The organism is Rothia sp. ND6WE1A, from assembly GCF_001683935.1.
Classification (GTDB): Bacteria; Actinomycetota; Actinomycetes; order Actinomycetales; family Micrococcaceae; genus Rothia; species Rothia amarae.
The window spans coordinates 1-57,094 of sequence record NZ_LXTU01000032.1; the positions used below are offsets into that span (position 1 = coordinate 1).

Annotated in this window: 55 protein-coding genes, 3 tRNA genes, 2 rRNA genes, 1 pseudogene and 1 riboswitch (1 of these 62 cut by a window edge); of the genes and pseudogenes, 27 read left to right on the top strand and 34 right to left on the bottom strand. The window is 51.5% G+C overall.

Annotated features, from left to right (window positions below):
- Positions 1-153: 153 nt before the first annotated feature.
- Positions 154-1,182, bottom strand: a complete 1,029-nt coding sequence (locus A7E48_RS03835) for an ornithine cyclodeaminase (RefSeq protein ID WP_068169737.1) — start codon at positions 1,180-1,182, stop codon at positions 154-156.
- Positions 1,183-1,323: 141 nt separating this feature from the next.
- Here A7E48_RS03835 and A7E48_RS03840 point away from each other — a divergent pair, with 141 nt between their 5' ends.
- The gene (locus A7E48_RS03840; protein ID WP_068169739.1) at positions 1,324-1,755 is read left to right on the top strand and encodes an Lrp/AsnC family transcriptional regulator; all 432 of its coding nucleotides are present in this window, start codon (positions 1,324-1,326) and stop codon (positions 1,753-1,755) included.
- On the opposite strand, the gene A7E48_RS03845 is transcribed toward A7E48_RS03840, so the two are convergent.
- The 4 genes from A7E48_RS03845 to A7E48_RS03860 form a co-directional block, all read right to left on the bottom strand.
- The gene (locus tag A7E48_RS03845) at positions 1,756-3,306 is read right to left on the bottom strand and encodes an amino acid permease (protein WP_068169742.1); all 1,551 of its coding nucleotides are present in this window, start codon (positions 3,304-3,306) and stop codon (positions 1,756-1,758) included.
- A gap of 159 nt (positions 3,307-3,465) precedes the next feature.
- Complete coding sequence (locus A7E48_RS03850) at positions 3,466-3,876, bottom strand: hypothetical protein (RefSeq protein ID WP_068169744.1); 411 nt, start codon at positions 3,874-3,876, stop codon at positions 3,466-3,468.
- Positions 3,877-3,902: 26 nt separating this feature from the next.
- A complete protein-coding gene (locus A7E48_RS03855; protein ID WP_068169749.1) occupies positions 3,903-4,295 on the bottom strand; it encodes a CrcB family protein in 393 nt (130 codons plus the stop codon).
- Entirely contained in the window at positions 4,292-4,726 is a 435-nt protein-coding gene (locus A7E48_RS03860; RefSeq protein ID WP_158004393.1) for a CrcB family protein, read from the bottom strand. The genes A7E48_RS03855 and A7E48_RS03860 overlap by 4 nt, the downstream gene beginning before the upstream one ends.
- A gap of 153 nt (positions 4,727-4,879) precedes the next feature.
- Between A7E48_RS03860 and A7E48_RS03865 the strand changes: the two genes are divergently transcribed.
- Positions 4,880-5,860 carry a sugar-binding transcriptional regulator gene (locus A7E48_RS03865; protein ID WP_068169754.1) on the top strand — a complete coding sequence of 327 codons (981 nt, stop codon included), beginning with the start codon at positions 4,880-4,882 and terminating at the stop codon, positions 5,858-5,860.
- A gap of 21 nt (positions 5,861-5,881) precedes the next feature.
- On the opposite strand, the gene A7E48_RS03870 is transcribed toward A7E48_RS03865, so the two are convergent.
- From A7E48_RS03870 to A7E48_RS03885, 4 genes are all read right to left on the bottom strand, one after another.
- Positions 5,882-7,180 (bottom strand): carboxylesterase family protein, encoded by a 1,299-nt coding sequence (locus tag A7E48_RS03870; protein ID WP_158004394.1) that lies wholly within the window; start codon positions 7,178-7,180, stop codon positions 5,882-5,884.
- A 22-nt stretch (positions 7,181-7,202) separates the two neighbouring features.
- Positions 7,203-8,087 (bottom strand): alpha/beta hydrolase, encoded by an 885-nt coding sequence (locus tag A7E48_RS03875; protein ID WP_068169762.1) that lies wholly within the window; start codon positions 8,085-8,087, stop codon positions 7,203-7,205.
- 308 nt (positions 8,088-8,395) lie between these two features.
- Positions 8,396-9,904 (bottom strand): cell wall metabolism sensor histidine kinase WalK, encoded by a 1,509-nt coding sequence (locus A7E48_RS03880; RefSeq protein ID WP_068169764.1) that lies wholly within the window; start codon positions 9,902-9,904, stop codon positions 8,396-8,398.
- Position 9,905: 1 nt separating this feature from the next.
- Positions 9,906-10,649 carry a response regulator transcription factor gene (locus tag A7E48_RS03885; RefSeq protein WP_068169767.1) on the bottom strand — a complete coding sequence of 248 codons (744 nt, stop codon included), beginning with the start codon at positions 10,647-10,649 and terminating at the stop codon, positions 9,906-9,908.
- 388 nt (positions 10,650-11,037) lie between these two features.
- Positions 11,038-11,134: riboswitch (SAM riboswitch) on the top strand.
- Positions 11,135-11,228: 94 nt separating this feature from the next.
- On the opposite strand from A7E48_RS03885, the gene A7E48_RS03890 reads away from it, so the two are divergent.
- Together A7E48_RS03890 and metE are read left to right on the top strand one after the other, a co-directional pair.
- Positions 11,229-12,188, top strand: coding sequence for a methylenetetrahydrofolate reductase (locus A7E48_RS03890; RefSeq protein WP_068169778.1), 960 nt, complete (start codon positions 11,229-11,231; stop codon positions 12,186-12,188).
- Between the two features lie 35 nt (positions 12,189-12,223).
- Entirely contained in the window at positions 12,224-14,557 is a 2,334-nt protein-coding gene (gene metE, locus A7E48_RS03895) for a 5-methyltetrahydropteroyltriglutamate--homocysteine S-methyltransferase (protein WP_068169781.1), read from the top strand.
- A gap of 365 nt (positions 14,558-14,922) precedes the next feature.
- On the opposite strand, the gene brnQ is transcribed toward metE, so the two are convergent.
- Positions 14,923-16,293, bottom strand: a complete 1,371-nt coding sequence (gene brnQ, locus A7E48_RS03900; protein WP_068169783.1) for a branched-chain amino acid transport system II carrier protein — start codon at positions 16,291-16,293, stop codon at positions 14,923-14,925.
- A 181-nt stretch (positions 16,294-16,474) separates the two neighbouring features.
- Between brnQ and A7E48_RS03905 the strand changes: the two genes are divergently transcribed.
- The 7 genes from A7E48_RS03905 to A7E48_RS03935 all read left to right on the top strand — a co-directional run bounded on the left by A7E48_RS03905 (position 16,475) and on the right by A7E48_RS03935 (position 23,538).
- Positions 16,475-17,332 (top strand): PRD domain-containing protein, encoded by an 858-nt coding sequence (locus A7E48_RS03905; protein WP_068169787.1) that lies wholly within the window; start codon positions 16,475-16,477, stop codon positions 17,330-17,332.
- A gap of 297 nt (positions 17,333-17,629) precedes the next feature.
- Positions 17,630-18,628, top strand: coding sequence for a mannose/fructose/sorbose PTS transporter subunit IIA (locus A7E48_RS03910; protein ID WP_068169790.1), 999 nt, complete (start codon positions 17,630-17,632; stop codon positions 18,626-18,628).
- Entirely contained in the window at positions 18,625-19,428 is an 804-nt protein-coding gene (locus tag A7E48_RS03915; RefSeq protein WP_068169793.1) for a PTS mannose/fructose/sorbose transporter subunit IIC, read from the top strand. The genes A7E48_RS03910 and A7E48_RS03915 overlap by 4 nt, the downstream gene beginning before the upstream one ends.
- A gap of 9 nt (positions 19,429-19,437) precedes the next feature.
- Positions 19,438-20,331, top strand: a complete 894-nt coding sequence (locus tag A7E48_RS03920; protein ID WP_083147174.1) for a PTS system mannose/fructose/sorbose family transporter subunit IID — start codon at positions 19,438-19,440, stop codon at positions 20,329-20,331.
- A 113-nt stretch (positions 20,332-20,444) separates the two neighbouring features.
- On the top strand, positions 20,445-21,221 hold the full coding sequence (locus A7E48_RS03925; RefSeq protein ID WP_068169796.1) for an HAD-IIB family hydrolase: 777 nt from the start codon (positions 20,445-20,447) through the stop codon (positions 21,219-21,221).
- Entirely contained in the window at positions 21,211-21,645 is a 435-nt protein-coding gene (locus A7E48_RS03930) for a hypothetical protein (protein ID WP_083147175.1), read from the top strand. Before A7E48_RS03925 ends, A7E48_RS03930 begins: the two co-directional genes overlap by 11 nt.
- 159 nt (positions 21,646-21,804) lie before the next feature.
- The gene (locus A7E48_RS03935; protein ID WP_068169799.1) at positions 21,805-23,538 is read left to right on the top strand and encodes a hypothetical protein; all 1,734 of its coding nucleotides are present in this window, start codon (positions 21,805-21,807) and stop codon (positions 23,536-23,538) included.
- A 139-nt stretch (positions 23,539-23,677) separates the two neighbouring features.
- On the opposite strand, the gene A7E48_RS11105 is transcribed toward A7E48_RS03935, so the two are convergent.
- The 3 genes from A7E48_RS11105 to A7E48_RS03940 are packed head-to-tail and all read right to left on the bottom strand — an operon-like array spanning position 23,678 to position 24,564.
- Entirely contained in the window at positions 23,678-23,851 is a 174-nt protein-coding gene (locus A7E48_RS11105) for a hypothetical protein (protein WP_158004395.1), read from the bottom strand.
- Positions 23,852-23,861: 10 nt separating this feature from the next.
- Positions 23,862-24,098, bottom strand: a complete 237-nt coding sequence (locus A7E48_RS10955) for a hypothetical protein (RefSeq protein WP_141669368.1) — start codon at positions 24,096-24,098, stop codon at positions 23,862-23,864.
- A 13-nt stretch (positions 24,099-24,111) separates the two neighbouring features.
- A complete protein-coding gene (locus A7E48_RS03940; protein WP_068169801.1) occupies positions 24,112-24,564 on the bottom strand; it encodes an Ohr family peroxiredoxin in 453 nt (150 codons plus the stop codon).
- Between the two features lie 189 nt (positions 24,565-24,753).
- Here A7E48_RS03940 and A7E48_RS03945 point away from each other — a divergent pair, with 189 nt between their 5' ends.
- The 3 genes from A7E48_RS03945 (at position 24,754) to A7E48_RS03955 (ending at position 27,371) form a co-directional block, all read left to right on the top strand.
- Positions 24,754-25,890 carry an LLM class flavin-dependent oxidoreductase gene (locus tag A7E48_RS03945; RefSeq protein WP_068169915.1) on the top strand — a complete coding sequence of 379 codons (1,137 nt, stop codon included), beginning with the start codon at positions 24,754-24,756 and terminating at the stop codon, positions 25,888-25,890.
- Positions 25,891-25,915: 25 nt separating this feature from the next.
- Entirely contained in the window at positions 25,916-26,677 is a 762-nt protein-coding gene (locus A7E48_RS03950; protein ID WP_068169807.1) for a CE1759 family FMN reductase, read from the top strand.
- 205 nt (positions 26,678-26,882) lie between these two features.
- Positions 26,883-27,371, top strand: coding sequence for a MarR family winged helix-turn-helix transcriptional regulator (locus A7E48_RS03955; RefSeq protein ID WP_068169810.1), 489 nt, complete (start codon positions 26,883-26,885; stop codon positions 27,369-27,371).
- Between the two features lie 77 nt (positions 27,372-27,448).
- On the opposite strand, the gene A7E48_RS03960 is transcribed toward A7E48_RS03955, so the two are convergent.
- From A7E48_RS03960 to A7E48_RS03980, 5 genes are all read right to left on the bottom strand, one after another.
- On the bottom strand, positions 27,449-27,796 hold the full coding sequence (locus A7E48_RS03960) for a hypothetical protein (RefSeq protein WP_068169814.1): 348 nt from the start codon (positions 27,794-27,796) through the stop codon (positions 27,449-27,451).
- A 9-nt stretch (positions 27,797-27,805) separates the two neighbouring features.
- Positions 27,806-28,198 (bottom strand): hypothetical protein, encoded by a 393-nt coding sequence (locus tag A7E48_RS03965; protein ID WP_068169819.1) that lies wholly within the window; start codon positions 28,196-28,198, stop codon positions 27,806-27,808.
- Between the two features lie 196 nt (positions 28,199-28,394).
- On the bottom strand, positions 28,395-29,342 hold the full coding sequence (locus A7E48_RS03970) for a serine hydrolase (RefSeq protein WP_141669369.1): 948 nt from the start codon (positions 29,340-29,342) through the stop codon (positions 28,395-28,397).
- 135 nt (positions 29,343-29,477) lie between these two features.
- Positions 29,478-30,650, bottom strand: a complete 1,173-nt coding sequence (bioB, locus tag A7E48_RS03975; protein ID WP_068169825.1) for a biotin synthase BioB — start codon at positions 30,648-30,650, stop codon at positions 29,478-29,480.
- Positions 30,651-30,742: 92 nt separating this feature from the next.
- Positions 30,743-31,495, bottom strand: a complete 753-nt coding sequence (locus A7E48_RS03980; protein WP_068169829.1) for a hypothetical protein — start codon at positions 31,493-31,495, stop codon at positions 30,743-30,745.
- 63 nt (positions 31,496-31,558) lie between these two features.
- Here A7E48_RS03980 and A7E48_RS03985 point away from each other — a divergent pair, with 63 nt between their 5' ends.
- The 3 genes from A7E48_RS03985 to A7E48_RS03995 all read left to right on the top strand — a co-directional run bounded on the left by A7E48_RS03985 (position 31,559) and on the right by A7E48_RS03995 (position 34,116).
- On the top strand, positions 31,559-32,095 hold the full coding sequence (locus tag A7E48_RS03985; protein WP_158004396.1) for a TetR/AcrR family transcriptional regulator: 537 nt from the start codon (positions 31,559-31,561) through the stop codon (positions 32,093-32,095).
- Between the two features lie 109 nt (positions 32,096-32,204).
- A complete protein-coding gene (locus tag A7E48_RS03990; RefSeq protein ID WP_068169835.1) occupies positions 32,205-33,578 on the top strand; it encodes a galactokinase family protein in 1,374 nt (457 codons plus the stop codon).
- Between the two features lie 34 nt (positions 33,579-33,612).
- Positions 33,613-34,116: an FBP domain-containing protein gene (locus A7E48_RS03995; RefSeq protein WP_068169838.1), complete on the top strand. Its 504-nt coding sequence runs from the start codon at positions 33,613-33,615 to the stop codon at positions 34,114-34,116.
- A gap of 147 nt (positions 34,117-34,263) precedes the next feature.
- On the opposite strand, the gene A7E48_RS04000 is transcribed toward A7E48_RS03995, so the two are convergent.
- Positions 34,264-36,276 (bottom strand): amino acid transporter, encoded by a 2,013-nt coding sequence (locus A7E48_RS04000; RefSeq protein WP_233125969.1) that lies wholly within the window; start codon positions 36,274-36,276, stop codon positions 34,264-34,266.
- A gap of 309 nt (positions 36,277-36,585) precedes the next feature.
- Here A7E48_RS04000 and A7E48_RS10960 point away from each other — a divergent pair, with 309 nt between their 5' ends.
- The 9 genes and pseudogenes from A7E48_RS10960 (at position 36,586) to A7E48_RS04035 (ending at position 46,969) form a co-directional block, all read left to right on the top strand.
- Positions 36,586-36,759, top strand: a complete 174-nt coding sequence (locus tag A7E48_RS10960) for a ribosome recycling factor (protein ID WP_141669370.1) — start codon at positions 36,586-36,588, stop codon at positions 36,757-36,759.
- Between the two features lie 70 nt (positions 36,760-36,829).
- Positions 36,830-37,000, top strand: a complete 171-nt coding sequence (locus tag A7E48_RS11110) for a hypothetical protein (RefSeq protein ID WP_158004397.1) — start codon at positions 36,830-36,832, stop codon at positions 36,998-37,000.
- Between the two features lie 84 nt (positions 37,001-37,084).
- A complete protein-coding gene (locus A7E48_RS04005; RefSeq protein ID WP_068169842.1) occupies positions 37,085-37,270 on the top strand; it encodes a CsbD family protein in 186 nt (61 codons plus the stop codon).
- Positions 37,271-37,429: 159 nt separating this feature from the next.
- Positions 37,430-37,732, top strand: coding sequence for a glutaredoxin domain-containing protein (locus tag A7E48_RS04010; RefSeq protein WP_068169844.1), 303 nt, complete (start codon positions 37,430-37,432; stop codon positions 37,730-37,732).
- An 11-nt stretch (positions 37,733-37,743) separates the two neighbouring features.
- Positions 37,744-38,583 carry a shikimate 5-dehydrogenase gene (locus A7E48_RS04015; RefSeq protein ID WP_068169847.1) on the top strand — a complete coding sequence of 280 codons (840 nt, stop codon included), beginning with the start codon at positions 37,744-37,746 and terminating at the stop codon, positions 38,581-38,583.
- A 148-nt stretch (positions 38,584-38,731) separates the two neighbouring features.
- A complete protein-coding gene (locus A7E48_RS04020) occupies positions 38,732-41,329 on the top strand; it encodes a type I restriction-modification system subunit M (RefSeq protein WP_068169849.1) in 2,598 nt (865 codons plus the stop codon).
- The gene (locus tag A7E48_RS04025) at positions 41,329-42,558 is read left to right on the top strand and encodes a restriction endonuclease subunit S (RefSeq protein WP_068169852.1); all 1,230 of its coding nucleotides are present in this window, start codon (positions 41,329-41,331) and stop codon (positions 42,556-42,558) included. Before A7E48_RS04020 ends, A7E48_RS04025 begins: the two co-directional genes overlap by 1 nt.
- A gap of 9 nt (positions 42,559-42,567) precedes the next feature.
- Complete coding sequence (locus A7E48_RS04030; RefSeq protein ID WP_068169855.1) at positions 42,568-45,774, top strand: HsdR family type I site-specific deoxyribonuclease; 3,207 nt, start codon at positions 42,568-42,570, stop codon at positions 45,772-45,774.
- Between the two features lie 75 nt (positions 45,775-45,849).
- A pseudogene (locus tag A7E48_RS04035) lies at positions 45,850-46,969 on the top strand (FAD-binding protein).
- A gap of 369 nt (positions 46,970-47,338) precedes the next feature.
- Here the strand turns inward: A7E48_RS04035 and A7E48_RS04040 are convergent.
- Together A7E48_RS04040 and A7E48_RS04045 are read right to left on the bottom strand one after the other, a co-directional pair.
- Positions 47,339-47,977, bottom strand: coding sequence for a rhomboid family intramembrane serine protease (locus A7E48_RS04040; protein WP_233125975.1), 639 nt, complete (start codon positions 47,975-47,977; stop codon positions 47,339-47,341).
- A gap of 242 nt (positions 47,978-48,219) precedes the next feature.
- Positions 48,220-48,747, bottom strand: a complete 528-nt coding sequence (locus A7E48_RS04045) for a peptidylprolyl isomerase (RefSeq protein WP_068169861.1) — start codon at positions 48,745-48,747, stop codon at positions 48,220-48,222.
- 257 nt (positions 48,748-49,004) lie between these two features.
- Here A7E48_RS04045 and A7E48_RS04050 point away from each other — a divergent pair, with 257 nt between their 5' ends.
- Complete coding sequence (locus tag A7E48_RS04050) at positions 49,005-50,015, top strand: hypothetical protein (RefSeq protein ID WP_068169864.1); 1,011 nt, start codon at positions 49,005-49,007, stop codon at positions 50,013-50,015.
- 79 nt (positions 50,016-50,094) lie between these two features.
- Here A7E48_RS04050 and A7E48_RS04055 read toward each other — a convergent pair whose 3' ends face one another.
- From A7E48_RS04055 to gyrA, 13 genes are all read right to left on the bottom strand, one after another.
- Complete coding sequence (locus A7E48_RS04055; protein ID WP_068169867.1) at positions 50,095-51,183, bottom strand: hypothetical protein; 1,089 nt, start codon at positions 51,181-51,183, stop codon at positions 50,095-50,097.
- A gap of 4 nt (positions 51,184-51,187) precedes the next feature.
- Positions 51,188-52,282 (bottom strand): hypothetical protein, encoded by a 1,095-nt coding sequence (locus A7E48_RS04060; protein ID WP_068169869.1) that lies wholly within the window; start codon positions 52,280-52,282, stop codon positions 51,188-51,190.
- 523 nt (positions 52,283-52,805) lie between these two features.
- Positions 52,806-52,922 (bottom strand): 5S ribosomal RNA (rrf, locus tag A7E48_RS04065).
- A gap of 3 nt (positions 52,923-52,925) precedes the next feature.
- Positions 52,926-52,998 (bottom strand) — tRNA-Ala (locus A7E48_RS04070).
- A 159-nt stretch (positions 52,999-53,157) separates the two neighbouring features.
- Positions 53,158-53,589: a DUF3349 domain-containing protein gene (locus A7E48_RS04075; protein ID WP_068169873.1), complete on the bottom strand. Its 432-nt coding sequence runs from the start codon at positions 53,587-53,589 to the stop codon at positions 53,158-53,160.
- Between the two features lie 42 nt (positions 53,590-53,631).
- Entirely contained in the window at positions 53,632-53,931 is a 300-nt protein-coding gene (locus A7E48_RS04080) for a hypothetical protein (RefSeq protein WP_068169876.1), read from the bottom strand.
- Positions 53,931-55,127, bottom strand: a complete 1,197-nt coding sequence (locus A7E48_RS04085) for an inorganic phosphate transporter (RefSeq protein WP_068169879.1) — start codon at positions 55,125-55,127, stop codon at positions 53,931-53,933. The genes A7E48_RS04080 and A7E48_RS04085 overlap by 1 nt, the downstream gene beginning before the upstream one ends.
- A 357-nt stretch (positions 55,128-55,484) precedes the next feature.
- Positions 55,485-55,601: ribosomal RNA gene (gene rrf / locus A7E48_RS04090) — 5S ribosomal RNA — on the bottom strand.
- Positions 55,602-55,604: 3 nt separating this feature from the next.
- Positions 55,605-55,677 (bottom strand) — tRNA-Ala (locus tag A7E48_RS04095).
- Between the two features lie 22 nt (positions 55,678-55,699).
- On the bottom strand, positions 55,700-55,816 hold the full coding sequence (locus A7E48_RS11330) for a DLW-39 family protein (protein ID WP_222114705.1): 117 nt from the start codon (positions 55,814-55,816) through the stop codon (positions 55,700-55,702).
- Positions 55,817-55,839: 23 nt separating this feature from the next.
- Positions 55,840-55,913: transfer RNA gene (locus A7E48_RS04100), tRNA-Ile, on the bottom strand.
- A gap of 112 nt (positions 55,914-56,025) precedes the next feature.
- Positions 56,026-56,523, bottom strand: a complete 498-nt coding sequence (locus tag A7E48_RS04105) for a DUF3566 domain-containing protein (protein ID WP_068169882.1) — start codon at positions 56,521-56,523, stop codon at positions 56,026-56,028.
- On the bottom strand, positions 56,523-57,094 hold the 3' portion of the coding sequence (gene gyrA, locus A7E48_RS04110; protein ID WP_068169883.1) for a DNA gyrase subunit A. Its footprint extends 2,092 nt past the window's final position; only the last 572 of its 2,664 coding nucleotides appear in the window; its start codon lies off the right edge, out of view; it ends in the stop codon at positions 56,523-56,525. The genes A7E48_RS04105 and gyrA overlap by 1 nt, the downstream gene beginning before the upstream one ends.

Sequence of the window (57,094 nt, forward strand, 5' to 3'; positions counted from 1 at the left end):
GAAATATCAGAAAAGTAAACGAGCTACTATTTCGAGACGGTATCTCGCGTTTACTTTTCTGGTACCTCATACGAGGTACTCCGTTAAAGCAGATTTCCCCGGCCATCACATGATGACCGGGGAAATCTCTAGCTCAAGGCTCAGCTAAAAGTTTTAGCCTACGGGAGAGTTCACCTTGACGAGTGAGAACAAGTCGCGGGGATCCTCAGGCTCAGCCACAAGGTCAATGAACTGCTGAAGGTCAGAGTCCTTAGTTGCATCTGAGCAGTAGCGCAAAGCAGAGAAGTCAGAGATAGCGAAGCCAACAGAGTCAAACAGGGTGATTTCCTCGTCTGAGCTACGTCCAGTTGCCGCGCCGGTGAGAACCTGCCAGAACTCAGTCACGGGGAAGTCCTCGTCCTTCTGCTGAATCTCACCCTCGATACGAGTCTGCGGCGGGAATTCCACAAAGACGGTGGAGCGATCAAGGATAGCGCCGTCAAGTTCGGTCTTGCCGGGGCAGTCACCGCCGACAGCGTTCAGGTGCACGCCGGGCTTTACCTGGTGGTCGGAAAGAATGGTATTCTGTGCCTTGTCTGCGGTGCAGGTGGTAATGATATCGGCATCGAGAACAGCGTCATCTACCGATTCAGCCACGCGGATATTGAAGCCAAGGGGCTCCATGTTGCGGCGGAACTTCTCGATAGAGGCAGGCTCAATATCGTAGATAGTGATGTCTTCAATACCCAAGAGTGCGCGGAAACCAAGCGCCTGGAATTCAGACTGAGAACCTGCGCCAATCATCGCCATCCGCTTGGAGTTAGGGCGAGCTAGGTATTTAGCAACAAGAGCCGACGCCGCAGCTGTACGAAGAGCAGTCAGCAGAGTCATTTCCGCAAGGAAAACAGGATAGCCGTTATCTACGTCTGCGAGCAAACCAAACGCGGTGACGGTCTGGAATCCACGAGCAGGGTTAGACGGGTGACCGTTGACGTACTTGAAAGAGTAAATCTCATGGTCAGAGGTGGGCATTAATTCAATAACACCGAAAGGGGTGTGGCTTGCCACGCGGGGAATCTTATCGAAACTTTCCCATCGCTTAAAGTCATCTTCAATGTACTTGGCCATTCCGCCAATAATATTTTCAACGCCATCGCGCTGAATCCAGTGAGCCATGCTCGATACGTCAACAAACTGGGTCATGTGTTTTCCTCTCAAAACTCGTTGCACCGGGAAGGAGGCAGAATTTAAGTTTATGGCCAAAAATGTAAAGTCAACATAGGCAGGTTAAGTTAATTTGCATCGAAAATGAACAAAGTGCTAAGTGACAGTTATTATATTGTCATGATTGAGCTCACTGTCTTGGAACATAAACTGATTACGCTTCTTCGTGAAAATAGTCGCACCTCGGTTTCAGCCCTTGCTGAGGAGTTGCATGTTTCTCGTGCGACCGTCACCAAGACAATGGCGCGCCTGGAAAACAATGAAACTATTCTCGGCTACACGGTTCGCACGCATAAACGTCAAGCAACTGGTCTACTTCATGCCACTAGCTGTATTGAGGTGGAGAATCGGACCACCCGTTATGCCATCGCTCAACTTAAAGGAATCCCCGAAATTCGAGCTATTCACACCACTAACGGGGCATGGGATCTCATTGCCGAACTTGAATGTAAAGATTTGCTCGATTTTGACCGTGTGTTACGCAAAATAAGAGAGGTGCAGGGAGTCAGCAATTCGCAAACCTCCCTGCACCTCAATTCAGTAGAGTGCTAGTTATTCACTCTCGTGAAATTCATTGTGTACTCGGGGGGTTTGGGTATGAACTGAATCCGAGCCAGGTGTACGCGCAATGACGGGGAACTCGCCTGTGTAGCCTTCGCGAACTGCGGCAACCTCATAGACACGCTGACGTACGAGGAACCATCCGCCCCATAGAAGTGGAATCACTACCAAGAGTGAGATTAAGGTCCATGTTCCTACCGGGTAATCAAAAGCAATAAGAACCATTACAAGAACGATAAAGACGATAACCGCCCAGTCACTGAACTTACCGCCAGGAGCCCGGTAGCTGGGTCGGCTATAGCGGCCCTCTTTCACCAAGCTCAAGAATTTCTGGTGAGCCAGCACAATAGCTGCCCAGCTTGCCATGGTGCCGATAGCTGCAATGTTTAAAACAATTTCGAATGCCTGCGCCGGCACAAAGAAGTTGAGTGCCACACCAAAGAGTGCCACCACTGCGGTCAACAAAATACCAGCGACGGGGACACCGCCCTTGGACATCTTTGCTGCAAACCGAGGAGCTGAGCCTGCCACAGCCATCGAGTGAAGAATGCGCCCGGTGGAGTACATTCCAGCATTCATAGAGGAGGCTGCCGCAGTAATAACAACTAGCTGCATGATGGGTGCCGCATACTCAAAACCAACTGATTCGAAGAAGGTCACAAAAGGAGATTCATCAGCGGTGTATTGATTGTAAGGAAGAAGCAAGCACAGAAGGATAACGGATCCCACGTAGAACACGGCGATACGCAGAACTACCGTGTTGATAGCACGAGGGATAACGCGCTCTACATCTTGCGCTTCACCAGAGGTGGTGCCCACCAGCTCAATACCTGCGTAGGCGAAGACAACACCTTGAACCACAATTACCGCTGCTAGCAAGCCGTTAGGAAGCATGCCGCCAGCTTGGGAGATGAGTGAGAAACCGGTGGGTTCGCCTGAAGGGCTACCGAAAATCAAGAAGCAGATACCCACGACCATAAAAATCAAGAGCGCGGCAACCTTAATCAGCGCAAACCAGAATTCCATTTCGCCAAAAACCTTAACGGAAACCAGATTCAAGGAAACTACTGCTAACACCACGATAAGCGCTACAACCCACTGTGGAATCGAAGCAATGAACTCGCTATACTGCCCAAACCAAGCAATATAGATAGCAATTGCCGTGGCATCAGCTACCGCGGTCATTGCCCAGTTAAGCCAGTACAGCCAACCCGAAACATAGGCGGCTTTTTCGCCATAAAATTCGCGGGTATAGGAAACGAAAGAGCCCGAAGAGGGTCGGTGAAGAATAAGCTCCCCCAGGGCACGCAGAATGAGGTATCCAAAGAAACCACAGATTGCGTAAATGATAGCTAGAGATGGGCCTGCGCTTTCAAGGCGGCCACCAGTACCCAAAAAAAGACCGGTACCAATAGCAGAGCCAATGGCAATCATCTGAATCTGGCGTGGTCTGAGACCTTTTTGGAAACCTTCTTGCTCATGAGCAAAAGGATCCGGAGGGATACTGCCCTCTACAGAATTCAGCGAAGAATTAGGAGACATCAGGGAACCCCAATCGAACGGCGTGCGCAGGTGCGCAGGGACTTTGGACTTAATTCAAGTTGTTGATTCCCGGTGCAAATGGTCACAACTTTTAGTCAGGCTACTTAGAACTATAACCTGCGGCTCCCTAAAAATGTAGTTTATATCTCATTTTTAATCTTAGACGAGAGACTGTATAGCCCCCTCAATCTCGCTAATAAGCCGCTCCATCGTAGAAATAAAGTATTTTTCTGTGACCGTCTGTCCCTGTTGTAGTAAAGACAATGCTGAGTTTTCAAAAGGGGTAGCATTCAGATTCGCACCGGTGAAAACGCCAAAGGACGAACCTGAATGCGCAGATTCCTTTTCCTTCTCTCGCGTGAGCACAAACCCGTACTGGGTTGATTCGGACCAGCTGATATTCAGCACATAGGTGAGCGAGCCATCCTCAGATACTTGACGCCAGGTGAGGTCGGCGTCGTCCAAATATTCGCCGTCAATTTCAAGCCCTCCCTCATATTCCAGCTCCCAACCGTGCTTGCGGGCGAGTTGAAAGGCGGTTTCTTTGATGCCGGTCTGTTGCTTTTTCATGGGCTTAAGCCTACCGGGCAAAGAAGCTATGCGGTCAGGCCCATTCCCAGCGCAGCCGCGACAATACAGAGAATCGCCTGGGCGAGCCAAGCAAAGATAAACACCCCCGGACGACGAGCGGAGGCGGCAGTTACGGCGTCGACCATCGCAGTGGAGAACGTGGTGAAGCCACCCAAAAAGCCAGTGCCAGCAAGAAGAACAAACGTGTGGACGATGTCGTCGCCAAATAAACCGGCAAGCATCCCGGTTGCACCAGTGAGAGCACCCAGGAGAAAAGAGCCGGTGAAATTTATCAGGAATGTACCCAGAGGTATTCGTTGCCCGAGGGTAGTTTTCTTCGCCGCGCCGTCGAGAGTGAATCGGAGCCATGCACCAGCTCCCCCGCTGATAAATACGCCGAGGAAAAGGAGGAAATTCATAAGCCCTCCCCTACTTTTTTGGTAGCCAAAGACACTCCACGACGTCGTGCGGCGGCAGATCCCAGTCTCGTTCCTAGCAAGCAGACAAGAAGTCCCAGGAGTAGCGTCGTCCCGCTGTAAAACCAAAAAATCTGTGGGTTTTCAGAGAGCAAGCCCACCGACTGCACCGAGAGTGCCGAATAGGTGGTGAAGCCGCCCATGAAACCGGTTCCGAGGAACAAACGGGCAATTTTTCGGCCTCCTTGTTCTGCGCCTAGACCCGTTAAAAAAGCGAGCAAAAAGCCGAGGCAGAAAGCACCCAATACGTTGATTGCCCACGTCATCTGAATAACCGTGAAAGGTAAACCCAGGGTCAGTAGCCAACGTATGCTTGCGCCCAAGCCGCCGCCCAAAAACACGAGCAATCCTGGAGGAAATTTCTGACTTTTCACCCTCCTAATTTATCCTATGTTTCCTCTTCCCTAACCTGCAGGTTCGGACAAAATTGTGCTGGGTGACATCCTTACCCATAAACTCAATACATAGACTTTTCATCATGAGATTTCGATGGCTACATCATTCGGGGCAGAGAGAAACGAGAGAACATGGCACCTTCACCGCAGCGTCTGCACCGTTCAAACACCTCTGACGAGCGCGAACGCGTGAGCCTGCTCTTGAAGGTAGCGCGCATGTACTACGAAGAGGGCGCCACGCAGGCGCAAATCGCTAAGCACGTGGGTTACTCTCGCCCCACCGTGTCCCGGCTTCTGACCGAGGCACGTGAGGAAGGTGTGGTTCACATCCGCATCACCCACCCGCTAGAGCGAGCGATGTCCATAGAGAAAGCACTTGCTGAAAAGTTTGGGCTTATCGGAGCCCGAATTGCTGAGTCTAAGGTCCTTGGAAATCTTACCCAAAACGTAGCGCGATGCGCCGCCGACTACCTCATCGAGACCTCTCCTGAAGATTCCGTGATTACCGTTTCCAACGGGTTCGCAGTGAACGCCACCATCGAGGCGATGCCGCGTATGAACTGGCTGGCCTCCCGCGTGATTCAGGCGATCGGATCGGTCAGCAACGAAGAAGTACAGGTTGACGCATCGGAAACCTGCCGCCGTCTTGCCGGTCAACTCGGCGGGCGCCATATTGCGCTGCCCGCTCCTTTGGTGGTTTCCGCTCCGGAGGTTGCCTATTCGCTCATTCAGAGCCAGCAAGTCGCAGGGATTCTGCACTACGCAGCGACCGCTGACACTGCCCTGGTAGGTATCGGAACTATTGAGGACCGGAAAAAGGGTTACATTTTTGACGGCTACGTCGAAGAAGAAACCAGCGCCATTCTTCAACGTGATGGCGCAGTAGGGCACATTTGCGGTCACCACTTCAACGCCCAGGGTGAGCATATTGTGACGCCCCTTTGTGCCCGCACCATCGGCATTAACCTTAAGCAGATTAGGCGGCTGCCGCGCGTCGTCGGTGTTGCCTGGGGTGAGCATAAGCTCGATGCCATCCGTGGGGCTCTGCGGGGCAAGTTGGTATCGGTGCTGATTACGGACCGGGCGACGGCGGAAGCGCTGCTCGAAGACTAAAATCTTAGGGCTCTCCCCTAGCTACGCAAACTCAATTCGCGCACGCTCAGCCAACTCGGAACGAATCACTCCCGAGCGGGCAAACTCTGCCCAGATGGCGCGCAAAGCCCGTCCTTGCTCCGCCCGTTCGTTCGGGTAGGAGCCCGCGAGTAACTTATCGCCGTCCCAGCAGGAGTTTTCAAATAAAAGAGCAAGCTCGGTACAGTGCGCCGAGTAGTGGTAGTTCAGCGGATGCCCCACCCGCAACACATAGGAAGTGGCGTTTCCGCCAGCGGCTCGATGACGCCGCACAAATCGGCGGGCGGGCTCAATATACATCTCACACGAGCCCTTTTCCACCAAAAACTCAGCAACCTTCCGCGCCATTTTCCCCAGGTATTTCGGCGGTTGAGGCACAAAATATGCCGATTCGCGCATATTAGCACCTATAAGAACATCTACCCGTTGAGCAATCTTTTTCCATGCATCTTCCACCTGCTCAACATTCGGCAAAGGATAGTGCCCGTATAACGTACCAAACGGCATCATCGCCGAATATAAACCGTCATAAATCGGGCTTTGCACGAGCATCTTCCACCCGCGCTCTGCAAAAATTTCTACTGGTGCATCGGCAGGAATGTCAGAGGTCTTCTTCACCATCGCAGCGGCGAGCTTTTGCTTGCGATTCACCAGCTCAATCGGCGCGCTCTGACAAATAGTGCGATGGACTAAACCTTCATCCATCACACCTTCGGCGAGTAAAAGCTGGGTGACCAAATCGCCGCCAGCAGACTGCCCGAACAGGGTTATATTTTCTGAATCCCCACCAAATGCCGAGATATTCTGTTTTACCCAGCGCAATGCCTCCCGCGCGTCCAACAAACCAAGGTTGGCAGGGCGCTCTTTCGAGCCACCCAAAAACCCCAGCAGACCTAGCCGGTAAGTCACCGTAACCACCACAACCTGCTCGTCTGCCACCAAGCGAACAGGGTTATAGCGTGCGCCGTCGCCGCTACCCACCACGTACGAGCCGCCATGAAAATAGACCATGACCGGCAACTTTTCAGAGAGCGCGACGTCGGCAGGGAACACTATAGAGAGATTCTGGCACTCTTCGCTCATCAGTACCGACTGGCGAATATCCCCGTCCTTACCACGCAAAAACTGTGGCGCAGCTGGGGCAGGAGAATCTGCTACAAAAGGATCTCCAAAGTCAGCTAGACGAACTGAATGGGGATAACGAAAACGCTCGGCACGCGCGTAGGGAATACCTGAAGCGCGCACTACAGCGCCGTCTTCCACCGCTAAAAGAGTACCCACTGGAGTCTCAACGGGGCGCATTCCTGAATCCTTCAACATACAACTAGGCGGCGAACTGCTTGCCAATTTCACGGTAGGCAGCACGTGCTTCTGGCATGAGTCGAGCCCCCATGTATCCATGAAAAGCGCGCGGCGCTAAGGTCAGGCTCACGGGCGAGCCAGCACCGACGGCAAGATTGGCAAAGTTGCGAACGTCGGGATACATGATGTCTCGCTTGCCCTGGTAAATGTGTGTTTTCGGAAGGTTTTCTACCGACCCGAAAATAGGGCTGACGCGCGGATCCCGCACTCCCCACGAACCACTCCAGCGGCGTCCAGCTTCAATGAGCGACGGGCGGTTAAGTACCGGATCTTTAATGCCGTGAATTTCGGGGTTGGAAAGCGTGAGGTCGAGCCAGGGATAAAAAAGCAACACATTATCGGGGAGAACCAACCCGCGATCGCGGCGGCTCATCACATACGCCTGAGCCAACCCGCCACCTGCACAGTCACCGGCAATGATTATTTTTCCACCGGTTTCTCGGGCGCTTTTGAGGGCATGGGCGAAGGCGCCGTCGAGTAATGGGTAGGCGTCTTTAGCGCTGTGGTGGGGATCCAGTTGATACATCGGTACCAAAGCAGAGGCGCAGGTTTCTTTCATCAACCGGTCAATGATGCCCCAGTGCATCATGGTTAGAGGTCTTTTGTATTCCCCGCCATGAATATATACCAGTACGTTGGCGCATTTTTCGTTTTCGGGGTCGAGAAAAACTACGCGCGAATCATCCACCTGCCGGTAGTACGCCCCATAGCGGTCATACATAGTAGCCGGCAACTCGGCAGGCTTGGCATTGTGGGTAATGGTCCGAACTGCGTTCCGGGAAGCATCAGAGGTCATACGGTTAATAAGGGAAAGCGCACCAACCGCTGTACGCATGCTAAGCGACATATCGCGCCACCTTTGTTATCAAATCGTTACCTTACACAGTAAGGGGTATTTGCTTCACCAGGGGTGCAAAATTCACCAATAAGGGGGAGAAAGTAAAAAATCAGCCCTGAGAAGGAGAGTATAAGGAAAGACAAAACCCCGGAATTACACCAAAATTTCACCTCTACATACATGACGGGGCAAGTAGTACTTATCTCATGGATGTATTCATAAAATTTACTTAATATTGGCGTAACAAGCCCAAATAGGGGTGGTGAGCGGAAGAGTTTGCTGATTCTGGGCTGGGGTTAACGAACGCGTCCTAACCCCTACGCCAGTGGCAGCAGGACCTGAAAGACGGTTTCCCCCGGGCGAGATTGCACGTCAATACTGCCGCCATGTGCCTCAACGATGGCACGTACAATCGGCAACCCTAATCCTGTGGTTCCGGCGTCCCCGGACCGCGCGACGTCGGCGCGTGTAAATCGGTCAAAAATTTTATCGATAAATTCAGGATCGATCCCCTCGCCATCATCGCTAATTCTTATCTCAGCAAACCCGCCCTCGGCAAAACCTAGCGACGCCGTTACATGCGTTCCCTCGGCGGTATGTTTGCGTGCGTTAGAGAGCAGGTTCGAAATAACTTGCTGAAGTTGGTTGCGGTCGCCGCGAACTTCTACCGGATCGTCTGGAATATTGAGAGTCCAGCGATGATTGGGGGCAGCTACCTGCATATCGAAGGTGCTTTCAGCGAGCATTTCCGAGAGGTCTACCGCCTCAAAGACCGGCTGCTTGCCTTCATCGAGACGAGCGAGCAACAAGAGATCCTCTACCAAGCGGCTCATTCGTGCAGTCTGTGATTCGATGCGATTCACCGACTGCTCCCCCGAATCGCTCAGGTTTTCGGTCCACCGCAGAAGGTCCGAGTACCCCTTAATGGCAGCGAGCGGAGTGCGCAGTTCGTGGGAAGCATCGGCAATAAATGCGCGCATCTGGTTTTCAGTTTTCTCCCGTGCTTGCAGGGCAGATTGTACGTTCCCCAGCATTTGGTTTAGCGCGAATCCCACCGCGCCTACCTCTGAGCGGGGGTTCGAGTCCCGCGGCTGCACACGGTCGGCGCGAGAAAGCACCTGCGACTCCAAGTCTGCCTGCGCGACGCCGGCAGCAACTGCCGAGACACGCTCTAGGGGGCGCATCGTCCGGCGGATAATCCATGAGCCGAGCAGACCAGCTATAACCATTACCGCCAGCGACCCACCTGCCATCACGGCAACTAAGGTGGCCAACGTATTATTCATGTCTTTGAGTGGGATGCCTGTAACCACCACGGTCTGGGGCTGATTGGGAAGCGCGTGAGCTTCTACCAAGTAGTTCCCTACTTCAAGATCAACTTTTTGGGCGGTAGCTTCTGCCGGGACATCTTTCAACTGCGCAACGTCTGCTTCAGAAAGACTTTGTAAATCGCCCGAGCTATCCAAAACTCCTGAGAATCCCACATTCCCGTTATTTACGCAGACGGTGAGGGTCCCTGCGCTTTGGCCGGGTGCGTTGAGCGGCGAGCTACTAGCGGACGTCTCGCATACGTTTTGCGCGCCCTCCGCATTTGCCCCGTCCGCCCCACCCGCGCCGCCGTTGCGCACAGGGGCGTCCTCGGGCTTAAAAATCATGGCGCGGTGCGACGTCTGATCTAACCGCTCGCTCACCTGCGATTCTAAGGAATTCTTGATAGTGAGAAAACTGCTGAGCCCGATAATCAGGCAGGCAACGCCCAACATTCCCACTAATATAGCCGTCAAAATAGTGCGCAGGCGAGGCGCAGATGCGAAAGACGAGTTCACGCTAGTTAGCCGGCTTAATCACGTAACCAGCACCGCGAACCGTATGAATCATAGGTTCTCGACCTGCATCAATTTTCTTGCGCAAGTAGGAGATATAGAGCTCCACAATGTTCGCTTGACCGCCAAAATCGTAGTTCCACACGTTATCGAGAATCTGAGATTTTGAGACCACTCGCTTAGGGTTTTCCATGAGATAGCGCAACAGGTCGAACTGCGTTGCCGTGAGTGAGATGTCTTCTCCACCGCGGGTCACTTCACGGGTATCCTGATTCAGCACGAGATCGCCGACAACCAGCTCGGCGTCGTCTGCTGCCACAACGCCTGAACGCTGTACGAGGCGGTGAAGGCGAATCATGACCTCCTCCATAGAGAAAGGCTTGGTCACGTAATCATCGGCGCCAGCGCCAAGTCCTTCGATGCGGTCGTCGACCGAGTCTTTAGCGGTGAGAAAAAGACAGGGCACCTGCGGGTAAAGTTTCCGCACGCGGCTCAGTAATTCGATGCCGTCGAATCCGGGCATCATAATGTCCAGCACCAGAACATCGGGACGCCACTCGCGTGCTACTGCGAGCGCATCGGGGCCGTTTCCTGCCGATTTAACATCCCACCCAATCATGCGCAAACCTACGCTGACTAACTCTTCGAGCATGGCTTCGTCGTCGACGACGAGCGCGCGGATGGGCGTACCATCTACGTGTTCGAGAGTGGGGAGGTTTTTGGCGATTTCGTGTGCTCTGCTGCTCATGTGTATAAGCCTAGCGTTTGAGGGTGTTATGGATCTGACGTTTTGCTTGTTTCTGGGTCTTACAAAGTAACTGCATGCCGGGGGCATAGGTTAAACACAGGAAAGCGGAACAACTCGGCTGAGAACACGCGATTTGCCGATACCTGGCGTAGCGTCGGCAAGCAATCCCTCTCGTCTGCTTCGCTAGCGCTCAGGAAGGCGATTCACGCCAGACCCAGCCAGCTTTCCTCCCGCTACGCCAGGTTCTCGACTTATAGCTCGTCCTCACCCTGCTTTCACATAACTTAATATGACGCTACCTAGACATATTCACTACACGAAGTTACATAGGCACATCTAGGCGTTTTCGCTTGTGAGCCCGTGATGCGCCCATTTATATTGATTCTGTTATCTATCAAGAGCGGCCGAGAGATCTGGCTCTACGACGCTGCAGCAACCTCGCCCGAGCAATCGGGAGAAGGTGCTCCCGCCAGGACCGATAGAAGAATTAGCTTTCTGCTTTTCTATACGTTCGTTCCTCCCCTATAAAGGGGTGGGCGTGTATCTATCGGGCGAATCCATCGAAAGGAAATGCCCTCTATGGCACCTCATACGGCTCTGTCTTATGAGCTTTACCCTCCACGGTCTGTGGAAAGTCGTGACTCTTTGTTGCAAACCATTGACGAGCTTTCGGCTACTTCCCCTGACTATGTTTCGGTGACTTATTCCGGTACTGCCGAGCGTAAGCAACAGACTCTCGCTTTGCTTGATTATCTGGTGCACGAAACCAAGCTGACTCCGTTGGCGCATTTGACGTGCGTGGGGCATTCAGTGGGGGAACTGGAACACGCTGTGCGCCTCATTGTGGGTTTAGGCGTGCGGGGCTTGTTGGCTTTGCGCGGTGATATTCCGGCGGGGGTTTCCCCTGATGCTCTGGAGCTTCCGTTTGCGCGCTACTTAGTGGAGCTTATTCGCCGGGTGGAACGTGAAGATTTTGCGCATTTTGCCGGTGGAAAGCTGTCGATTGGGGTGGCTGCTTATCCGCAGAAGCACCCGGAGTCGGTATCGCTTCTTCAAGATATTGAGATTTTGCTGGCTAAGCAACGTGCGGGTGCTGATTTTGCTATCACGCAGGTTTACTTTGATAACGCTCGTTTTCAGGGACTGTTGGATGCGGCGCAGACTGCCGGGGTGAATTTGCCTATTATTCCGGGCATTATGCCGGTGACGTCGTTGCGCCGTCTCATTCGGCTGTGCGAGTTGGCGGGGTTGGCTATTCCGCTGGATCTTGCCAGTGCGTTAGAGAATGCCGATAACAAGGCGGAGCGCCACAAGATTGGGGTGGAGTATGCGTTGCATCAGTGTAAAGCAGCGCTAGATTCTGGTGCCAGTGGTTTGCATTTTTACACTTTCAACGAGCACCGCGCCGTCCTCGATGTGCTGGAGCATCTCGATATCGCTCCCTATACGTCGCGCTATTTTAGTCCTCTGAAATCTTCTCAGCCGTCGCATTTTTCTACGTCAGACGCCGAATACGCGTCCGTGTCTGCTTCCGCTTAACACTTTTTCATTATCTTCCTGAAAGGTCACTTTTCATGTCAGTCCAGAATTTTCCTGCAGCAACTATTGTTGGTTACCCTCGCATTGGTCGCCACCGCGAACTTAAGAAAGCAGTGGAGGCTTTTTGGAAGGGGACTGCGAACCGCAGTGAGCTAGATGCGCAGGTGGCTGAGGTTCAAAAAGTTAACCTTGCCCGCCTCACCGAACTCGGTTTGAACGCTGACTACGCGATTCCGGCGTCGTTCTCTCACTACGATCAGGTACTCGATACGCTTCGTTTGGTCAACGCGGTTCCTTCCCGTTTTGCCGATGCCCTGGATGAGCGCGGCATCCTACCGTTGGAGGGGTATTTCGACTTGGCGCGTGGCACCCAGGATCAGCCTGCGTTGGAAATGACTAAGTGGTTTGACACGAACTACCACTACCTTGTGCCCGAGGTTGGAGCGCAGACTTCGTTTGAGTTGAATCCTGAGGAGTTGTTCGCTCAGCTTGATATTGCTGAGGAGCAGGGCGTGCGTGTGCGCCCGCAGATTGTAGGTCCGATTACTTTTTTGGCGTTGGCTAAAGCTGAGGACGGCACAGCACCAGACTTCGAGCCTCTTTCTCGTCTCGACGATTTGCTGGCGGTTTATGAGGAGCTTCTGACTCAGCTCACCGAGAGGGGTATGCAATGGGTACAGTTCGATGAGCCTGCACTGGTGGCGGACCATCAGCACATTGACGCCGCCCGTCTGTCCGAATTGGTGTCTAGTACCTACGGTCGTTTGAGCGCGCACTCGCGGCGTCCTGCACTGTTTGTCACTTCCCCCTACGGTGATTTAGCGCAGAACCTTGAACCGCTAGCGCAGTCGGGAATTGAGGCTTTGCATGTGGATAGTGTTTCTGCCGATTACAGTGACCGTCTGCAGCAACTTGCAGAGCAGAACGGTCTGCATCTGGTGGTAGGCGCCGTCAGCGGTCGTAATATTTGGCGTACGGATTTGCGGCAAACGCTGAAGGAACTTGAGGGGTTGAAGGGTATCTCTATCGCTACTTCAACCTCCCTACAACACGTTCCCCATGACCTGAATTTAGAAGAAAGTCTGCGCGAAGACCTCAAAAGCTGGTTGGCTTTTGCCGACCAGAAGGTAGTCGAGGTGCTTACCCTAGCGCGGGCAGTGTTGGAGGGTGAAGATGCTGTTGCGGCAGAGATAGCTACCGCTTCAGATGCCCTTGCCCAGCGCGAGAAGTCCGAGGGTGTTCGAGTTCAAGCTATCCGGGAGCGTGTCCAAGAAGTCACCGCGCAGAGCGGTGCTTTTGAGCGCCCGACCGCAAGCGAGCGCCAGCAAGCTCAGGCTTTCCTGAATCTCCCGCAGATTCCTACCACCACTATCGGCTCTTTTCCGCAGACTTCTGACATTCGCAAGCAACGCGCGGCGTTCCGGGCGGGCACTATCACCGAAAGTGAGTTTGACGGTTTCTTGCGCGAGGAGATTGCCTCGGTTATCGCGTTGCAAGAGGAAATTGGGCTAGATGTACTGGTTCACGGCGAGGCAGAACGTAACGATATGGTGCAGTACTTCGCAGAGAATTTTGAGGGTTTTGATACCACGGTGCATGGCTGGGTGCAGTCCTACGGTTCGCGTTGCACTCGTCCTTCTATTTTGTGGGGCGACGTCAAGCGCAGCGGCGAAGGGTTGGAAGGTTCGGCATTCACCGTTCCGTGGATTTCCTACGCAGATTCGCTCACCGAAAAACCGGTGAAAGGTATGTTGACCGGCCCGGTGACTATTCTGGCGTGGTCTTTTGTACGGGACGATCAGCCGCGGGTTGAGACCGCCCATCAGGTAGCGCTGGCATTGGCGGATGAAATCGCTGACTTGGAAAAAGCAGGAATCAAGATTATTCAGGTAGATGAGCCAGCGCTCCGTGAACTTTTGCCCCTCCGCGCGGCAGAGCAACCGGAGTACCTGAAATGGTCAGTAGGGTCGTTCCGTCTAGCTACCTCACAGGTGGCTGACTCTACTCAGATTCATACCCACCTGTGCTATTCAGAATTCAATGAGGTCTTTGAAGCGATTGACGGTTTGAATGCAGATGTCACTTCCATTGAGGCGGCACGTTCTCGCTTGGAGCTGCTTGAGGATCTCCCGGCAACTTTCGACCGGGGCATCGGCCCGGGCGTCTGGGATATTCATTCTCCGCGCGTCCCATCGGTGGAGGAAATCCGCAGTTTGCTCGAACAGGCAGTAGACAGCGTTGCGCCCGACCACCTCTGGAGTAACCCAGATTGCGGATTGAAGACGCGCGGATACGAAGAAACCCGCGCCTCACTAGTGAATTTGGTGGAGGCCACGCGAGCTGTTCGGGAGCAAGTGGCAAAGAAATAAAGAACCTCAGAAAGCTAAAGATTATAAATAATAATCTTTTCATACAGACGCTTAACTAATACATTTTTTAGAAAAAATACCTTTTAGGGTTACCAATGGGTATAAATCAAATAATTTTCTAATAAAACTTGTACCTTCAAGTGTTCTAGAGGTATAGTTATCACGTTGTTTACTACTACACTCGAAAGGGTGTATGCGAGACAAAGAACTGCTGAGATTACTCGCAGTTCACCTTAGACGGGCTCATGTCGGTGGTTGTGGTTCCCCCCGGCATGAGCCTCTCTTCTTTAACTTTGAGCGCATATCAAGCGACCCCGGCAGAAAACTCTGCTGGGGCCGCTTGGTTTTAATAGGGTAAGAAAACTTTAGATGGTCGTATTCTTCACGTCTTTTTCAGGAGATTTCTTGACAGCATCCACGATATATCCGATCACAGCCGCTGCCACAGTGGGAACTACCCAGCCGAGGTCGAGCTCGTGACCGGGTGTCCAACCAATCAGCGGCTCAATGACCGAGCTACCCCAGCCCACCGAGTTGAGCGTGGCAAGAGCTGCCCAGATTACCGATACGACTAGCGCAAAGCGGAAGGTGTATTCCAGGCGCTTACCCAAGGGCTTATCAAGCACAGGCTCCAGCAGGGTCAGCGCAATCAAAGTAATAGCTGAGGGGTAGAGGAACCCGAGAATCGGACCGGCGATAGCCAAAACCGTTGCTAGGCCCATGATGGAGACCGAGAAAGAAATCAGCGTAAACACGATCAACCAACGGCGGTAAGTAATCTTGGGGAACAGCCGCTCAAAGAATTCTGAAGTGGAACTCAGTAGCCCGACGGCGGTGGTCAAGCAGGCAAGAACAACAATCAGTCCGAGGATGAATAGACCTGGAGTGCCCAGGGTCTGCTGCGCCGCAGAAGAAAGCAACGCTGCGCCGTCCTCATAACCCTGCCCATTTTCAATGGAGTGGCCAATCCAAGCCAGACCAATGTAAATCAAAGCAAGAAGCAAGCCGGCGATCAGTGCTGAATAGGTAATACCCTTGGTCAGACCGTTTTCTTTAGTGAGGCCCTTGAACTGAAGGGATGAAATCAGAATGATGCCGAATGCAAGACCAGCCAGCGAGTCCATAGTGAAGTACCCCTGCAGGAAGCCGCTGACCAAAGGTGCGCCCTGATACTCCTCAATAGCGGGCGCGGGAGTGCCATGCAACTTGAAGAAAGAAACAATAACCAGCAGGAACAGAAGAATAACGAGCGCCGGAGTCAGGTACTTCCCCAGAGTGTCCACGATATTGCTGGGGTTCAGGCAAATTGCCAAAGAGATAGCAAAGAAAACCAATGAATAAATCACAAGCGCCAGCTGGCTATCGATACCGAAAACCGGCGTAATGAACAGCGCGTAGCTCACGGTGGCAGTACGGGGAACCGCGTAGAACGCCCCGATTGCCAAGTAGACCAGAACTGGAAAGAGGAAAGCGAATACTTTTCCACCGCGGCTAGCGAGCGCAGTCAGGTCTGAACCACTGCGCACGAGCGCAAAGATAGCGAGGAGGGGCAGTGCTACACCCGTGACCAGAAAGCCAATGAGCGCGGGGGCAAAATTCTCCCCCGACTGTGCGCCGAGCATCGGCGGGAAGATCAGGTTACCGGCGCCGAAGAACATAGAGAACAGCATCAGAGCTGTAACGACGATGATTCCCCCAAACCCTGCTTTTTGGGTGGACGGCGGGACTACACTCATATTTTTCTCTTCTCTAGTGTGTGATGCACCAAATGATGAAACATAAAAACGACTCCGACCATGCTATTAGAAACGAGTGCCATAAGCTCCCCTTGTACAAATAATGAGACATCTATAAAGGACTCCCTGGACTAAACTAGAAGTTTAAGGGCGTTAGTTTAAAGGAGAAAGTGAGGGCTCGTTGCGTATTTCCCGCATCTATAACAACAACGTGGCTCTAGCTACTACTTTCTCCGGTGAGCAAACCGTAGTCATTGGGCGGGGTCTCGCCTTTGGCAAGCGTAAAGGGGACATGATTGACCCTTCACGGGTTGAACAGACTTTTGTGCCCGAGAAGGGCGAGTCCGAGGAACGGCTCACCTGGTCCCTTTCAGAGATTCCCTCTGATATTCTGGCGATTGCTATCGAATTAGAGTCGCGGGTTAAAGAAAGCGGCAATTTCTCCATTTCTCATTCGTTCGTCATTCCTCTAGCCGATCACCTGAACTTTGCAATGATTCGCGCCCGCGAGGGAGTCACCGTGGAATATCCGCTGGCGCTGGAGGTTTCCCAGCTCTACCCGCGGGAAGTGGAATTTGGGCAGAACGCGCTGGCACTCGTCGGCGAAAAAACAGGCGTGACTCTGCCTGCCGGTGAAGCAATCCCGCTGGCGTTGCACCTGGTGAACTCGCAATTTGCTGTCACCGACATGTCGCAGACCTACCGGATGACCGAAATCTTCACGCAGATTTTTGATCTTATTTCTTCGGTGTATGGCGGCTCTATCGACCAATCGTCTATGAGCGCAGCACGTTTTGTAGCCCACCTGCGCTACCTCTTTGTGCGCACCGAAAAAGGCGGTTCGGGACCTTTTCAGGACGCCGGTTCTGCCACGCTGCTAGAGGCGGTCAAGACGTCGTATCCCCGCGCATTCAGATGCGCCCAGAAGGTTTATCTTTTGCTGGAGATGCAGCTCAATCAAGAGCTAACCCAAGATGAGCTGACCTATCTAACCATTCATATTGCTCGTTTGGCGAAGGATTTCTCGCTCGCTGAGTAGGTTGAGTTTAGCTGAGAGATATAAGCCAGCTAAGCACAGCAGTAAGGTGAACTGGCTGGGTCTGGCATGAATCGTCTTTGCGAGCGCTAGCGAGCCAGACGAGAAGGTTAGTTCACCGTTGCTGTGCTTAGTTGGTCTCTTATAAATCTTTCAAATAAACATCGGTAAGTTGAGGTCAAATAATTTTTAAGGGAAAGACTTGCTCTAGAAAGAATCGAGCTGCCGTTCACGCGAGTAAATTATAGGTTGAGTCACACTCACGCATTCAGTTAAAAACCACAGCTGAGAGGACCACCTATGGTCTCTATCATCGTGGCAACCCATGGAGAAGCGGCAGCGCCCCTCCTTGCCACAGCCAAAATGATTCTCGGAGATTTTTCTAACGTCACCCCGGTTACCTTTATGCCGGGTGAAGGTCCAGAAGATCTCATCGAGAAATATGAACGCATTGTTCAAGCTCAACCTGCAGACGAAGGCGTTTTGCTTCTCGTCGATCTTTTTGGTGGAAGCCCCTATAACGCCGCTGCGCGGTTTGCCGCAGAGCGTGAGAAAACCGACGTCGTTTCGGGCGTCAATGTTCCCATGTTGATTGAGGTAATTAGTGCAGCCGGCCGAAAGAACGCCACCGTGGAGTCTCTTTCCGCAAAGGCAGTCAAAGCGGGAACCAAGGGTATTCGTAGTTTCCAGCAGATTATGAACCCGCCAACTAATCCCGCTCAGGCGTCTGCAGATACGTCAGCACCGAGCGCGCCCACTGCCCCCGCTCCCACGCCGTCCGCCAATGCGGTTCCCGGCGAGCACATGAACGTCACGTTCTTGCGCATCGACTCCCGCCTGATTCACGGGCAGGTTGCCGGTAGCTGGGTCAACGACGTCGCGCCGCAAACTCTGATTGCTGCCTCAGATTCCGCCGCTCAAGACAAGTTGCGGAAGACTCTGCTGTTGCAGGTTGCTCCCTCACACGTGAAAACCAACGTGCTCGATATTGCCAAGACCGGCAGAGTCTACAACAACCCTAAGTACACAGGCATGAAAACCATGATTGTGGTGGAAAGCCCCCAAGACGTTCTGCGCCTGCTTGATGAGGGCGTGGAAGTCAAAGAAATTAACGTAGGCGGCGTAACGTTCAAAACCGGCATGAAGCAGATTTCGGAAGCTGTGTATGCCTCAGACGAAGACATTGCCGCCTACCAAGAACTTGCCCATCGCGGCATCAAAATGGTGATCCAACAGGTACCTAATAGCTCGCGAGAAGACATGATGAAGAAACTCAAAGAGAAAGGCCTGCTCTCATGAGCCCTCTCGAATTTATTTTGGTCATTCTCGTGGCGTTGGTCTGCGGTATGGCTTCGGTTCTGGATGAGCGCCAGTTCCACCGCCCGATTGTTGCCTGTACCCTCATGGGGCTGGTTTTGGGCGATTTGCAGACCGGCATTATCCTCGGCGGTAGCCTCGAACTCATTGCTTTGGGCTGGATGAACGTAGGTGCGGCTATGGCGCCCGACGCCGCGCTGGCATCAACCATTGCAGCATTGGTTGTTATCGAAGGCCACCAGTCCATTGGCGAAGGTATTGCTCTGGCAGTTCCTTTGGCAGCAGCCGGTCAGGTACTCACCATTTTCGTGCGAACCATCACCGTGTTCTTCCAGCACCAGGCAGACAGATTTGCTGCGAATGCTAACTTCAGAGGCGTAGAGCTCATGCACATCTCTGGTCTTGCCCTGCAGGGCCTGCGCGTGGCTATCCCCACCGCCGCCGTCGCTGCAGTTGCCGGAACCCATATTGTGCAGACCTGGCTCGACGCCATTCCCGAAGTCATTACCGGGGGCCTCCAAGTCGCTGGTGGCTTCATCGTGGTGGTTGGTTACGCCATGGTCATCAACATGATGCGCGCTAAAGCACTCATGCCCTTCTTCTTCCTCGGCTTTGTGCTGGCAGCATTCATTCCCGACCTCAACCTGGTCGGTTTGGGCATCATGGGCGCATGTCTTGCGGTCATCTACGTCCAGCTCAACCCCGCATTCCACGATTCTATTGTTGCTCCGGCACCGGCAACCGCTGGCGCTCCCAACGATCTCGATAACGAACTCGAGTAGGAGAACACCATGACTGTTGAAAATACTCAGCCCGCTAGCGTTGCCGCTACCGAAATTGACCCTACCCACCCCGAGCACCCGGCTTTACAGCTCACCAAACGTGACTACGCTTCCACGTATGTGCGCTCCACTTTCCTACTGGGCTCCTTTAACTTCGAGCGCATGCAGGCAATCGGCTTTGCTGTCTCCATGATTCCGGCAATCAAGCGTTTCTACACCACGAAAGAAGACCAGGCGGCGGCATTGAGTCGCCACCTTGAGTTCTTCAATACCCAGCCCTGGATTGCGTCCCCCATTCTCGGCGTAACAGCCGCTATGGAACGCCAAAAGGCTGCCGGCGAAGACATTGATGAAGCTGCTATCACCAACGTAAAAGTTGGCCTCATGGGACCGCTGGCAGGTGTGGGTGATCCCATTTTTTGGGGTACTGCGCGTCCAGTTCTTGCTGCCCTAGGTGCTTCTATCGCTCTCTCAGGCAATATTCTTGGACCCCTACTCTTCTTCTTTGGACTCATGATTATCCGCATGGTAACCCGCTGGTACGGCTTCAAGATTGGCTACGAAAAGGGCGTGGAAATTGTCTCTGAGGTAGGGGGTAATACACTGCGTCGATTCACGCAGATAGCGTCCATTGTTGGTCTGTTTGTGATGGGCTCGCTGGTCTCCAAATGGACTTCCATCAACGTGCCCTTCCAGCTGTCGAGCTATACCGACCAAACGGGCAAAGAAGTTACCACCACGGTTCAGTCGATTCTGGATTCGCTTCTACCCGGCATGCTCGCTCTGCTACTGACCTTCTTGTGCATGTGGTTGTTGCGTAAAAAGGTCAATGCCATCTGGATTATCTTCGGCATGTTTGCCGTGGGCATCCTGGGCTACTGGCTCGGCATCCTGGCACCGTAGACTGGAAACAGCATTGGCCTGAAAGTTTGGTCAATTTTTGAGTATTTTGAGTGTCAAAACGCCCAAAAATTGACCAAACTTTCCAGAGAACCACTTCAATTGGAGAGGAACCCATGCAGAAGCTCATGTCATTCGATCTTGACGGCACGCTCGTCTTCAACCGCGAAATTGAAGAGGCGAATATCGGGGCAATCCGCAAGTGGCAGGACGCCGGACATCTTGCCGTATGCAATACGGGCAAGAGTATTTTTGCCACCAAGGTAGCGCTTGAACCTTACGACATAACGTTTGATTACTTTGTTCTCTACACCGGTGCTGTTATTTGCGATCGAGATTTCAATATTCTAGAAAAGAAAACGCTCCCACTGAGCATTGTGCAGAAGGTCTATGAACGGCTGTCTGCCATGGATAATGTGGCTGTTTTTGCCACAACTCTTGACCAAGATTTTGAACTGGTGAATCGGGTAGGCGGCGTTTCTAATATTCTGCCGGCTTTCCAATCTCTGGATCCGCAGTATATTCCTCAGCATGAATATGTGGGTGTTCCCATTTGGTCACCCGACCCTAACGTGCGCGCAGAGATTTTTGAGTGGATCCTCGATGAATTCGGGAGCGAACTCGACTGTCACCGTAACCTGGACTTCCTCGATATTGTGCCCAAGAACAGCACTAAGGGCTCCGGATTAGAGATGCTCCTAGAACAGCAGTTTGCGCACAATCACCCCGAAGTTTTCACTATTGGCGACTCATGGAATGACCTTGAAATGCACCGCATGGCAGACCACGCGGCGTCATTCTCTTATTCTCCTGAGGACGTCCGCGCTGCCACCGAACATGTAGTAGAGAAAACCTACGAGTTTATTGACCGGGTGCTCCTTGATGAACAGTAAACCCGACGCGCAGAAGCCCACTTTTAAGGAAACTTTTATCCAGGTGGGGCAGCGCACCCTCGATAAGGACCGCCAGAATGAAGGGGTATTCATTGTGTCGGTTGCGCCTATCGTCACCGGGTTAATGGTGGTTGCCGCGCTGTTGTATGTCTGGACGCACGGCTGGGGCACGCTCGTGGCATTGGTGTGTGCGCTGATTGTGATGTGGGGGCGCTGGGTTTTACAACGTCAGGCGGCGAAAGATTTTCATGATCTTTATACGTCGAAAGAAGGCTTTGAGAAAACCGGAAAGCCCGAATATTTGGAGTTCATTCGATTGCGTTCTGAGCAAATGTTGCGAGATAACAAGGCGTTGACGAGCGCAGCCAAGGCTGAAGTGCGGTCACTGTTGGCTTATGCGAGGGAGAAGGAAAGTGCGCGTTAACTCCGCGCATAAGTAGTTGAATTTCGTAGCTCCTTAAGAGGACATCCTTCTGATTCGTCACAGATGTACAAAAAATCCCCGAAAAGTTTCCTAGGTTTAGAGATAAAAGCCCCTTTATGAGGGGGTAAACACCCACTCGCACCAGGAGACACACCCCACATGAAACCCCTCAAAAAACTCAGCACCACCCTCATCACCGCCACCATGCTCATCAGCGCAGCACCAGGCATCGCCCACGCCGCCGAAACCAGCATCTACATGAACCCCAACGCCGGCATCACCAAATACTGGCAAACCAACCCCACCAAATTCGGTCAACCCCTCACCAAAGAAAACTGCGTCAAAGGCAAAGGCTGTGAACAGCTCTTCGAGAAGGGTCTTATCACCTGGAACACCCGCAACGGCGTCAAAGCCCTCACCGGAGCCGACAAAGCTAAAGCCTTCGAAAACGCCGGCGGCATCGCAAAGTTCGGTGCCCTAGAAGGGGATTCCTGGAACAACACCTACTGCGGCCCTATCGTGACTACTTGGGACGGCACCACCCGCCACCTAGTCGTCGTCGCAGACTCGGCTAAGTCTAAAGCAGGATCTTCCATTGACCTCAATTCCACTGAAGGTGTTCAGTGGAAGAAGGATCGCGTTACCTCAGGCGAGTGCTTTGATGCGGTGACTGAGACCCCGGCCGGTCCTAGTGATCCTGCGAAGCTGGATTGGTCCAAGGCAACCTACGTTGAAAAAAACCAGGCTTTGGTGTTGATGACTGATACCACCGCCTATGTGATTGCTGCTGATGCCAACGGTACCCCTAAGGCTGGTGCTACTGCTTTTGAGGTGCCTTTCATTAAGGTTCGAGGAATCAACGCCCTCTATTCCAAGATGGGTTACCCCATTGCTGCTCCCGTGGCACACGGCACGGTGACTACCCAAGAATTTTCTGGGGGTACTTATACCTTTGACACTGCAAAGATTAGCTCCTACGACGGCAAGCCGATGTACCCCACCACATCCATCAACATTGAAGGCGCTAAGGTTCTAGCTAAAGAATCACCGTGGTATACGTTCACTGGTAATTTTCAGCAAATCAATGACCACCTGTATGTAGAAGATATTGGAGATACTCTCTTTGTCTTCAACTCTAACGATGGCCAGGCAACAGAGATGTCTCAGGCTCTCTTTGACGAATACGTTAAGAATCCTGAATTCTTCGGCAAGTTAGGCGTTTACTACTACAACCGTGAAAGTGGTTACACGTCTAACACTTTCCACCCTTCCGAAGGAACAACCTTGGAAGTAAACCCTTCGTACACCGCTTCTTTTAAATACGTACTACGCAATGATGCGGATCTAAAGATTCTCAAGCAGGGTTACATCGACCATGAACCTGCATGGGATTTGCAGGATCCTGCCACAGTGGATTGGTCCAAGGCAACCTACACTGACTACCCCGGTTTGCCCGGTGAAGAAGGGGGCGCTCTTTACGTACAAGACCACAACACCTGGATTATCATCAAGGCGAATGCAGACCACACCCCCGTGGCTGGTGCCAAGGCGGTTCGTTCTCAATGGCTAGGAACCTCAGCGTTGGGGCAAGACCGTGGAACCTGGACCCAGTCAACCGAGTGGGAACACGGTGACTGGAACGGATACCCAGAAGAGACTGCTACCCTCGGTGTGCCTGTGGCTGAAGCTGAAACCGTAGTGGAAAATGGCGTGACCTATCAAACCCAGCGCTTCGAGCACGGCTCTATCAAGTGGGAAGTTCCTTCAAGCCGTCTGGCCACACAAACTGAAGAGGTGAAGAACGCCGTCATTTCTTTGGACGCCGACGCCAAAGAAACTCTCGAACAGTGGTGGATCGCCAACGTAGATTGGTACAAGCCTCAGGCTAACTAACGTCAGGTAAGGGTTAGTCCCTTTTTGGTTCACTTTCGAAAACACACGAACTGCCCAAATATACAGCTAAGAAGCATGTATTTTGGGCAGTTCGTGTGTTTTTGAAGAAGAACTCAGGGCTGTGGAAGCCCTCAAGCGTTTAGTGTGCCTCGGGATGGGCGGCGTACCACTGATCTACAGCTACCTTGGCATCCGCGTCAAGAGAAATAACGGCATCTGCGGCACTAGGAACCAATCGGTTGGTAGTAGCTTCCCACTTGATAGAACCGTGCTCAAACTTCTGCACCTGGTAAGTTGCCCCGTTCTCTACCACCGTTTCAGCTTCAGCAACCGGAACACCCAGGGCAGCGATTTCTGAGGGGGTATCCGTTCCAACTGCCGTGAGCCCATTGGGTTGATTGAGTCCACGTGCCTCGGCCCTGCTCCAATGCGGAAGTCCCTAACCATTCAGAACGAACTGCCTTGGCTCCTGCAACGGGGGTGTGGTCTGCATTCGCCTTGATGACAATCCAGGTGTTGTGATCCTTTACATAGAGGGCGCCACCTTCTTCATCAGGCAAGACAACCCCGCACCTACTCCTCCACCACGTTCACGATGACGTCGATATTTCCGCGAGTTGCTCGCGAATAGGGGCACATTTCGTGCGCTTCCACCGCAGCTTCGCGCGCGAGGTCCATTTCCACGTAGGGTAGCGATACGTCAATGAGAACCGAAAGTGCAAAAAAGTCTTCGGAATCGATTCCGAAGTTGATGCGCGCCTGCACCGAGGACGCTGTGGCGTCGAGTTTGCGGCGCTCAGCTACAATTTTGACCGCCTGATGAAAACAGGTGGCGTACCCCAGGGCGAAAAGTTGCTCAGGGTTGGCACCCTCACCGGTTCCTCCGAGTTCTTTGGCCAAGCCCATCTCTATTTCTAAGGTGCCGTCGGTGAGGTAGGCTCGCCCGTCGCGGGCTGCTCCTACGGAACGAGCCTCGGTGCTGTATTTAATGTCCACTACGGTTTCCTCACCGTTTTTATCACTCATAAACCTTTCTTCCAGGATACGAACTAAACGCTTTCATTTTGAAATTCTCGGATGAGTTGTTCAAAAATGACGATTTTTTGCACCTCATCCCCCGCAATACTTTCGAAATCAATAATTTACAAAGAAAGTAGTTAGACATAGAATAAAGGCATACACGAAGACCCTACAATCCTAAGGAACATCATGAACATGCAGTTCGGAATCTTCACCGTTACCGATATCACCCGCGACCCCACCACCGGCAAAACCCCTACAGAATACGAACGTCAGAAAAACATCGTCGAGATGGCAAAACACGCCGAAGAGGTAGGACTAGACGTCTTTGCCGTCGGGCAACACCACAACCCGCCCTTTATCGCCTCCTCCCCCACCACCACGCTTGCCTACATTGCAGCTCAGACTGAAAAAATCCTGCTCTCCACCTCAACCACGCTCATCACCACCACAGACCCCGTGCGTATTGCTGAAGACTACGGCACCCTTCAGCATCTCACCGATGGTCGCATGGACCTCATGCTGGGTCGCGGCAACACCGGCCCTGTCTACCCCTGGTTCGGTAAAGACATCCGCCAGGGCGTCAACCTTGCCATCGAAAATTACAACCTGCTCTACCGCCTCTGGCATGAAGAGCGAGTGAACTGGGAGGGCCACTTCCGTACCCCGCTCAACGGCTTTACTGTTACCCCTCAGCCGCTGGATGATGTCGCCCCCTTCGTATGGCACGGCTCCATCCGCACTCCCGAAATCGCTGAACAGGCCGCCTACTACGGCGACGGCTTCTTCCACAACAACATCTTCTGGAACAAAGAGCACACCGAGCAGATGATTAACCTCTACCGCGAGCGCTACGAGCACTATGGTCATGGCAAGGCTGAGGAGGCATACGTCGGCTTGGGCGGTCAGGTGTTTATGGATAAGAATTCTCAGGACGCGGTGCGTAAATTCCGCCCCTATTTTGACAATGCTCCGGTATATGGTGGCGGACCTTCACTGGAAGAGTTCACTGAACAGACCCCGTTGACCGTGGGTTCACCGCAGCAGGTGATTGAGAAGACTCTCTCATTCCGCGAGTATGCCGGTGATTACCAGCGCCAGCTTTTCCTCATGGATCATGCAGGGTTGCCACAGAAGGAAGTTCTCAAGCAACTCGATATGCTCGGCGAAGAGGTCGTTCCGGTTTTGCGCGAGGAGTTTGCTAAAAACCGCCCGGCAAATGTTCCTGATGCCCCTACCCACCAGCTGATGGTGGAGCGTTCCCGTGCAGGTAAAGCTCCCATTGCTGGCGGTGGCCCCGAGGCGCCTGCCCACCAGACCTCAAATAACTAACAGATTCTATAGCGAGGAGTTCATCATGAAACCTCTAAAAATTCTCACGATTACCGCAGGCCTGTCTGAACCGTCATCCACCGCTTTACTGGGTGAACAGCTCAGCGATGCAACCCAGGAGAGTTTGGATATATTGGGCATCTCAGCCAAGTTCACATCGATTCACTTACGCAGTCTTGCCAAAGACATCACTAACCATTACCTCACTGGCTTTCCTATGGGTGAGCTTGCTACAGCGCTGGATGCTCTCACCGAGGCAGATGCGGTCATTACCGTCACCCCTACCTTCAAAGCTACTTACACCGGGCTTTTCAAGAGTTTCTGGGATCTGGTGGACGACGAGGCGATGGTCGGCAAACCAGTTTTAGTTGCCGCGACGGGTGGCACCGCGCGTCATTCTCTGATGGTTGATACTGCACTGCGCCCGCTTTTTGGCTATTTTAAAGCTCATGTGGTGCCGACCGGGGTATTTGCTGCAACCGACGATTTTGGTTCTGATACGTCTTTGCAGGGCAGAATCAATCGCGCGGGAGCAGAGCTGGCGCAAATGCTGGCGTGGAAATTAGGTTCGCAGACGGCTCTGACTAAAGAGGGTACATCAGAGATAGAAACAGCCCCGGTTGACCCCGCATCAGAGGAAATTTTTGATGATCTAGACGGGGTGAATAGTGGTGACTTCTTTGGGATTGCCGTGGAGAAACAGTCCCGTCAGGAGCACAAACACAAATCACCAGGATTGAAAGAACTCAAGATCACTCCATTTAAGCAGCTACTCAAGAATCTCTGATTCAGATGTGGCAGAAGGGTGAGGTTCGTCTAGTAATGGGGATTGCCCCCACCCTCTGGTTGCATATACAACCCTAATTTGAGAACATTCTAGATGAATCAAATGACTACACCTGTCTAAATCGGCAAGGTGTAGTTGTTGAATAGGTTTGTTAACCACTCAAATGACGGGATAGCCATCTATTCCAGGAGGGCTAAAAGCACCCATGTCGAACTCACATTCTTCCCCTCGTGCTGAATTCCCCTCTACGAATTCAGATCTTTGGCACCTGTACGTGCAAACATATAGCGGCATCGCCTCATACCTCGATAAAGTTCTGCGTAAACAGGCGAACATCAAGCTCGATGATTTCAACATTCTCACAGTGCTCACTCAAGGCGGTATTCAGAGTGATCCGCCGCAGGTGGTGCGCATGGGAGAAATCGCTGCAGACTTAAGCGTTTCCCCTTCCCGCCTGACGTATCAGATTGAGCGTCTCATTCACCTCGGCTGGGTTGACCGCACACCGGTAAAAGAGGACCGACGAGGCAAAGGCGTATTCATTACCGATGCAGGATACAAGCACTACATGAATGCGCGAGCTATTCATACCGATCTCATGGATACCGTGGTCATGGCTGGTCTTAACGCTAAAGAGGCTAATGCCCTTGCCTCGGCGTTGAAACATATGCGCCAATCCGTTCAATTCGACTAAGGTCGCCACGTTTTTATACAGCAAAGACCCCCTCACTGCGAGGGGGTCTTTGCTGTTTTACCTCAGAGGTAGATACCCTAAGACTTTTTCTGCGGAAACACCCGGTAGGAATCAGTGACTTTTCCGCTGGGAGTAACTGAATTATTTATCGTCCGCTCTGCAGAGGGTTCTTCTGCGGCGTCGTGTTCAATAACGTTTCCGTGGTGCTCTTGTGCCGATGCCTTAGGCACGGTTCCCACACGTTGCGCCTGATGCAGGTACTCTCGGTTGGCCAAAACCACCAGGGCTAAAGCATTCAGCGCCAGACCAATAATGAAAATCATCCAGCCGACGACCATAAAGCGGGAACCTGCAAGAATCCCACCCACAATCAATGCAGCGATAGAAACGAGGTAGGCAGGAGAAAGGAGAAACTTAGTTTTCACGGTGCTTCCCTATCTGTTACGGGGGCGGGGTGCACGGTTACGGAAGATCTTCTCCTCCGATTCAGCAGCAGACGACGCCGCGACAGAAGAAACTACTGGCTGCGCCTCGGTGTCTTCTTCTGGTTCGTAGGCGTATTCTTCCACGGTTTCTTCTTCAAATTCTTGGGATGCACGGCGTGAGGCAGCAGGGCGATGCTGTTCAGTAATCATTGCCGGCAGTGGGCCACCTTTGGCGCGTTGAATAGAGACCATGCTGGCAAAGACATTGAGACCCAACGCAATAAGTAGAATGAGCCATCCCAGAACAGTGAGCACTGTTGAAGTCGCGCCAATCATGAGCGCAGCTACAAAAATCGCTACCAGGGAAGTGATAAACGCAGGGGATAAATCTTTGGTGTTCATTGTTCCTTGAGTGTTGGTATCTATGGGAGGGACCCGATATACACGGTGTAAAAATACAAGTTTTACATCATTTATTTTTTATTGAAGCTTCACCTCAATATTCCCTCAAAGACATATAGAGTTGAAAATAGACGCTTTTCTCAGTCTAAGCTATGTTCCTGGCAGTTTCTTGAATACCTTCTGAGAGCGAATAAATTCATTTCGCCAGGAGGCGCATAGCGGTTTCAACCGCTTTACTGGCCAGGTGTTGCCCTTCTTCTTGCGCTTTAAATCCAAAGACCATCACCGAAAGAGCAAAGGTCTTATCGCGATAAAGAACCACACCGTCAGAATTGATATACCACTTACCCAAATCATTTGGTAGCCACCCATTTTTGCAGAGAACCTTTTGGGCTGCTTCCAAGTCGGTGGAATCTGCGCCAGCGCCTTGCAGCTTTCCGAGCACGCCCACGCCCCAGCCCTGCGAGGCAGAGTCTGAGGCAGTCATTGCTTCTCGCAAAATCTGCATATCTTCGCTGCCTATCCAATCCACGCCCTCATACACGGCACGAGAGATTTTCAGGTGATCTTCGGTGCCGGTGAGATTAGCGCCCCATCCAGCATCGGCCCGCGTCTGATTTATTCCTAGCCGGTTATAAGTGGTATTTACTTCTCCGGCACGATTTTCGTCAGTATCTGCGAGGGAACCAAAAACGGCTGCGGTGGCGTCGTTATCAGAGAACCCAATACTTGCCTTTACTGCTTTTCGTAAATCTTCAGAAAGAGCACGCCCTCGGGCGAATGCCTGCCGCATAGCACTCAGGGCAAGTGGCACTTTCACCGTTGAAGCTTCATACCCGCGATACTCGGGAGTGAACACAAAGGTTTTCTGATCCGCATAGTTGTAGAGACTCAGTGAAAGGTTTTCAGCCCCCGCATCCTGCTGCAAAGTCCACAGAGCTTCTGCAAGATCTTGATAAGACCCCCGCGGATTTCTCTGCTCACCCTGTTCCTCTCGCACATAAGCCGAATATTCAGGGGTCAGCATCGAACATCCCGCCATTGCAAACGATAAACCGCCTGCTCCCATCAGGGTCACTAAATGACGCCGGGTAAGCATAGCGTTTGGAGAGTTGTTAAGAATGGGGTGTGCGGGTGCGTTCATAGGAAAAAATTTATCAGGTAAAAAAGATACGGCGCTTAAACCCAATAGCCTAAAAATGAAAGACTGCCCCATTGGAACAACCTATGATTACTAAAATAATCTGTAGGTTGCCTCACTAGAAACGATGGGAAAGGTTTAGGCATTAGGCGCAACATCGGTCCCTGCTCCTCGTTTTCGCGGAACAGGCAATGAAGAAGACCCCCCTTGATCACCGCACCCCCCAGACGAACTACATGGTGCCGTTCCGCATGAGTTATTGCTAGCTACCGACTCCAGCTTTTTCTCACGCAGAATCGCTTCATGCTCCGCTACGAGATTCCTATCTTCGGCACCAAGTACTACAAACCCACCATCCTGAATCATCTTCAAATCATCCAGCGCAGACTGCCCTTCGGATGTCAGATAGTCCCCCAAGAACAACGAATTCACCACATTTAAGGCAAGCCCTTGAAGCGAACGCAAATGCATTTCACGACCACCCGCCATGCGCAGCTCCTTCTCAGGATTAACCATTCGAACAGCACAAAGTATTCGAAGGCAACGAAGCGGGGTGAGCTCCCAGGTGTCTTCAAGAGGGGTGCCAGCGAAGGGCATGAGAAAGTTAACGGGGATTGAATCTCCCTCTAAATTTTTGAGAGCAAAAATCGCCTCGACTAGTTGTTGGTCTGTTTCTTTCATACCAACGATGAGGCCCGAACACGCAGAAAGTCCAGCTTCTTGAGCTGCAGAGACAGTGTCGACGCGTTCCTGATATGTATGGGTGGAACAAATATTTTGGTAATGGTCTTCGCTCGTATTGAGATTGTGATTGTAAGCATCCGCCCCCGCTTCAGAGAGACGTTGCGCTTGACCTTCTTTGAGAATTCCTAGGCAAGCACAGACTTCTGCTTGGGGGTATTCATCTTTGAGGTCTTCAATCATGGTGGCAACTCGCTCTACGTCGCGATCAGTGGGGCCTTTCCCCGACGCCACCATGCAGATACGGCTAGCACCCCCCGCAATTCCGTACCCGGCTTGCTCCACTGCCTCCTGAGGCTTCATCCAGGTATATTTCAGAATTTCAGCTTGCGAACCCAGACGCTGGGAACAATACCCACAATCTTCAGGACAAAGCCCCGATTTAAGGTTGACTAGATAGTTCACCTTAACAGTATTAGAAAAATAATAACGTCTTAAATCCGATGCTGCTTCTACAAGGGAGAGCGTCTGCTCATCAGAAGCCGCGAGCATAGACAGCGCCTCCTCGCGAGTAGTTGGGTTGCCGCCGGCGAGAATACGTTCCGAAATTAGCTTAAAGTTATGGTTCATAGAGTTATTCAATCGATAATTTGAACACTGTTCAAATTATGAAGCCCTATTACCCTGTATATGAAGTTTAGGCAGTTTTCTCGACGTAAATTTTACGCTCCGCACCCTCCTGCACCGCAGCCGCAGTTACCGCCGCAACCGCCAGCACCCTCGGCATCGTCCTCGGCAAATACTTCATCGGCGTAGCTTTGCGCGTCTTCCACACCTTCGGACTGCAGGTAGGAAACATACTCTGCCGCCAAATCCCGCTGCCCAGCACCAATAATCGAGAGCCCTGCGCTATCCAAAAGCTGCAAATCTTCAAAAATAGCGCGCGGTTCAGAAGCAGGGACATCTCTCAGATACAGAGAGTCCACGCAATGAAGAGCCAACGACTGTAGCGAGCGCAAATGAAGATCCCGGCCTTCTCCCACGCGAAGGCTCTTGGCAGGGGCGGCAATGCGAGCCGCCGCCAGAATGCGCAAACACTGCATTGGAGTTAGAGCAGAAGAACCGGGGGCCTCCACCTCTTCATTTGGCACCAGAAAATTGACGGTAATCCGCTGCGCGGCGTCGTCCTGAGTCAGCGAGAAGATTTGTTGCGCTAATTCTTCTTGACTCTCCGATGCGCCTACATTGATGGCGTAAGGCTCTTGGGGGCGGTCCTTGCGAACCTTCCCCTGCGCGTCCAGAAGGTTTACTACCTCAATAGTGTTACGAAAGAACATCCGGCGGAATTCAGCGGCAAATTCAACCAGAGCGAACGTCGCACCGGGTCCGGCGGTGACCATATCAAGGACATCCTGCGCGGTTGCTTGGCCTCCGGCGCGTAGCTTCTGGGTAAGTTCTGCAAAGTTGAGTGTCATGTTTCCATTCAACCGCATTTTGAATGCAAATCATTCTTTTATGTCACGTTTTACAATGGACAGGTGGCTTTATCACGCGAAAAAATATTGAGTACCGCCTTTGACCTCCTTAAGCAGTATGGCCTGGCGGATCTTTCGATGCGTCGTTTAGCCACCGAATTAGGTGTGGCACCGGGGTCTATCTACTATCACGTCAAAAATAAGCAGGAGCTGTTGGCTTCTCTCGCCTCAAGGATGCTTGCCGATGTTCGATGCGAGGGCGCCACACCCACCGCCGCCCTGATGGCAGGCGCCAGAGAGCTGTACCGGCAACTTGCCCAGGTGCATGAAAGCGCTGAAGTTATCCGCATGGCGCTGGCAATGCACCCTAACGAACTCGCTTTCTTTTCCGAGAGCCAAGAACTATTTGAGGCTCTATCTCTCAATGCAGAACAGGGCCAAAATGCCTCTCGCGCACTACTTCACCTCTGTCTCAGTCTGATGGAAGAAGAGCAAACCCGCGCCCTACTCTGCGGCAGTGCGGTCCCCGAGTATCCACCGTCGCCCTATATCGACGCCGTCCACGCACTCCTGCGCGGCTGGGTGCCCTGCACATCTTAAGATTTTCTGTACACCCCGGAATATTTCCACCGGGACTAAACTTGTACCCTACGGCGCTTTGATTGGGCGCCGAGAGCAATAGCTCTCCCCCCGTAACGAAAGTTAGCGCATGACTAAATTTGCCGAGCCAATCTGGGGCGCTCTGCCGGATCACAAAGGTCAGGTAGAAAAAGTACGCCAGGCATTCATCGATAAATATGGGGAAGAACCCGACGGCGTATGGTCCGCCCCCGGGCGCCTTAACCTGCTCGGTGAATACATCGACTTCCTTGGGGGATCATGCATGCCCATGCCCTTGCCCTACCGTACCTATGTGGCAGGAAAAATGCGTAGCGACGGGGTACTGCGCGCGTCGTCCCTTCAGATGCCGGGGGACGAACGCACCGTAGTCATCGGGGAGATTAAACCTGGTTCGCTCAAAGGCTGGTTCACCTATGTTGCTGGAGTGGCATGGTCTATGAACCAAGAGGGCGGAAAAGACATTGCTTTGCCCCTGAATTTTGGGGCTGACTTGGTCATTGATTCGCGCGTTCCGGTAGGCGGCGGGCTGTCCTCCTCTGCTGCTCTAGAGTGCTCTACCGCCCTCGCGCTGCTCGACCTCTCCTGTCCCCTGAGAGAGGGTTGCTCCACCACCGAGCCACTTCCCTCCAACCGCGGGCCTGAAAACGACGAACTCCGGGCACGCCTGGCACAGGTCTGCATTCGCGCAGAAAACGAAGTTGCCGGCGCCCACACCGGAGGCCTGGATCAGACTACTTCGTTGCGCTCACGCCCGGGTAAAGCACTGGTGATTGATTTCCGAGACTTCTCCCTCCAGCCCGTGGAAGCAGACCTCAAATCGGCAGGACTTGCATTCCTTGTCATCAACACCAACACCCCGCACGAGCTCTCGGGAGATGCTTTCGCGGTCCGCCGGCAAGCCTCCGAACTCTGCACGCAAGCCCTGGAACTGGATTTCTTACGCAACGCGCTCCCCGAAGATCTCACCTGCGAGGGCATGAACGAGCGCCAAGCTAAGCTGTGGCGGCTCAATCTGGTGGACGAATCCACCACGTTGGCGCTCGACGCCGTCGAACGGCAACACGGCACGCCGTCGTTCCCCAGGGGCTGGATTCGCCATGTTTTCCATGACATGTGCTTGGTTGAACGAGCCGCTTATCTGCTGAAAAATTCCCAGGAGCTTGGGGCAGGTGCATGGACTGAACTGGGGCATCTTTTCACCGAATCGTTTGTTTCGATGCGTGATGAGCTTCAGGCATCTCGGGAAGAAATAGATGTCGCAGTTTCTACGTGTATAGAAAATGGGGCGCTGGGTGCCCGGATTGTGGGTGGAGGCTTCGGTGGCGCAGTGATGGCACTAGTGAACCGCAATGAACTCAAATCGACGGCGCAGGCTGTTGCCAATACTTATGCGAAGAAGGGCTACTCCGACCCGGAGTTTTTGCCTATGGTGGCGGGGTTCGCTGCCGATAAAGACCTTTAGTCTTCACTGACTTACACCCGAAAGGTATATTCCCATGCAGACATATTCAGAAGCCGCGCTGCGTAAAAGCTTTATCAACTGCACCAAAGGTGCATCTCAGCGCATCAACATCCCCAAAGAGGTTCTTTCTACCGACTGGGCGAATGAGATTTTTCTGAGCTGGACCGACCCGAAATCGCCCCAGAATGCTTATGTGGTGGCAGAAACGTCTAAGGGGCTTCAAGGCTTAGTGATGGAGCGCAAAAAAGCTCCTGCCAAGGGTGGCGCGCGCATGTGCCAGTTCTGCCTCACACTCAATTCTTCGACCGGTGTTTCATTGATGTCGATTCCCACCGCGAAGTCGTCGAAAGAGAACTACGGCAGCATCGGAACCTATATCTGCACCGATTTAGAGTGCGTTGCCTACACTTTGGGCAAGAAGAAACCCGAGGGAATCCGCCAGATGGAAGAATCCCTCACGCAGGATGAGAAGATTGCCCGCTTGTTAGAGAACGTCCAAGGGTTGATTGCGCGCATTGAAGAAAGCTTAAAGAAATAAGCTACGTATCTTGCTGCGCGCCTTCTCCCCACTGCGCCCTTCGCCTCCCTCCCCTCCCCCAGTTTGCATCAAACTTTGAGGGCTGTACCACGCTTTGTGTGGTACAGCCCTACTTTTTGATACAAACTCTCAGCGCCCGCCGTTTTGTTAGGAAACGTGAACCACCGGACGACGGCGGATCTTGGGTTCTGCGCGCCGGAGCACCTCGTGCGTCGTGGGCGCAACCTGGCCTTGACCAAAGAAGAGGAAGGCGAGGAAGTTCTTTAGCGGCGAGCCAGCAGCCCAGTCGAGGTAAACGTGGGGAACAGTTCCGGTCATATCGCGGATTTCTAATGCAAGGGCGGAGATGTCGTTGGCGATAGCAGAACCGGATGCCGCGAGAATCTTCTGATCCCCTACCGTGACTCCCTTGACCACAATGTCTGAGCGGAAAGTGGAGGGGTCCATCACTGCGATTTCGAGGAACATAACGTTTTCGACGTCGCCAATGTGATGCGCCCACTCCTCACGTCCACGCTTTTCCATATAGTCGGCGAGGTTGAAATTGTCAGGTCGGTGAGCGATGAGGTGGATGGGGACGTCTGGCTTTTCCATGATGAATTGCATAGCTTTTTTGTCGAAATGCACGCTTTCGATACGCAGTTCATAGGCACGCATAGCTCGCGAGATGAAGGAAACGATGAGTATTCCACAGATAAAGAAGCTAGAAATGCGCAGGCCTTCGGGGCGTTCGATGATGTTTGCCACCGTGGTGTAAACGAAAACCAGGGTGATTACCGAGTAAAACACCAAGGCATAAGGCTCGTGTTTTTTCTTCGCCGAGAGGGTTACGGCGAATGCAGCACTGGTCATCAATACCAGCACACCGGTGGCGTAGGCGCCGCCCTGGGCTTCAACGTCAGCATCAAAAATCAGGGTGATGACGAAAGCTACGGCGATAAACACCAGGGTGAGGGGGCGCGACGCGCGGGACCACTCAGGTGCCATACCGTAGCGAGGCAGGTAGCGGGGCACGAGATTGAGAAGCCCACTCATGGCTGAGGCACCGGCGAACCAGAGAATTAGGATGGTAGAGATGTCATAAACAGTGCCGAATACTTCGCCAAATTGCTGGTGGGCGAGGTAAGCGAGCGCGCGTCCGTTGGCATGACCTCCTGCTTGGAATTCTTCTTGGGGAATCAGCAGAGTGGTGGTGAAACTGGAGGTAATGAGTAGAACGCTCATGATGAGCGCGGCGGTAGTGAGTAGTTTTTTGGTATCACGGACGCGGTTAGCGATTTTTTCGGTGGGATTAGCACCTTTTGCACGAATTTGGGGCATAACGACCACGCCGGTTTCGAAACCACTCATACCGAGGGCGATTTTGGGAAACACCAGCACGATGAGTCCGATTGCTAGCCATTTGTTGCCGTGGGAGGCGGTGAGCCCTGTCCACCAGTCGATGGTACGGATGGGTTCGTGGATGATGTGAATGATAGCACCGATGATGACTACCAGGTTGACAAGCAAGAATACTGCGACCAAAACAATAGAAACACCGATTGCTTCTTTGAATCCTCGCAGGAAGACTGCTGCCAGCAATCCGAGGAATACTAGCGTAATGAGTACGTGGTGGCCGTGAAGAAATGAGGGTACGAAGGGGTTGGCTTCGAGGTGCTCTGCGGCATCGGCGGCGGAGAGCGTCATGGTAATCATGAAGTCTGTGGTGGTGAAGCCCAGAAGCACGAGTACAAAAATTTTGGCTGGCCAGCGGGAAAGTAGTCGCTCTAGCATGTGAATGGAGCCTGCACCGGCGGGTGATTCGGCGGCTACTCGGCGATAGATGGGTAGCGCGCCGAAGAGGGTCACAATGACTAGGACGAGCGTTACCAGGGGGCTAAGTAGGCCAGCAGCGAGGGCTGCGATAGCGGGTTGATAGCCTAGGGTGGAGAAGTAGTCTACGCCAGAAAGGCACATGACCTGCCACCAGGAGTGCCCCTCTTTATGGGGGTGCCGTTTGCCGTGTGGTCCGGGGAGGTCGGCTTTGAGTTTGGTTCCCAACATCCAGGATTTGGTAGATTCTCGCATTTTATCGATGCGTACTGAACCTTGCCGTGTTTCAGGATCGCTGTTGTGAGCACGAGCAGCAATTTTGTACTGCTGGTTTTTGAGAGACCCCATGTGGAAGGGACCTTTCTATAAGTACGCTCGGGTGTGAGTCCGAGGCGCAAACTATTTTGACTTAGCGAGTATACGCCCGCTGGCATCAGACACGCCGAGCCCTAACCGATAAATTTTAGTGATTCGCGTCCTGCTTATCCCTGATTTTGCAGGGTAGATAGGGTGAACTGTATCTTTTATTCCATTTTTGAAACATAAATGATTTACAAATCAGATTATCGCTCAGTAGACTTAGTATCAGTTCTTCTCAAAGAACGATTGAGGGCAAATATGAACATTGCCTCGTCATTTAGTGGAAAGGATTGAATCATGGGCTTTAATGTAGACGGTCTCAAAGACAAAGCAAACGAAGGTATTGACTCCGGCAAAGACGCAGTCAACGAAAAGGCTGGCAAGGACGTCGTCAATGACGACCACACCAACACCGCCAAGGATAAAGCGGGCGAGCAGATTGATGGTCTCGGCGACAAGTTCGGTAAGTAGTCTTTGCCTTTAGTTTGTAGCTAAAAGCCCCGGTGGCTTTTAGCATATCTAGACTTTTTGAGGAGTAATTATGTTGGAAAAAGATAATATCGAAAACCAGGCTAAAGACGGCATTCCCTCAGCTAAAGAGGCAGTGAAAGATAACGCAGGTCAGGAAGTTATCACCGAAGCTCAGGCGAACACCTCAAATGTTGAGGCTGACCAGCAGATTAACGATGTGCGCGAGCGCTTCGGAAAATAAATTTCCAGATATTTTTCAGGTGATTCTCGGTTTTCAGAAGTATACTTAGAAATACCAAGTAGGCAATATACAAGGAGGAATCCCATGAGTGCACAGGATAAATTGAACGAATTTGCAGGCAAGGCAAAAGAGGGTATCGGCAACGCTACTGGCAACGAAGAGCTGAAGGCTGAAGGTCAGACTGACCAGGCTCAGGCTAAGGTTGCCGATGCGGCTAACAACGCTAAGGACAAGGTCGAGGGTATTAAGAACTCCCTGAAGAACGACTAAGTTCGCCTCTTTTATTTAGGTGGTGCTCCCTTCGAGGGAGTACCACCTCTTGTTTTAAGGAGGCAGAGTACCGCGTGGTGTGTAAGGGATTTTTCTTTTTCCGAGCGGATACTAGGCTTAGAAATGGACTAGATACAACTAATTAGAGGAGATTTCTTCATGGAACGCGCACAAGCAACACAGGCTGAAGCTGAGAAGGTCATTGAAGACGGCGGAGTGGTTATTTACTGGCGCCCCGGTTGCCCTTTCTGCGAGGCATTGGATTCTGGCTTGGGTGAGACTGGCGATGACGCTACCTGGGTGAATATTTGGGAGGACGCCGACGCCGAGGCATTCGTCAAGTCTGTCAATGATGGCAACGCCGTGGTACCTACAGTGACTAATTCTGAGAAGTCTTTTGTAGCTTCATCTTCCAAAGCACCGAAAATTGTGTCCCTGATGATCGAGAAGTCAAAGAAGTAGGCGTTATTTCCATGGATATTTCCCACAACAACACTTCGCGCCCGCCACTCAACCGGGATACCACCGTATGCATTTCGCTCTCGGGACGCCCATCGAATCACGGCATTAAGTTCCACAACTATCTCTATGAAAAGTTCGGGCTTGATTTTCTTTACAAGGCAATGACTACTTCAGATATTGAGGCTGCAATCGGCGGTGTGCGTGCGCTCGGCATTCGTGGTTGTTCCGTTTCCATGCCGTTCAAGCAGGCTGTTATTCCTCTGGTGAATGAGGTGGACCATTCAGCGTCTGTCATTGGTGCAGTCAACACGATTGTGAATACTGATGGCTATCTCCATGCGTACAACACCGACGTGATTGCGGTTGCCTCCCTTCTGAAAACTCATAATGTTGCCCCGTCTCTTCCCTTCATGTTGCAGGGTTCTGGCGGTATGGCGCGCGCTGTGGCAGGTGCTTTTTATGACGCCGGGTTCAAGCGGGGCACGATTGTGGCACGTAATGAGCAGGCAGGTAAAGAGCTAGCTCAACAGTATGGCTATGACTGGATGCCTGAAGTGGGTTCTTTAACAGCTCCTGTAATTGTGAATGTAACCCCTCTTGGAATGGAAGGCGGTCCAGAGAAAGACACCCTCGCTTTCCCCCAGCCCACCATTGAGGCGGCGGAGGTAGTGTTCGACGTCGTCGCTATGCCCGTTGAGACTCCCCTCATTCAGGCTGGACGCGCGGCAGGTAAGGAGGTCATTACCGGCGGCGAGGTGGCTGCGCTCCAAGCGGCTGAGCAGTTTAAGTTGTACACCGGTGTGGAAGTTTCTCCTGAACTGGTGGAAGAAGCAGAGGCACAAGCTAACTAGCTTTCGCGCTAATCAGTCGAACATCTCCCCCGCTCTCGTTATGAGGGCGGGGAGATATTTATCCCACCTTATTAAAAGAGGAGAAATCTATCTCAGTTCACTACGATGGAAGAAACCGTAGATGCCAACACGTAAAAGAGAATTTCCTGTGGATAAGAGACAGCTTGCTAATAGCATTTGGACCGCTGCGAATGAGATGCGGGGTAGCCTAGATGCCACGGACTATAAGGATTTTATCCTGGGGTTTCTCTTTTATAAGTACCTCTCTGATAAAGAAGTTGAGTACTTCATTGACAATGGGGTTCCTGCAGAAGAGCTGCCAGTCGAACTAACCAACGCTTCTGAAGCTAACTCTCACATTTACTTCACGAACGCACGCGATAACCTCGGCTACTACATTGCGTATGAGGATCTCTTTGAGTCGTGGTTGTCTAAGCGAGCCACACTAGATGTAGCTGATATTTCTGAAGGTCTGCGCCGATTTGATGCTTCAGTGCACCCGGCGCATCAGCATCTTTATAAGGATATTTTTGCGTCTTTTCTCTCCAGTATTCGCAAGCTGGGTGATAACGCTTCGGCACAGGCAAAGAAGCTGCGTGCGATTATGAACGTCATTAAGGACGTGCCCACCGGATCAGGTGCTGACTATGACATCTTGGGATATGTCTATGAGTATTTGATTGGCAAGTTTGCAGCGAATGCGGGTAAGAAAAACGGTGAGTTTTATACTCCGCATACGGTGGCTTTGGCGATGGCTGAAATTGTGGCTCATCATGTGGCTGAACGCGATGCTATTGAGATTTATGACCCGACTTCGGGTTCTGGCTCCTTGCTTCTGAATATTGGCCAGGCTGTCGAACGGCGTGCGGGTAGGGTTGGAAGTATTCGTTATTATGCGCAGGAGCTGAAACAGGATGCTTATAACCTCACTCGCATGAATCTAGTGATGCGTGGCATGGAGGCTTCTAATATCGTGACCCGTCGCGGTGATTCTTTGGATCAAGACTGGCCGATGATCGATAAGTACGACAACTACAATCTCTTGCGGGTTGATGCTGTGGTATCTAACCCTCCTTATTCGGCTAAGTGGGATCGTGATCAAGCTCAGAGCGACCCTCGTTTTACAGAGTATGGTCTTGCGCCTGAGACGAAGGCTGATTATGCCTTCCTCTTGCACGAGCTTTATCACCTCAAGGATGACGGCATTATGACGATTATTTTGCCGCATGGTGTACTATTTCGCGGTGGCGAAGAAGAAAAGATTCGTCGTCATTTGATTGAGAAGAACAATATTGAGGCTGTTATTGGTCTGCCGGCAAATATTTTCTTTGGTACGGGTATTTCGACCATTGTAATGGTGCTGAAGAAACAGCGTTCTGCTGATACGGGCGTGCTGTTCGTTGATGCTTCTAAGGGTTTTGTGAAGGCTGGTACTAAGAACGACCTGCGCCCGCGTGATGTTCGCAAGATTGTTGATACGGTCATTGAGCGCCGTGATGTTAAGAAATATTCAAGGGTGGTGTCTCGCGATGAGATTCGTGAGAACGACTATAACCTCAATATTCCTCGCTATGTGGATTCGTCTGAGGATGCTGAGTACTTTGATATTTTCTCGACTATGTTTGGTGGAATCCCTCACCGCGAGCTAGATTACTTCAAGGATTATTGGACGAGTCTTCCCGGCCTGCGCGAATCTATTTTTGAGCAGATTAGCCCCACTCATTCTCAGGTTCGTGATGGTGTTGAAATAACGTCGGCAGTGCAAGCGCACGAGTCTGTAGCTGATTTTACACAGGCTTTTACTGAGGCTTTTGAGGGCTTTGAGGGTGCTTTGCATACTCGCTTGATCGAAAATATTGAGTCTGTTGATCTGTTGACTGTTGAGGCTGATATTCGGGCTGAGATTTTTGACCGTCTTGCAGGGGTTCCTCTGGTTGATGACTATGAGGTGTATCAGCATTTTGCGGACGCTTGGGCGGGTATTGAGAATGACCTTGAAGTCATCAAGCGTGAAGGTTGGGATGCTACGCGTGAGGTTGTGCCCAACATGGTTGTGAAGACCAAGAACAAGCAGAAGGTTGAGGTACAGGACGGCTGGCTGGGTAAGGTTTTTGACTTTGAGCTAGTGCAGAAGGTCTTGTTGAATGATGATCTAGAAGCTATTCAAGAACTTCGCGAAAAGAACGCCGTGTTAGCAGCCCGTTTGGCTGAACTGTTTGAGTCTGTAGATGAAGAGGATTATGAGCAGGGCGATGTTTCTTTGGCGAATGCTAAGGGCGATGCTTTTGCTGCGGCTGTAGTTAAGGCTTATGCCAAGAGCCTGAAGAAGAATCGTGAAGAGGTTGCTGAAGGTTCTTTGAACGAGATACTGGTCAGCGCGGCTAAGGCTCTTGAAGATCAAGCAAAGACGGCTAAGGATCTAAAAACCGCTGAGAATGAGCTTGAGGGCAAGACTATTACCGCTATTGCTTCTTTGACGGACGAGCAGGTGATGGAGCTTTTGCATGCCCAGTGGATTACTGGCATGGTGGAGCAGTTTTTCGCGGTACCCGGTGTGGTGTGGGGAAGGCTCATTGATGCCCTGCTGGCATTGGAGTCAAAGTACGCTACGACCTTAGAAGAGGTAAACACTCAGATTGAGGGTACTCAGGCTGAGCTGGCAACCCTCATGGGTCAGTTAACGGGTTCGGATGCCGATATGAAGGGTATTGCTGCACTGGCTGAGATGTTTGGGGGTAAGAACTAATGGTGACACCGGAGATTCGTTTTGAGGGCTTTGAGGGCGAGTGGGATAGTAATCAGCTATCTGATTTAGTCGATAGGGTTATGCGGCGTAACACCGGGTTGCAATCTAAACTCCCTTTGACTATCTCTGCCCAGCATGGCTTGGTCGACCAAGTAACTTACTTTAACAATCAAGTTGCAAGCGCCAATATGGAAAATTATTTACTTTTATATAAGGGCGATTTTGCATATAACAAAAGCACTTCCAATGGCTACCCATGGGGGGCTGTAAAGAGGCTCGATAAGTATGACAAAGGTACCTTGTCAGTTCTGTATATTGCCTTTCGCCCCAAGTCTGAAGCATATGTCAACAGTGGTTTCCTGTCTTCTTATTTTGAGGCCGATAACTGGCACAGAGAAGTGCAGATTCGCGCATCTGAAGGTGCACGCAATCATGGTTTGCTAAATATATCTGCCAATGAATTTCTTGAAATTCCGTTGTCTGTACCGACCACTAATGAAGAACAGTCAAAGATTGAACATTTCACCGAAAATCTACTGGGGGCTGAACAACAGCAAACGACCAAAGTTGAAAAAATTAAATTATTGAAGCAGTCCATGCTGGTCAAGATGTTCCCGCAGGATGGTGCGTCCGTACCTGAGATTCGATTTGAGGGTTTTACGGGTGACTGGAAGCTGAAAACCATCGAAAGTATCGCGGCCAAAACGCTTGGTGGGGGAACCCCAGCTACTTCGCATGCTGAATATTGGAATGGCAATATTCCTTGGATTCAATCTTCCGATTTGTCTGGGGAATCTATTGAAAATCCAACCGTACGTAGGCGGGTAAGCAAAACAGGTATCAAAAATTCTGCAACTATGCTGATACCTGAAAATTCTATTGCGGTAGTAACTCGCGTAGGTGTTGGCAAAGTCTCGATGATGCTCGAACCGTATGCAACAAGCCAGGATTTTATTTCACTTGTAGATATAAAGGGTAATTTACGATTTATCGCTATTGCGGTTAAACAGACTATTCAGGCTTCTCTGTCTCAGCTACAAGGAAGCACTATCAAGGGTATTACCAGAGATGAACTCATATCTAAAAAACTTAGAGTACCCAGCACTGAAGAACAAGCCGCCATCGGCTCCTACTTCCGCCAGCTCGATAAGCTCATTGAGCTTGAAGAAGCCAAACTTGCCAAGCTCACCCAGCTCAAAACTGCCTTCCTCTCTAAGATGTTCGTTTAGGATCCCCTCATGACTCAGCCCCTACAGTTCGCCAACGAAGCAGAGTTTGAAGAAGCCCTCGTCACCCGCCTGTGCACCAGAAACAGGTGGAGCGGCGGCGTCCTCAAAAACCCCACCGAACAGGACCTCATCGACAACTGGGCGCGCATCCTCTTCGAGAACAACCAGCAGGAGTACCGCCTCAACGGTGTGCCCCTATCTGACTCCGAAAAGAAAACCCTCGTAGAGCACCTCAAGGGTATTACGGACCCCGGTGCCATGCATCAGCTCCTTCAGGGCAAATACATCGAGCTGGTGCGTGATAACCCGCAAGACACCGTCAACCACGGCAAACCCGTCCAACTACAAATCTTCGACCCCCGCCAAATCGCAGGCGGCGACTCCACCTACCAAATCGCCCAGCAGCCCAAATTCGCCCGGCACATCCAAGAAGACCGTAACCGGCGCGGCGATATCGTTCTACTGATCTGGGGTCTACCGCTCATTCACGTAGAACTCAAAAACCACGGGCACAGCACCGAAGAAGCCATCTGGCAGATCCGTAAATACATGCAGCAGGGCGTCTACACCGGCATCATGAACACGGTGCAAACCTTCGTAGCAATGACCCCCGAAGAACTCGTTTACTTCGCACGGCCAGCCAGTGCAGATGACTTCAACAAGAACTTCCAGTTCAAGTGGTCACGAGCAGACAACGAATACTACGATAACTGGGCAGACAACGCCTCGTCCTTCCTCGGCATTCCCCAATCACACCAGCTCATCGGCGACTTCATGATTGCAGATAGTGGCGACGGTGTTCTTAAAGTCCTACGCCCCTACCAAATCCATGCCGTCCAATCGATTATCAGCAAACTCGGTGAAATCAACCGCGTGCATCCTGAAGACTGGACCCGCAACACCCAAAAAGGTGGCTACATCTGGCATACCACAGGCTCAGGCAAAACCATGTCGTCCTTCAAATCAGCGGCGCTGCTTGCCCGAGAAGGCCTCGCAGACAAAGTTGTCTTTGTGCTCGACCGTATCGAACTCTCAGAACAGTCTGAAAAGGAATACAAGAACTTCGCAGATGACAGCGTAGAGCTCCACCGTCCAGCCAGCACCGTCCTCTTGCTGAGAGATCTCAAAGATACCGGTAAAACGCTCATTATTACCTCCCTGCACAAGCTCGGGAGACTCTGTGCAGAAGACACCTTCGCAGGCGAAGCAGACTTTCAAAGAATCTCTAACCAGCGCATCGTCTTTGTTGTCGATGAAGCCCACCGCTCCACCTTCGGCATTATGTTCCGCGACATCCACAACCGCCTGCCTCATGCAGTCTTCATTGGCTTCACCGGAACACCCATTTACGACGAAAACAAATGCAAAGACACCATCACCAGCGAGCTTTTCGGTAGCGAACTCCACCGTTACAGCATCGCTTTCGGTCTGCGCGACAACAACGTGCTGGGCTTCAATACCCAGGGCGTACCCACTTACTCCGACCTTCGCCAAGCAGTCGCCATTCGCCAAGCAGGCGGTGTAGATAGAAACAGCATTGTTGATATCATGCAGAGCGAATCCCGCAAAGCCATCTATGACAAGTTCATGGACCCACAACAGGTTCCATGGGCCGGCGGAGAAGGCGAAGACGGAAAATACATCCACGGCATTGAAGACTATGCTGACAAGGAAATCTGGGAATCTGAAGAACACCGCGATCAAGTAGTCAAACACATTATCGGCAATTGGCCGGAACGCTCAGTCGCGGGAAAATTCCACGCTATTCTCGCAACAAGCAGTGTTCAAGAAGCTATCGCCTACTACCGTCTTTTCAAAGAACTGGCGCCTTACCTCAAAATCACCTCTATCTTCACCGAGCGTGAAGAACATGATGAAGAAAGCTACCTGCGCGATCAAGGCATCCGCGAAATCCTCACCGATTACAACGAACGCTACCAACAGCACTTCTCTCGTGAAGATATGGCTAGCTTCAAAACAGATGTTGCAGATCGCCTAGCCCACAAGCAGGGTTACCGTACCATCGAGAATCAGCCTGAGCTACAACTAGACATTGTCATCGTTGTCAATCAGCTGCTTACTGGCTATGACTCCAAATGGGTCAATACTCTATATCTTGACAAAGTGCTCAAGTACGACGGTCTCGTGCAAGCATTTTCACGTACCAACCGCATCTTCAATCACTCAGCACTTAAGCCGTTTGGCTCGATTATCTACTTCCGCAGAGTGCACACCATGGAACGAAACATCACCGATGCTTTCGACCTCTACGCAGGAGACCGCGCCGCTGACGTCTTTGCTGACCCCCTACCTAAGACCCTGACCGCAATCAACGGTATCCATGACCGCATCAAAGCAGTCTTTAGAGAAGCAGGGCTTGAAGGATTCGATAGGCTTCCTGAAGGCAAAGAAGCACGCTCAAAATTTGCTGCTGCAGTTACAGAACTCATCAACAAAATCGAAACTGCAAGCCTTCAAGGCTTCACCTGGAGCGAGAGCACCTACACCTTTGACGATACCCCTGACCAGGAGCCAGTCACCGTTGAGATTGACGAGGAAACCTATAACGTGCTGCTTGCCAGACTCCAAGAGCTTGCGGCGAACGAAGATGAAACAGAGAGTGAAGGTGAGGGCGAAAAAAGCATCCCGCTAGATCTGACGGCACTTGCTATTGCTCGCGACACTTTACGCATTGATTACGAGTACCTAGAATCCCGCTTTACCAACTTGCGTGAAGCGCTCAGAGAAGAAAATAACTCTACTCAGTACATTGATGAATTGCGCACCCAGGTACAAAATGCCTACGCCACGCTCTCTCAAGAAGACCAAGAAATCGCTCAAACCATTCTCAACGATCTTGAAAATGGTTCCATCGATATCCACGAAGAGAGAACTTTCCGAGACTACCTCAACCTCTATAAGTCTCAACAACAAAATAAACGAGCGGCAGCACTTCACGAAGCGCTCGGAATCTCAGAAGAGAAAATATCCGAGATTATGAAGCTTGGTATCACTGAAGCAGCTGACCTCACTTCTTTTGGCCGACTTCAAGCGCTTAAAGCTGATATTAGTTACCCAAAGTTTACGGTGTACCTCAAACGCCAAAATGTGCAATTTAACCGTTTCAAACAAAATGTTGCAGCGGAACGCCTCATAAAAGACTTCTTCCTCAAAGGAGCTGACCCGCGAAACTGGGACGCTAATAAAGCCTTGTAAAGGCAAGAGCCTCACTGCGGGACAGAGTTATCCACTGCTTTAAGTGACACTTCACTTTCAAACAAAAGGAACACCATGCACGCGGATGCGATTATCGTTGGTGCCGGACTCTCCGGCCTGGTTGCGGCCAATGAGCTGATTTCAGCCGGCAAAAAGGTCATAATCATCGACCAAGAAAACGAGAAGAACCTGGGCGGCCAGGCATTCTGGTCGTTCGGTGGCATGTTCTTGGTGGACTCCCCCATGCAGCGTCGCCTAGGTGTTAAAGACTTCTTCGAGCTAGCCTGGCAGGACTGACAGGGCTCAGCAGGTTGGGATCGCCTCGACGGCGAACTCCCTGAGGATGCCTGGGCGCAGCGTTGGGGACGCGCCTACGTTGAATTTGCAGCGGGCGAGAAGCTGTCATGGTTGCAGGGGCAGGGTGTGAAGTTCACGCCCGTCGTAGGCTGGGCAGAGCGCGGCGGCGTATCCACACTAGAACACGGAAACTCGGTTCCACGCTTCCACGTTCCGTGGGGCACCGGTACTGGTGTCTCCGAGCCCTTCGCCCACAAAGTGCGGGCAGCCGCGCCCGAGGGTAAAGCAATCCTGAAATTCCGCCATCGCGTGGATGAACTCGTGATCACCGACGGACGCGTGACGGGCGTCCGTTGCAGACCCGACTGGGTGGTGGCGCGCCCGGTCCAGTTGAGGACTTCAAAACCCACGGTGAAGACTTCATTGTTACTAACACCCTTGAAGAGTTGGGGCGCGGCATGAACGAGCTGACCAGTGATAATCTGCTGAACTTTGAAGGCATCGAGCGTCAGGTACGCGCCCGCGACCACGAAATCACCAACCTATATTCCAAGGATGTTCAGGTCATGAGCATCCGCAACAGCCGCCGATACATTGGCGACAAGCTGGTGCGTGTGGCAAAGCCCCCACAAGCTTCTTGACCCCAGACACGGTCCGCTTATTGCCGTTCGGCTCTGGACGGCCACCCGCAAAAACCCTAGGTGGTATTCAGACCAACCTCGACGCGCAGGCATTTGCTACCACCGGCAACCTCCTTGAGGGTCTTTATGCCGTGGGGGAGGCTGCGGGCTTCGGCGGCGGGGTCGCGCACGGCTATAACACGCTTGAAGGCACCTTCTTAGGCCAGTGCGTCTTTACCGGACGAACGGCAGGCAGGGCAATCGCGCGTGTCCTGTAGATTAAAGCATAAAGACGGGGTTTCAACGTTCATGAACGTTGAAACCCTGCCTTTTATTTACTTTACGTAGAGGTTTAATTCCTATTCCAGGTCTCTTGAAAATCTCTGATGGGTGGGGATGAGGGAATGAGATGACTCGCGTGAGCGAGTAAAAATTTTTGAAACTACAAGAACTCCACACCCTGTTCTTTGCAGTTATCCACAGGTGGGGATAAAACTGGGGATATTGCTTACATGCGTGTAATTACGCGAAACTTAAAGCGCCGATTTTCAGTATCCACAGCCTGTTAACAACTATGGAATTACAGAGCTGTAGTTATTAACAGCTGTGGATAAGGTCTGTGGAAATTGTAATTTAGTGGCTTATTTTTACCGTCGCAGCGGCGTCCGGGAGTTGCCACCTAGTTGTTGCAGTATTAGCGTCAAGATGGCGCCGGTTGCCAATCCACCTAGGTGCGCTTGCCAGGAAATTCCCGGCATGATGAACCCGAACACCATGTTGATAGCTATCAATGTCAGAATGGGTGTGGCATTAGCTCCTCTCATGCGAGTAAGCACAAAAAACGCGCCAAATAGACCAAAGATAGCGCCCGATGCACCCACCGTATTTACGTTCAAATCTCCAGTGAGTGCACCCCATATCCACACACCCAACGATCCGCCCACAATAGAGAGCACATATACCAGTAGGTATTTCCAGCGCCCCATCATGGGTTCTATCGCGCGACCAAACAGCCAGAGAGAGAACATATTCAGCAGCAGGTGCGTCGGTGAACTTTGAGCATGAAGAAAACCCGACGTCAGCACGCGCCACCACTCGCCCGTCATCTCCACATAGAGCGGGTTAAAGAGAAAATGAATGAGCATCCAGCGACCAGGAATGAATTGCTGCAAAAGATAGGCAAGAATGTTGAGCCCAATTAGCACAAAAGTTACCAGCGGCGCCGTCGTTGGGCCACTTCTCACCTTGTTTTGACGGCGGTGCTCGTCTCTGCAGTCCACGCACATCAATCCCACTTCTAGCGGAACCTGGCATTCTGTGCAGGTGGGTCGGCCACATCGTCCGCATCGGGTGTATGTCACTCGGTCAGGGTGGCGCGGGCATGTAGTAACCTGCGGTGATTCTTCAAAATGGTGTTCAGTCACTGATTTACCTATCTCAGGGGTACTGTTCCAACGGCTGAGGTATATAAAAGGCTCGCTCGGAAAATCCGAGCGAGCCTTCGGTATCTCTTCAGATGGTGAAGGGCTTAGAGCTCTTCAATATCGATGGAGGAAATAACGACATCTTCAACAGGGCGATCCATAGCACCGGTTGCTACGCCTTCAATAGCGTCTACAACCTTCTTGGAGTCTTCGCCTACTACCTCACCGAAGATGGTGTGGCGGCCGTTGAGCCAAGGGGTTTCAACAGTGGTGATGAAGAACTGTGAACCATTGGTGCCGGGGCCTGCGTTTGCCATAGCGAGCAGGTAGGGCTTGTTGAAGGAGAGTTCAGGGTGAATCTCGTCCTTGAACTGGTAGCCAGGACCGCCGATACCCTGGCCGAGGGGGTCGCCACCCTGAATCATGAAATCACGGATAATACGGTGGAAGACGACGTCCTTGTACAAGGGACCTTCCTGTACTTCACCGGTGCGGGGGTGACGCCATTCCTGTGAACCATCGGCTAGACCAATGAAGTTCTTTACGGTCACGGGAGCGTGGTTACCAAAGAGGTCTACCACGATGTCGCCGTGATTGGTGTGAATAGTTGCCTTTGCAGTTGCGTTAGTCATATCTTCATCTTCGCACGATAGAGCGGTTCAAATCTAGAAGAAGTAGGTCTTTAGCACTCAGCGAAAGCTCTATGTCCCCTGAAGTTCTTTGAGGAAAAGAAGTCTCTGACTACCACCACTATTTTACGGCGAGAGAAACCTGAGATTTTTGAGGAGATACACAGAAAAAATCCCACCAGAGTTAGTAAGCTGTATGATGAATACATTACACCTGTGCTCTTCCGAGCAGAGTATTTGTATCCTGAAGGAGGAAAATCATGGCATGCTGCAAGAAAGCAAAAGCCCAGAAGAAAGCTTCTAAGGCTTTCGGTAAAGCCCAGAAGAACACTAACAAGAAGGCTCAGCACTTCACCAAGGTAGCTAACAAGCAGGCTGCTGTTGCTGGCAAGAAGTTTGAAGATTTTCAGAACACTGTAACCGATCGCGTACACGAAGGTATCGAGAAGGCTACTCCTGTTCTTGAAGACGCCGCTTCAAAGGCACGCGTTAAGGCAGGCGTACTTGCTGCTGTTGCTGCAGATAAACTCAACGATGTTGAGGTTCCCGAGCAGGCTCAGACTCTCGCCGCTAAGGCTGGTTACAGCAAGCGTGACCTCAAGAAGGCTCGTAAGAACGCTGTAAAGTCTGCTAACGCATTCGCTAAGCAGCAGAAGAAGGCTGGCAAGAAGTCCAACAAGGGTCTTCTACTGACCGGTCTTGTTGTTGCTGCTGGTTCTGCAGGTTACGCAGCTTACAAGGCTTCACGTCCTGTTGAAGATCCTTGGAAGACTCCTGTTAAGCCCGCAACTGAGACCAAGACCGTTTCTCCGGTTACCTCTCAGACTGCGACTGAAACCAAGTCTGCTAATGCAGCTGCACCTGTAACTCCTAAGACTGTAGCGGAGACCAAGCCTGCAACCGAAACCAAGGCTCCTGCTGCAACTCCTAAGCCTGCAACTGCACCTAAGGTTGTTACTGAGTCCAAGGCATCAGCTCCTAAGAACACCAGCGGCGCGGCTCATGCAGCACCCAAGAAGTCTGCTGATCCTGATTCAGATACTTCACGTCGCGAAGCTGAGAAGAAAGCTGCTAATCCTGCGGCTACTACTCGTGAAAAGTCTTCTGAAGAGATCGTTGCTCAAACCAGCAAGGCACCTGTAGGTAAGGCTAACAATGCTGCACCTGCTACCAAGGCTGCTCAGAACTCTTCATACACCAACAACAAGGAGACCACTTCCTCCAAGTTGAATGAAGAAGGCGTAGAAGCTAAGGATCCTAAGAAGAAGTAATTTTTCTGAAGTCTAGTTCTTGATTGAACGTAGAAGTTCCGCCCCTCGTTGGAGGGGCGGAACTTTTTTATGTCTCAGGTTATTTTTCGATATGAATCAGCGGATCGGGGTGAACTAAGGAGTTCTCCACTTTTTGAGCGGTGAGGTTGAAGGTCAACGGCCCCTCAACTTGATTGCTGTATTTCTTAGCAACGGGTGTTGTTTCCTGAATGAGGTTTTCTCTGCGTTCGGTGAAATCGTTTTCGCTAAATTCATTGGTGTAGGAATTTGGTTCAAGAGTGATGTTTAGGTTGCTAGGCGAATTGCTGGTACCGCTGGATGTTATTTCTAGGCGATGGACGCCGCCTGGCCACTCGTGGTTTCCGACATCTTCGATTGCGCTAAAGGTTCTGTCGATATCACTTGCAGAGATACCGATAACCACCCTATAGGGGTTGTCTTTGACGTTAGTAGAAATAAAAGAATGTTTAATGACGGCGTTTCTCAGCCCATCGGGAGTGGAGATGTTTTTTAAAGATCCCAAAAATGTGCGAGCTTGTTCAACGGTCGTTGCTACAGGAGGAGATATTTCACCGTCGTAACCCTGTTGTACAAAGATTTCTAGCTGACCATTCTCATCAATCACCGCGTGCTGAACCGAGGAATTTTGCATCAGAGAGAGCATATCTTGCCACCCCCGCTCGGTGAGCCCTGGCAAGGAACTCTCCCCAGATGAGTCGCTGGTTTCACGTGAAACATTGTTGGAAGAAGACGCCTGACTCGATGTAGGAATAGAGACCTCTAGCTCTTTCCCTCCCTCAAACGTGAGATAGAAAGAACTCACCTTGTCTGAATCCACCAAATCGCTCATACTTTGCCCAAATTCAGCAGGGTCAGCATGAGCTTGCTTATTCACCTTCGCAAATATCAGTCCACGCCCCTCTGAGCCACTTTCAGCGTGCTCATTATCGAGAAATTTATTTTCTCCCAGGACAGCTTCTGCCTCAGCACCCGAAGTTTTATAGCTCTCTTCCCAAGCTTTATTTTCATCTCGATACCGATCAAACATGTTGTAGACCAGGAAACCTAAAGTACCGAGAATAACCGCGATAACTAGACCGATGATTCCCAGAATCCCCAGCACGGTTTTGAGCACCGTTGGGGCCTTTGAACGTTGTGGATAATTCATAGTTCTATTTCCCCTCATAGATAGCGGCAGGCGGAGTCTTCTGATCAGCTGACTTGACCGCTACTTTTAGTTGAATTTGGGGAATTATTTTCTGAACTTTCTTTTCTAGTTCCTGGTACTGGTCCTGGCTATATTTTTGAGAGTCAGTCTGGGGGTTGAGCTGAATTAGTATTTGAGGTTTCCCCTGTTCTTCGCCGGTAAAATAGACTGCCGCCAGATCTGGAGCAAAAACAGACGCGTGAACATCGTTCACCATCGAAGAGGTTTTCGTTGCCAAGTTCGCAGGAAAATCACTATAAACAACCGATATAAGATGATTTCTTTCTACTTCAACCATATAAGTTACGCTCACCGCCACTGCTGAAAGCTGAGACACTTCAGCTAAGTGAGCAGCTTTTCCCAGTTCATTCTCTGCCCTATCTCGATACAGCAGAGAATCGGCTCCCCCTATTTTCACTACCGTATGGTCAGTGGCGCCAACTTCGATGGAATACTCGGCCGGATGAGCAGTATATAGGTTCTCAAGAAGCACCTGCCAAGTCTGGGCGGAGAGGTTCTGTGCAGCATGGGTATCCACAGAGATATAAGAACCGGTATCCGTAAATATCTGAAGAGTATCCACACCTGGCTGCTGCGCGGCGTCCTTAATATCCGACATCGAATCTTCTAGGTGCTGAATACCTGTTCCTGAAAGCTGAATAGCGAGACTAGGTCGCCCATCTGCAGTCCCTCGGCGGTCATATTCTGAATAAATTACCTGAGAAAAATTCTTACTCTGCGCAGTGGGGGTAGCCAAGGCAGAGGGGGTAGCCGATGATTCAGCAACAGAACTGCTACTACTTGCTATTGCCCCACTCCCCCGCTGGGAGATATCAGTGGAAGAGCCGCGCATCAGTAAATTTACGAAGACGCCGAATCCCACCATCAGCAGCAGGAGAAACGCACAGATAGACCCCAGGACGATTGCGATGATACGCCCGGTAGATAAGCCCGGTTTAGACGGCGCCTGAGGCGGGTAAGACTGTGAGGACGGCAAGGTCTGCCTGTACGGGTATTGCCGGTTTTCAGGCGGCTGAAGAGGGCGCTGTGAGCTGCTCATGGTTACCTCGATGTATCTGGACGGCACTACGTGAGCCGTGGAATACTGGCGAGTCTACATAAATCCAGCTTTCAAAAAGTTTTATGACTTCCCTGCCTGTGGATAACTATAAATTGGGGTAGGCACACAGGATATTTCATAAAATATTCCTCAAAGATAGGAGTTATAAACCTATGATTTCTTCCCTTCCCCTGCGAAAAATTCAAGGGTTAGAGCCTGCTCCCCCGTACTCATGGCCGTTAGAGGTGCCCTTCTTTTGGAAATTGGTGAATGGGGTATTCGCCCCACCGAATATGAAGAGCTCGAATCAGTAGCTCTATGGCGTTCTTTCCTGCAAGCTCCTGAACAGTTTATGCGTCACTTTTGAAGGTTCTTCATAAAATTCATATCTGTCTATGCTCCAGGAGCGAGAATATAAAGTTTGGTGAGAGCGCCCCTCATTTCTTCGCTCAGCACCGGAAAAGAGAGTTAAACAAAAAGAAGAGGTTCCAATCAAAAGACTGGAACCTCTTCAAAAAAAGTAGTTCGGCGATAACCTACTCTCCCACACCGTCCCCAGTGCAGTACCATCGGCCCTAGGAGGCTTAGCTTCCGGGTTCGGGATGGAGCCGGGCGTTTCCCTCTAGGTATAATCACCGAAACGTGGAGGCGAGGGGACTCGAACCCCTAACCCCCTGCTTGCAAAGCAGGTGCGCTACCAATTGCGCCACGCCCCCGTGCGGTAGTTATTACTTTACAGGAAGATTTTCTGAAGATGCAAATCAACAACAAATGACGTGCAACACAAGGCAGGTAAATTCACCGTAAACTTCGCCATGCACTATGGGGAGCCACTTTCACAGTGACTCCCCTTGATACTTCATCACAGAAAACCTTTAGTTCTCCAGCCCCGGCACCTTTGCAGCTACAGCTTCTGCAATCTTCAACTCTTCTGGAGTGGGATCGTCATAATGAACAAACCCTTCAGTATCACTCTCAGACACAGAATCTTCCGGTCCAAAATGTTCTTCAGAAATCAATAGTCCATGTGCCCCCAAAATGCGAGCTACTCTATCGATTTCCTGCGGACCCGGCACATCATCCACTACTTTTCGGATGTATTCGTTAATTCGCTCATCACTCACATACTCTTCTCCACGAGCTGCGCGCGTGGCCATCAGTCTACGAATTACTTCCTCTAGCTGCTGATCATTCAAACGATGGCGCAGTACAGCCATCACAGCGGCACGGTCCTGAGGAGGAACATCCTCAGGATACCCAACGCTCAACCAGTCGATCACCCGATTCACGACATTTCTTTGAGGCATCCCGAAACTCCTTTGCATGGGACCTACATGAATAAGAAAATCCTATTTATTATCCGCCAAGCCAAACAGGTTGAAACCGAAGGTATGGTACATAAAGTCTTTCGCGACCCACAACACCGCAATAATGATGACTACAACGATTATCGCAAAAATAACGTAGGCAAGCGCTTTCATTACGCCAGAGGGGCCCTCAGTTTCAATGAGACGGCCGTCCGCAGTGTACTCAGTGGTTCCAGCTAGAAAACGCATACCCACTGCGTAAAGAGCAGGCAAACCTGCTCCAAATAACAGCCCTGCTAAAACCACAGAAATAACTTTTTCGCTTAGCTCAGGAAAACTCATTACGCACCGACCTTGGATGATTTGATGGAACCGGCATCCTGGGAACCATTATCTTCCCAATCAGCATTCACATTTGAGGAGTCAACGGGTGCTCGACGGGAGTGCAGGTACATCCATGCGCAGAAGCCTACGAGGATGAGGAACACTACTAACTCGCCTAGCCAACCACTACCGGTCAATACATTGATGTAGTGACCAATAAACCAGGTAGATGCACCAATCGCGCCGGCAGCTGGCAGAGTAATCAGCCAAGCTACTACCATGCGTCCGGCAATACCCCAGCGAACTTCAGCGCCCTTGCGCCCCAGTCCAGAACCCAAGATAGATCCGGTTGCCACGTGAGTGGTGGAAAGTGCCATACCGAAGTGCGACGACGTCAAAATAATTGCTGCCGAAGAACCTTCAGCTGCCATACCCTGGGGAGTATCAATCTCTACCAAACCTTTGCCGAGGGTGCGGATAATACGCCAGCCACCCCAGTAGGTACCCAAAGCAATAGCCAGGGCACACGATGCTTTAACCCAGAACGGAATATCGGCAGAGGGGTCAATTTCACCCGCAGCAAGCAGAGCCAAGAAAATAACGCCCATAGTCTTCTGAGCATCATTAGTACCGTGAGCCAAAGAAACAAGCGATGCTGTGCAAACCTGGCCCCAGCGGAATCCAGAAGTCTTCTTTGCATCGGAAACAGGGCTTGAAATACGGTAAATCAGCCAGGTGCCCACCGTTGAAACCAAACCGGCAACAAACGGCGCCATCACAGCGGGAATAACTACCTTCGACATAACTCCTGACCATTGGACACCCGAAGTACCCAATGCCGCCATAGCTGCACCAATCAAACCACCAAACAAGGCGTGCGAGGAGCTAGAAGGTAGACCCAACAACCAGGTCAAGACGTTCCATAAGATACCGCCTACTAGTCCGGTGAAGACAATGAGCATAAGCCCCGAATTGTCATGAGAGACGGCGTCAAGATTGACGATGCCTTTACCGACAGTTTTAGCCACTTCAACAGAAAGAAACGCACCTACGAGATTGAGAACCGCAGAAAGCGTTACCGCAACCTTCGGTTTGAGCGCACCGGTTGCAATCGAGGTTGCCATGGCATTGCCGGTGTCATGGAAACCGTTAGTGAAGTCAAAAGCTAGTGCGGTAAGCACCACAATGATCAGAATGATGAGTTCAGTAGTCACCTATTGATTATCTGCCCGGATAACTCTAGATGAAAATAAGACGTCGACTCGGTAACAAGTAGGTGTCGATACTGGTTTTGTTGGTTATTTTCCCATAAACCCACATCTTCAACATTCCTTTAATTGTGAAATGCCTTGAAAATCAGGGAAACGACCGTCTGAAAAGGTGTGGTTTCATGACCGTTTAAGTCCCCTACCGCGCTAAACCCACATAAGTAAACCGGGGGTTCAAAATGCGTTTACTTTAAGTTCATTTTAATGGGGATAAGATGCGCATCACACTTTATATGCAACCAATAGGGCTTAAAGAAAAAGAAGAGGTTCCAATCAAAAGACTGGAACCTCTTCAAAAAAGTAGTTCGGCGATAACCTACTCTCCCACACCGTCCCCAGTGCAGTACCATCGGCCCTAGGAGGCTTAGCTTCCGGGTTCGGGATGGAGCCGGGCGTTTCCCTCTAGGTATAATCACCGAAACGTGGAGGCGAGGGGACTCGAACCCCTAACCCCCTGCTTGCAAAGCAGGTGCGCTACCAATTGCGCCACGCCCCCTCGGTGGGAACTCTATTGAGTTTTAGATTGAATCCGTAGATTCATTCCAGGAAGTCTTATTTTCCTGATTTTCCTTCACTTTACGAGCCGCAATTAAACTTGCCGCAGTAGCCATAACTACTACAAAAATCTTTTTCATTGAGACTCCTTGAAGAAAGGAAGTGGGCGTACCAGGATTTGAACCTGGGACCTCTACATTATCAGTGTAGCGCTCTAACCAACTGAGCTATACGCCCTCACTTGCCCCTTGGGACGAAATAAAACTTTACACGAGCTTATAGAACTTTCCAAATCTACATTCGGTGTTCCGTCTCACATTCTATTTCGCCCCGCAGGCAAGAGACAACTTTAGTCGTCTGTCAAGGTCAGACCAATTCCGCCCACCAGCTTGGCTGCAATATTGTACAGCATTGCGCAAATTACGCTCAGCAACGTAAAGAGAATAACGTTCACGACAGCCAAAATAGTGGTGTACAAAGCAACCTGCCCCAGAGAAAGAACCTGGGAAATATCAATGTGATTACCCGTGGTACCCAGCATCGTCAGCATGTCATTTATGCCATCAAAAGCACCAGTAGCCTGCAAAACAAGCCACAGCACCACCGAAGTAACCACGATAACAATGCCAACCGCTACTGACAGCAGAAACATCAGTTTGGCAACTGACCAGGTATCAACCTTGGCAACAACCAGACGAGCGCGACGAATCTTTGACCGAGGCGCCGGACGCACCAACGGCTTATTGCGGTTCGCTGCTGAGCGAGTGCCCGCGCGTCCATTCTGGGGGCGAGTAGCGGGGCGTCTTTTAGCTCCCGACTGCGCGCCATTTGATGCTGATACGCTCACTAGTTACCTCCATGTGCGTTGGAATCAGACAATTCTAATCCCTCAGAGCTTTGCTCGTGTTGACCGTCTTCTAACGGTACTTCATTATCCGCTGCTCCGTTGGATTCAGCGGTGTTTCCCTCATCAGCGGCGACAGCTTCCTCAAGATTGCGCTCCTGATTATGAGCTACACCCACGATGTAATCATTCTTGGCAGGTTTAGCAAAAATAACGCCCATGGTATCGCGACCCTTAGCAGGAACTTCATTCACAGCGGTGCGAACGACCTTCCCCTGCTGCATCACAACCAAAACTTCGTCGTCCTCTTCAACAACCAGACCGCCGACGAGATCGCCGCGTTCTTCCGCCAATTTGGCTACCTTGATACCCAGACCACCGCGACCCTGCTGGCGGTATTCTTCCACCTTGGTGCGCTTAGCGTAGCCACCTTCAGTCACAATGAAGACGTAAGAATCATCGGTCACCACGTTCATAGAGAGCAGTTCATCACCCTCACGGAACTTCATACCGGTCACACCGGAAGTCGCACGACCCATCGGGCGTAGAGCCTCATCGGTGGCGGTAAACCGTA

Excerpts from the sequence above, each read along its gene's own strand:
- A7E48_RS03835 (WP_068169737.1), bottom strand. The coding sequence starts at position 1,182 with ATGACCCAGTTTGTTGACGTATCGAGCATGGCTCACTGGATTCAGCGC.
- A7E48_RS03840 (WP_068169739.1), top strand. The coding sequence starts at position 1,324 with ATGATTGAGCTCACTGTCTTGGAACATAAACTGATTACGCTTCTTCGT.
- A7E48_RS03845 (WP_068169742.1), bottom strand. The coding sequence starts at position 3,306 with ATGTCTCCTAATTCTTCGCTGAATTCTGTAGAGGGCAGTATCCCTCCG.
- A7E48_RS03850 (WP_068169744.1), bottom strand. The coding sequence starts at position 3,876 with ATGAAAAAGCAACAGACCGGCATCAAAGAAACCGCCTTTCAACTCGCC.
- A7E48_RS03855 (WP_068169749.1), bottom strand. The coding sequence starts at position 4,295 with ATGAATTTCCTCCTTTTCCTCGGCGTATTTATCAGCGGGGGAGCTGGT.
- A7E48_RS03865 (WP_068169754.1), top strand. The coding sequence starts at position 4,880 with ATGGCACCTTCACCGCAGCGTCTGCACCGTTCAAACACCTCTGACGAG.
- A7E48_RS03870 (WP_158004394.1), bottom strand. The coding sequence starts at position 7,180 with ATGCGCCCCGTTGAGACTCCAGTGGGTACTCTTTTAGCGGTGGAAGAC.
- A7E48_RS03875 (WP_068169762.1), bottom strand. The coding sequence starts at position 8,087 with ATGTCGCTTAGCATGCGTACAGCGGTTGGTGCGCTTTCCCTTATTAAC.
- A7E48_RS03885 (WP_068169767.1), bottom strand. The coding sequence starts at position 10,649 with ATGAGCAGCAGAGCACACGAAATCGCCAAAAACCTCCCCACTCTCGAA.
- A7E48_RS03890 (WP_068169778.1), top strand. The coding sequence starts at position 11,229 with ATGGCACCTCATACGGCTCTGTCTTATGAGCTTTACCCTCCACGGTCT.
- metE (WP_068169781.1), top strand. The coding sequence starts at position 12,224 with ATGTCAGTCCAGAATTTTCCTGCAGCAACTATTGTTGGTTACCCTCGC.
- brnQ (WP_068169783.1), bottom strand. The coding sequence starts at position 16,293 with ATGAGTGTAGTCCCGCCGTCCACCCAAAAAGCAGGGTTTGGGGGAATC.
- A7E48_RS03910 (WP_068169790.1), top strand. The coding sequence starts at position 17,630 with ATGGTCTCTATCATCGTGGCAACCCATGGAGAAGCGGCAGCGCCCCTC.
- A7E48_RS03915 (WP_068169793.1), top strand. The coding sequence starts at position 18,625 with ATGAGCCCTCTCGAATTTATTTTGGTCATTCTCGTGGCGTTGGTCTGC.
- A7E48_RS03920 (WP_083147174.1), top strand. The coding sequence starts at position 19,438 with ATGACTGTTGAAAATACTCAGCCCGCTAGCGTTGCCGCTACCGAAATT.
- A7E48_RS03925 (WP_068169796.1), top strand. The coding sequence starts at position 20,445 with ATGCAGAAGCTCATGTCATTCGATCTTGACGGCACGCTCGTCTTCAAC.
- A7E48_RS03930 (WP_083147175.1), top strand. The coding sequence starts at position 21,211 with ATGAACAGTAAACCCGACGCGCAGAAGCCCACTTTTAAGGAAACTTTT.
- A7E48_RS03935 (WP_068169799.1), top strand. The coding sequence starts at position 21,805 with ATGAAACCCCTCAAAAAACTCAGCACCACCCTCATCACCGCCACCATG.
- A7E48_RS03940 (WP_068169801.1), bottom strand. The coding sequence starts at position 24,564 with ATGAGTGATAAAAACGGTGAGGAAACCGTAGTGGACATTAAATACAGC.
- A7E48_RS03945 (WP_068169915.1), top strand. The coding sequence starts at position 24,754 with ATGCAGTTCGGAATCTTCACCGTTACCGATATCACCCGCGACCCCACC.
- A7E48_RS03950 (WP_068169807.1), top strand. The coding sequence starts at position 25,916 with ATGAAACCTCTAAAAATTCTCACGATTACCGCAGGCCTGTCTGAACCG.
- A7E48_RS03955 (WP_068169810.1), top strand. The coding sequence starts at position 26,883 with ATGTCGAACTCACATTCTTCCCCTCGTGCTGAATTCCCCTCTACGAAT.
- A7E48_RS03965 (WP_068169819.1), bottom strand. The coding sequence starts at position 28,198 with ATGAACACCAAAGATTTATCCCCTGCGTTTATCACTTCCCTGGTAGCG.
- A7E48_RS03970 (WP_141669369.1), bottom strand. The coding sequence starts at position 29,342 with ATGAACGCACCCGCACACCCCATTCTTAACAACTCTCCAAACGCTATG.
- bioB (WP_068169825.1), bottom strand. The coding sequence starts at position 30,650 with ATGAACCATAACTTTAAGCTAATTTCGGAACGTATTCTCGCCGGCGGC.
- A7E48_RS03980 (WP_068169829.1), bottom strand. The coding sequence starts at position 31,495 with ATGACACTCAACTTTGCAGAACTTACCCAGAAGCTACGCGCCGGAGGC.
- A7E48_RS03990 (WP_068169835.1), top strand. The coding sequence starts at position 32,205 with ATGACTAAATTTGCCGAGCCAATCTGGGGCGCTCTGCCGGATCACAAA.
- A7E48_RS03995 (WP_068169838.1), top strand. The coding sequence starts at position 33,613 with ATGCAGACATATTCAGAAGCCGCGCTGCGTAAAAGCTTTATCAACTGC.
- A7E48_RS04000 (WP_233125969.1), bottom strand. The coding sequence starts at position 36,276 with ATGGGGTCTCTCAAAAACCAGCAGTACAAAATTGCTGCTCGTGCTCAC.
- A7E48_RS10960 (WP_141669370.1), top strand. The coding sequence starts at position 36,586 with ATGGGCTTTAATGTAGACGGTCTCAAAGACAAAGCAAACGAAGGTATT.
- A7E48_RS11110 (WP_158004397.1), top strand. The coding sequence starts at position 36,830 with ATGTTGGAAAAAGATAATATCGAAAACCAGGCTAAAGACGGCATTCCC.
- A7E48_RS04005 (WP_068169842.1), top strand. The coding sequence starts at position 37,085 with ATGAGTGCACAGGATAAATTGAACGAATTTGCAGGCAAGGCAAAAGAG.
- A7E48_RS04010 (WP_068169844.1), top strand. The coding sequence starts at position 37,430 with ATGGAACGCGCACAAGCAACACAGGCTGAAGCTGAGAAGGTCATTGAA.
- A7E48_RS04015 (WP_068169847.1), top strand. The coding sequence starts at position 37,744 with ATGGATATTTCCCACAACAACACTTCGCGCCCGCCACTCAACCGGGAT.
- A7E48_RS04025 (WP_068169852.1), top strand. The coding sequence starts at position 41,329 with ATGGTGACACCGGAGATTCGTTTTGAGGGCTTTGAGGGCGAGTGGGAT.
- A7E48_RS04030 (WP_068169855.1), top strand. The coding sequence starts at position 42,568 with ATGACTCAGCCCCTACAGTTCGCCAACGAAGCAGAGTTTGAAGAAGCC.
- A7E48_RS04040 (WP_233125975.1), bottom strand. The coding sequence starts at position 47,977 with ATGTGCGTGGACTGCAGAGACGAGCACCGCCGTCAAAACAAGGTGAGA.
- A7E48_RS04045 (WP_068169861.1), bottom strand. The coding sequence starts at position 48,747 with ATGACTAACGCAACTGCAAAGGCAACTATTCACACCAATCACGGCGAC.
- A7E48_RS04050 (WP_068169864.1), top strand. The coding sequence starts at position 49,005 with ATGGCATGCTGCAAGAAAGCAAAAGCCCAGAAGAAAGCTTCTAAGGCT.
- A7E48_RS04055 (WP_068169867.1), bottom strand. The coding sequence starts at position 51,183 with ATGAATTATCCACAACGTTCAAAGGCCCCAACGGTGCTCAAAACCGTG.
- A7E48_RS04060 (WP_068169869.1), bottom strand. The coding sequence starts at position 52,282 with ATGAGCAGCTCACAGCGCCCTCTTCAGCCGCCTGAAAACCGGCAATAC.
- A7E48_RS04075 (WP_068169873.1), bottom strand. The coding sequence starts at position 53,589 with ATGCCTCAAAGAAATGTCGTGAATCGGGTGATCGACTGGTTGAGCGTT.
- A7E48_RS04080 (WP_068169876.1), bottom strand. The coding sequence starts at position 53,931 with ATGAGTTTTCCTGAGCTAAGCGAAAAAGTTATTTCTGTGGTTTTAGCA.
- A7E48_RS11330 (WP_222114705.1), bottom strand. The coding sequence starts at position 55,816 with ATGAAAAAGATTTTTGTAGTAGTTATGGCTACTGCGGCAAGTTTAATT.